The organism is Clostridium sp. CM037 (genome assembly GCF_055081095.1).
On the sequence record NZ_CM143650.1, the window covers coordinates 4,154,266 to 4,211,936 of the forward strand.

General features: G+C 30.6%; 50 protein-coding genes and 1 other annotated feature (2 of these 51 only partly in view). Of the genes, 11 read left to right on the plus strand and 39 right to left on the minus strand.

What is annotated here, in order from left to right; translation table 11 throughout:
* The 3 genes from ACWJKP_RS19900 to ileS all read right to left on the minus strand — a co-directional run.
* Positions 1-2,255, minus strand: the 5' portion of a protein-coding gene (locus ACWJKP_RS19900) for an AAA domain-containing protein (RefSeq protein WP_165412912.1). The gene continues 1,810 nt to the left of window position 1, outside the view; the window shows 2,255 of its 4,065 coding nt (coding positions 1-2,255); it begins with the start codon at positions 2,253-2,255; its stop codon lies off the left edge, out of view.
* Positions 2,256-2,378: 123 nt separating this feature from the next.
* On the minus strand, positions 2,379-3,377 hold the full coding sequence (locus tag ACWJKP_RS19905) for a LacI family DNA-binding transcriptional regulator (protein WP_165412911.1): 999 nt from the start codon (positions 3,375-3,377) through the stop codon (positions 2,379-2,381).
* Positions 3,378-3,598: 221 nt separating this feature from the next.
* Positions 3,599-6,700, minus strand: coding sequence for an isoleucine--tRNA ligase (gene ileS, locus ACWJKP_RS19910; protein ID WP_165412910.1), 3,102 nt, complete (start codon positions 6,698-6,700; stop codon positions 3,599-3,601).
* A gap of 127 nt (positions 6,701-6,827) precedes the next feature.
* Positions 6,828-7,046: a binding site (T-box leader), on the minus strand.
* A gap of 563 nt (positions 7,047-7,609) precedes the next feature.
* Here ileS and ACWJKP_RS19915 point away from each other — a divergent pair.
* Positions 7,610-9,508 carry a type I glutamate--ammonia ligase gene (locus ACWJKP_RS19915; protein WP_165412941.1) on the plus strand — a complete coding sequence of 633 codons (1,899 nt, stop codon included), beginning with the start codon at positions 7,610-7,612 and terminating at the stop codon, positions 9,506-9,508.
* 168 nt (positions 9,509-9,676) lie between these two features.
* Complete coding sequence (locus ACWJKP_RS19920; RefSeq protein WP_165412909.1) at positions 9,677-10,312, plus strand: MBL fold metallo-hydrolase; 636 nt, start codon at positions 9,677-9,679, stop codon at positions 10,310-10,312.
* Between the two features lie 80 nt (positions 10,313-10,392).
* Here ACWJKP_RS19920 and nrdG read toward each other — a convergent pair whose 3' ends face one another.
* Together nrdG and nrdD are read right to left on the minus strand one after the other, a co-directional pair.
* On the minus strand, positions 10,393-10,899 hold the full coding sequence (gene nrdG, locus ACWJKP_RS19925) for an anaerobic ribonucleoside-triphosphate reductase activating protein (RefSeq protein ID WP_165412908.1): 507 nt from the start codon (positions 10,897-10,899) through the stop codon (positions 10,393-10,395).
* 93 nt (positions 10,900-10,992) lie between these two features.
* Complete coding sequence (gene nrdD, locus ACWJKP_RS19930; protein ID WP_165412907.1) at positions 10,993-13,101, minus strand: anaerobic ribonucleoside-triphosphate reductase; 2,109 nt, start codon at positions 13,099-13,101, stop codon at positions 10,993-10,995.
* Positions 13,102-13,598: 497 nt separating this feature from the next.
* Here nrdD and ACWJKP_RS19935 point away from each other — a divergent pair, with 497 nt between their 5' ends.
* Positions 13,599-13,799 carry a cold-shock protein gene (locus ACWJKP_RS19935; protein ID WP_071611001.1) on the plus strand — a complete coding sequence of 67 codons (201 nt, stop codon included), beginning with the start codon at positions 13,599-13,601 and terminating at the stop codon, positions 13,797-13,799.
* A gap of 222 nt (positions 13,800-14,021) precedes the next feature.
* On the plus strand, positions 14,022-14,201 hold the full coding sequence (locus ACWJKP_RS19940) for a hypothetical protein (protein ID WP_165412906.1): 180 nt from the start codon (positions 14,022-14,024) through the stop codon (positions 14,199-14,201).
* Between the two features lie 66 nt (positions 14,202-14,267).
* Here ACWJKP_RS19940 and ACWJKP_RS19945 read toward each other — a convergent pair whose 3' ends face one another.
* The 14 genes from ACWJKP_RS19945 to ACWJKP_RS20010 all read right to left on the minus strand — a co-directional run bounded on the left by ACWJKP_RS19945 (position 14,268) and on the right by ACWJKP_RS20010 (position 31,464).
* Positions 14,268-15,098: a hypothetical protein gene (locus tag ACWJKP_RS19945; protein WP_165412905.1), complete on the minus strand. Its 831-nt coding sequence runs from the start codon at positions 15,096-15,098 to the stop codon at positions 14,268-14,270.
* Between the two features lie 366 nt (positions 15,099-15,464).
* On the minus strand, positions 15,465-16,049 hold the full coding sequence (locus tag ACWJKP_RS19950) for a hypothetical protein (RefSeq protein ID WP_187351422.1): 585 nt from the start codon (positions 16,047-16,049) through the stop codon (positions 15,465-15,467).
* A 111-nt stretch (positions 16,050-16,160) separates the two neighbouring features.
* On the minus strand, positions 16,161-17,678 hold the full coding sequence (locus ACWJKP_RS19955) for a DUF7922 domain-containing protein (RefSeq protein WP_165412904.1): 1,518 nt from the start codon (positions 17,676-17,678) through the stop codon (positions 16,161-16,163).
* Between the two features lie 77 nt (positions 17,679-17,755).
* Positions 17,756-18,592 carry a 16S rRNA (adenine(1518)-N(6)/adenine(1519)-N(6))-dimethyltransferase RsmA gene (gene rsmA, locus ACWJKP_RS19960; protein ID WP_165412903.1) on the minus strand — a complete coding sequence of 279 codons (837 nt, stop codon included), beginning with the start codon at positions 18,590-18,592 and terminating at the stop codon, positions 17,756-17,758.
* Positions 18,573-19,136: a ribonuclease M5 gene (rnmV, locus tag ACWJKP_RS19965; RefSeq protein ID WP_165412902.1), complete on the minus strand. Its 564-nt coding sequence runs from the start codon at positions 19,134-19,136 to the stop codon at positions 18,573-18,575. The genes rsmA and rnmV overlap by 20 nt, the downstream gene beginning before the upstream one ends.
* A 199-nt stretch (positions 19,137-19,335) precedes the next feature.
* On the minus strand, positions 19,336-20,376 hold the full coding sequence (locus ACWJKP_RS19970) for a 3D domain-containing protein (protein ID WP_165412901.1): 1,041 nt from the start codon (positions 20,374-20,376) through the stop codon (positions 19,336-19,338).
* A gap of 269 nt (positions 20,377-20,645) precedes the next feature.
* Positions 20,646-21,413, minus strand: coding sequence for a TatD family hydrolase (locus ACWJKP_RS19975; protein WP_165412900.1), 768 nt, complete (start codon positions 21,411-21,413; stop codon positions 20,646-20,648).
* 250 nt (positions 21,414-21,663) lie between these two features.
* Positions 21,664-23,073, minus strand: a complete 1,410-nt coding sequence (ltrA, locus tag ACWJKP_RS19980; RefSeq protein ID WP_224578726.1) for a group II intron reverse transcriptase/maturase — start codon at positions 23,071-23,073, stop codon at positions 21,664-21,666.
* 474 nt (positions 23,074-23,547) lie between these two features.
* Positions 23,548-25,065, minus strand: a complete 1,518-nt coding sequence (locus ACWJKP_RS19985; RefSeq protein WP_462961365.1) for a DUF445 family protein — start codon at positions 25,063-25,065, stop codon at positions 23,548-23,550.
* A 160-nt stretch (positions 25,066-25,225) separates the two neighbouring features.
* On the minus strand, positions 25,226-27,166 hold the full coding sequence (metG, locus tag ACWJKP_RS19990; protein WP_165414498.1) for a methionine--tRNA ligase: 1,941 nt from the start codon (positions 27,164-27,166) through the stop codon (positions 25,226-25,228).
* A gap of 506 nt (positions 27,167-27,672) precedes the next feature.
* Complete coding sequence (locus ACWJKP_RS19995; RefSeq protein WP_462961366.1) at positions 27,673-29,337, minus strand: putative ABC transporter permease subunit; 1,665 nt, start codon at positions 29,335-29,337, stop codon at positions 27,673-27,675.
* Positions 29,330-30,055 (minus strand): ABC transporter ATP-binding protein, encoded by a 726-nt coding sequence (locus tag ACWJKP_RS20000; RefSeq protein ID WP_165414496.1) that lies wholly within the window; start codon positions 30,053-30,055, stop codon positions 29,330-29,332. Before ACWJKP_RS20000 ends, ACWJKP_RS19995 begins: the two co-directional genes overlap by 8 nt.
* A gap of 247 nt (positions 30,056-30,302) precedes the next feature.
* Positions 30,303-30,839 (minus strand): spore maturation protein, encoded by a 537-nt coding sequence (locus ACWJKP_RS20005; protein WP_165414495.1) that lies wholly within the window; start codon positions 30,837-30,839, stop codon positions 30,303-30,305.
* Positions 30,840-30,888: 49 nt separating this feature from the next.
* On the minus strand, positions 30,889-31,464 hold the full coding sequence (locus ACWJKP_RS20010; protein WP_165414494.1) for a nucleoside recognition domain-containing protein: 576 nt from the start codon (positions 31,462-31,464) through the stop codon (positions 30,889-30,891).
* A gap of 177 nt (positions 31,465-31,641) precedes the next feature.
* Here ACWJKP_RS20010 and ACWJKP_RS20015 point away from each other — a divergent pair, with 177 nt between their 5' ends.
* Positions 31,642-32,502, plus strand: a complete 861-nt coding sequence (locus ACWJKP_RS20015; protein WP_165414493.1) for a putative ABC transporter permease — start codon at positions 31,642-31,644, stop codon at positions 32,500-32,502.
* Between the two features lie 112 nt (positions 32,503-32,614).
* Positions 32,615-32,800 carry a hypothetical protein gene (locus ACWJKP_RS20020; protein WP_165414492.1) on the plus strand — a complete coding sequence of 62 codons (186 nt, stop codon included), beginning with the start codon at positions 32,615-32,617 and terminating at the stop codon, positions 32,798-32,800.
* Between the two features lie 164 nt (positions 32,801-32,964).
* On the opposite strand, the gene truA is transcribed toward ACWJKP_RS20020, so the two are convergent.
* Both truA and ACWJKP_RS20030 read right to left on the minus strand, forming a co-directional pair.
* Positions 32,965-33,702 (minus strand): tRNA pseudouridine(38-40) synthase TruA, encoded by a 738-nt coding sequence (truA, locus tag ACWJKP_RS20025; protein ID WP_165414491.1) that lies wholly within the window; start codon positions 33,700-33,702, stop codon positions 32,965-32,967.
* Between the two features lie 114 nt (positions 33,703-33,816).
* Positions 33,817-35,349, minus strand: coding sequence for a YiiX/YebB-like N1pC/P60 family cysteine hydrolase (locus tag ACWJKP_RS20030; protein ID WP_165414490.1), 1,533 nt, complete (start codon positions 35,347-35,349; stop codon positions 33,817-33,819).
* Positions 35,350-35,682: 333 nt separating this feature from the next.
* On the opposite strand from ACWJKP_RS20030, the gene cls reads away from it, so the two are divergent.
* Positions 35,683-37,137 (plus strand): cardiolipin synthase, encoded by a 1,455-nt coding sequence (gene cls, locus ACWJKP_RS20035; RefSeq protein ID WP_165414489.1) that lies wholly within the window; start codon positions 35,683-35,685, stop codon positions 37,135-37,137.
* 82 nt (positions 37,138-37,219) lie between these two features.
* Here the strand turns inward: cls and ACWJKP_RS20040 are convergent, their stop codons facing one another.
* Together ACWJKP_RS20040 and ACWJKP_RS20045 are read right to left on the minus strand one after the other, a co-directional pair.
* Positions 37,220-37,393 (minus strand): hypothetical protein, encoded by a 174-nt coding sequence (locus tag ACWJKP_RS20040; protein WP_165414488.1) that lies wholly within the window; start codon positions 37,391-37,393, stop codon positions 37,220-37,222.
* A 360-nt stretch (positions 37,394-37,753) separates the two neighbouring features.
* A complete protein-coding gene (locus tag ACWJKP_RS20045) occupies positions 37,754-39,289 on the minus strand; it encodes a transposase (protein ID WP_224578683.1) in 1,536 nt (511 codons plus the stop codon).
* A 188-nt stretch (positions 39,290-39,477) separates the two neighbouring features.
* Here ACWJKP_RS20045 and ACWJKP_RS20050 point away from each other — a divergent pair, with 188 nt between their 5' ends.
* From ACWJKP_RS20050 to ispF, 3 genes are all read left to right on the plus strand, one after another.
* The gene (locus ACWJKP_RS20050) at positions 39,478-40,128 is read left to right on the plus strand and encodes an anti-sigma-I factor RsgI family protein (RefSeq protein ID WP_165414863.1); all 651 of its coding nucleotides are present in this window, start codon (positions 39,478-39,480) and stop codon (positions 40,126-40,128) included.
* A 138-nt stretch (positions 40,129-40,266) separates the two neighbouring features.
* Entirely contained in the window at positions 40,267-41,046 is a 780-nt protein-coding gene (rluF, locus tag ACWJKP_RS20055) for a 23S rRNA pseudouridine(2604) synthase RluF (protein ID WP_165414862.1), read from the plus strand.
* A gap of 1,024 nt (positions 41,047-42,070) precedes the next feature.
* Positions 42,071-42,538, plus strand: coding sequence for a 2-C-methyl-D-erythritol 2,4-cyclodiphosphate synthase (gene ispF / locus ACWJKP_RS20060; protein ID WP_165414861.1), 468 nt, complete (start codon positions 42,071-42,073; stop codon positions 42,536-42,538).
* Positions 42,539-42,618: 80 nt separating this feature from the next.
* Here ispF and ACWJKP_RS20065 read toward each other — a convergent pair whose 3' ends face one another.
* From ACWJKP_RS20065 to ACWJKP_RS20100, 8 genes are all read right to left on the minus strand, one after another.
* A complete protein-coding gene (locus ACWJKP_RS20065) occupies positions 42,619-44,532 on the minus strand; it encodes an EAL domain-containing protein (protein ID WP_165414860.1) in 1,914 nt (637 codons plus the stop codon).
* Between the two features lie 351 nt (positions 44,533-44,883).
* Entirely contained in the window at positions 44,884-45,090 is a 207-nt protein-coding gene (locus ACWJKP_RS20070; protein WP_165414859.1) for a hypothetical protein, read from the minus strand.
* Between the two features lie 217 nt (positions 45,091-45,307).
* Positions 45,308-45,901, minus strand: a complete 594-nt coding sequence (locus tag ACWJKP_RS20075) for a DUF1836 domain-containing protein (RefSeq protein WP_165414858.1) — start codon at positions 45,899-45,901, stop codon at positions 45,308-45,310.
* A gap of 1,036 nt (positions 45,902-46,937) precedes the next feature.
* A complete protein-coding gene (locus ACWJKP_RS20080; protein ID WP_165415064.1) occupies positions 46,938-47,177 on the minus strand; it encodes a hypothetical protein in 240 nt (79 codons plus the stop codon).
* On the minus strand, positions 47,158-48,381 hold the full coding sequence (locus ACWJKP_RS20085) for an IS91 family transposase (protein WP_165415065.1): 1,224 nt from the start codon (positions 48,379-48,381) through the stop codon (positions 47,158-47,160). Before ACWJKP_RS20085 ends, ACWJKP_RS20080 begins: the two co-directional genes overlap by 20 nt.
* Positions 48,382-48,517: 136 nt before the next feature.
* Positions 48,518-49,639 (minus strand): C40 family peptidase, encoded by a 1,122-nt coding sequence (locus tag ACWJKP_RS20090; RefSeq protein ID WP_165414574.1) that lies wholly within the window; start codon positions 49,637-49,639, stop codon positions 48,518-48,520.
* A 117-nt stretch (positions 49,640-49,756) separates the two neighbouring features.
* A complete protein-coding gene (gene rsmI / locus ACWJKP_RS20095; RefSeq protein WP_165414575.1) occupies positions 49,757-50,599 on the minus strand; it encodes a 16S rRNA (cytidine(1402)-2'-O)-methyltransferase in 843 nt (280 codons plus the stop codon).
* Between the two features lie 54 nt (positions 50,600-50,653).
* A complete protein-coding gene (locus tag ACWJKP_RS20100; protein WP_165414576.1) occupies positions 50,654-51,403 on the minus strand; it encodes a tRNA1(Val) (adenine(37)-N6)-methyltransferase in 750 nt (249 codons plus the stop codon).
* Positions 51,404-51,621: 218 nt separating this feature from the next.
* Between ACWJKP_RS20100 and ACWJKP_RS20105 the strand changes: the two genes are divergently transcribed.
* Positions 51,622-52,278: a PIN domain-containing protein gene (locus ACWJKP_RS20105; protein ID WP_165414577.1), complete on the plus strand. Its 657-nt coding sequence runs from the start codon at positions 51,622-51,624 to the stop codon at positions 52,276-52,278.
* A 154-nt stretch (positions 52,279-52,432) separates the two neighbouring features.
* On the opposite strand, the gene ACWJKP_RS20110 is transcribed toward ACWJKP_RS20105, so the two are convergent.
* The 8 genes from ACWJKP_RS20110 to ACWJKP_RS20145 all read right to left on the minus strand — a co-directional run.
* Positions 52,433-53,098 (minus strand): LysM peptidoglycan-binding domain-containing protein, encoded by a 666-nt coding sequence (locus tag ACWJKP_RS20110; protein WP_220286927.1) that lies wholly within the window; start codon positions 53,096-53,098, stop codon positions 52,433-52,435.
* A 227-nt stretch (positions 53,099-53,325) separates the two neighbouring features.
* The gene (locus tag ACWJKP_RS20115; protein ID WP_165414579.1) at positions 53,326-53,577 is read right to left on the minus strand and encodes a YkuS family protein; all 252 of its coding nucleotides are present in this window, start codon (positions 53,575-53,577) and stop codon (positions 53,326-53,328) included.
* A gap of 130 nt (positions 53,578-53,707) precedes the next feature.
* A complete protein-coding gene (locus tag ACWJKP_RS20120; protein ID WP_165414580.1) occupies positions 53,708-53,911 on the minus strand; it encodes a heavy-metal-associated domain-containing protein in 204 nt (67 codons plus the stop codon).
* A gap of 11 nt (positions 53,912-53,922) precedes the next feature.
* Positions 53,923-54,834, minus strand: coding sequence for a PSP1 domain-containing protein (locus ACWJKP_RS20125; protein WP_165414581.1), 912 nt, complete (start codon positions 54,832-54,834; stop codon positions 53,923-53,925).
* 131 nt (positions 54,835-54,965) lie between these two features.
* Positions 54,966-55,910: a DNA polymerase III subunit delta' gene (locus ACWJKP_RS20130; protein ID WP_165414582.1), complete on the minus strand. Its 945-nt coding sequence runs from the start codon at positions 55,908-55,910 to the stop codon at positions 54,966-54,968.
* A gap of 57 nt (positions 55,911-55,967) precedes the next feature.
* Positions 55,968-56,297, minus strand: coding sequence for a cyclic-di-AMP receptor (locus tag ACWJKP_RS20135; RefSeq protein ID WP_165414583.1), 330 nt, complete (start codon positions 56,295-56,297; stop codon positions 55,968-55,970).
* Between the two features lie 15 nt (positions 56,298-56,312).
* The gene (gene tmk / locus ACWJKP_RS20140) at positions 56,313-56,933 is read right to left on the minus strand and encodes a dTMP kinase (RefSeq protein ID WP_165414584.1); all 621 of its coding nucleotides are present in this window, start codon (positions 56,931-56,933) and stop codon (positions 56,313-56,315) included.
* A gap of 27 nt (positions 56,934-56,960) precedes the next feature.
* A protein-coding gene (locus tag ACWJKP_RS20145; RefSeq protein ID WP_165414585.1) for an aminotransferase class I/II-fold pyridoxal phosphate-dependent enzyme crosses the window boundary here: on the minus strand, positions 56,961-57,671 show its 3' portion. It continues 738 nt past the right edge of the window; only the last 711 of its 1,449 coding nucleotides appear in the window; its start codon lies off the right edge, out of view — the gene reads right to left on this strand; its stop codon occupies positions 56,961-56,963.

The window sequence follows — 57,671 nt, forward strand, 5'->3', positions numbered from 1 at the left end:
TTATTATATTTATTTATAAGCCTTAAACTCTCAAATCCATTTTTTAGATAGATATATGATTCTTTTTCATACCAACGTAAACTAATCGTCAGGTTTTTATCTGGTAAAAAATTAATTATATTATTTCTAAAGTCTTTGTCCCAGTTAATAATCGTTTCAATACCCCTAATGCCACCCGCGACTTCATTTACATAGTTTAATTTCGAATCATCTATGATCTTTGCCCCATACTCTTCTACTGTATTGTTCCAAATATTTTTAAGTTCTCTTTCTAATAGCTGTAGCTTTATATATAAATTAACTACCCTTATTTGTTCACTATTATTTATAAACTCATAATCTACCTTGCAACCCACGAATATATATCTAAACTTACCATGGATCATCTTAAATACAATTCCTAGTTTGCCTTTTTCATTTATTGTTTTTGATACAACATCAAAGTCATTTTTAAATTTGTTTAAATCAACATCAGTCGGTATTTCTAACTTGTGATCATTTAATTCTTGCTTGATTTCACTTATACTTCTTATATATTCATTACACTTATTAACTAATTGTTGCCAAACACCTTGTGATTCGTTATTAGAATAATAATGTGTCATAACATTATTTAGCCAGCTATTTTCAAACCCTTTTAGTCTTTCTATTGCATCATCTACAAGTTTTAGTAATCTTCTATTTCCATAATCTATAGACTTAACATTATTCCAGTCTTTAATATTATTCTCATGAATATGTTGATACTGTTCTAATTTAAATAATTCTAATATTTTATAACATAACTCGTCTTCTTTAGGCAATATCGCTCTGTACTTATCTATGTTATTTATTTCATGTATTTGCTCTTTTGTAATTATACTTGATAATGTAACTAACTTATTAAATTCTTCATGACCTAAGGGATTTTGTTTATTAAAATCAACCTTATCTACTAGCCAAGAATGAGCCTCTTCATTATCTTTAACCCACTTAGCCATATGCATTAATGTGTATTTTTGCCCTTCATACTCTACCTTGTCGTTTTCTCTATCTTCAATGCATTTTAACCCTTCATATAATTTTTTTTGAGTTTCAATGCACTTACTAAGTTTATATTTTAAGAGTTTTATGTCTTTATGTAATTCTTTAGTGTCCATTGATAAATTTTCTGTTATTTTTCTAACAGACTCGTCCAATTCTTCTAGTGATTTCGTATCATTTCCCAATATACTTATACATAATGCCCTAACTTCTTCGGGGATTTTATTAGACAAAACCCTTAATGCTCTATCTGTTTGGCTTGTCACTAGTACCCTCTTGCCATGTGCCAAAAGATGGCATATTAAATTAGCTATAGAATGGCTTTTACCAGTACCTGGCGGTCCCTGTACAACAATCCCAAAGTTTTCAGCGAGTCTCTTAGTTATTTCCATTTGCTCCTGATTTGCAGGCAGAGGAAATAATACATCTTGTCCTACTTCCGTCCACTCATTAAGTTCCTCGATATCTTGCACCATATCTTCCTCTGAAACCAAAGCTTCTATAGTTTTAGGAATAGGAAATCCCGCTCTTATTTGCGTTAATACATCATTTAGTTCCATATTCCAAAGTCTTGTGTCAACCTTACGAAGTATGATGCATGGGGCATTGTAAAATTGCATGTTACTTTGAATCTTTATATCTGATTCACCGCTTAGATCCTCAATATAAAAACCCGACCTGTGAGCTTTTAAAAGCATAGCTATCTCTTCGAATATTTTCGAAGCCATTTCAATATTTCTTACATCCAGAGCCATATCTTTTGCTTTATTGCGAATGCTTAGTAAACTATCTAAGTTCACTTCGAGGTATTCATTTAAAAATTCAAGCTCCACATTGGTTTGGTTATTATATGGTTTTAGGGTAAATATTTTTTTCATTGAATCAAGCTTTATTTCTATTTTAGTCGTAAAAATAGGATGGACTACTTTTTTGCCCTCTTTTTCCCAAGTTAAAAGCCCATTTGACCAAATCACCTCTAAATCTTCACTGTTTTTTTCTAGTTTTAAATATGTTTTCTGAAACTGAGCGTATAATTTTCCTGCTCTCTCATCTATAGTTAACCAATAGTCCTTATTTTCATCAACATTAAAAGTGCACCCACTAATATTTTGGAGTTCCTTTTGCCAATGTACATTTTCATATTCATTAATATTTCTTATAGTTTTTTGATTCATATTTTTTATACTTAGTAAATATGAAAATATTTTTTCTACTTTATTATTAATATTCAAAACGTTGTTACCTCCAACTTGTTAATTTGACATTTATAAAATCACCTAATTGTATATTCAAGGCTCATGAAAATAATGTAAAAAGTCTTATTAAAACTTATTTTGTTTTAATAAGACTTATATTTATTTACAGGAATCTCTCTCCACTATTCTATACGGTAATACAAAATGTTTTTCCTCAACTTCTAAATTATTTATAGCTTTTATAAGCATTCTCATACTTACAGATCCCATGTCATACATTGGTTGAGCCACTGTAGTCAATTTAGGATAGAATATTGAAGCTGAATAAATATCATCAAAGCCCATAACATCTATGTCCTCCGGAACTTTAATAGATTTATCTCTTAATGCATTTATTACTCCCATAGCAATTTCATCACTAGCACAGAATACTGCGTCTATTTGGACACCTTTATCTAATATCGCATTAATCCCCTTGTACCCATCTCTAGCCTTAACTCCGCCAAGATAAATTAGCTCTTTATCAAGTGTTATTCCCATTTCCTCAAGCCCTTTGATATAGCCTGTGTGCCTTTTAGCTAGCGCATTAACTTTTTCTATATCAGTACCTACATATGCAATTTTCTTGTTGCCCCTATTTATCAAATATTTTACCGCATCAGCTGCTGCCCTTACATTATCAATAGTAACACTAGGTAATATTCCTCCAGCATCTGTAGTTTCTACAAGAACCGTCGGCATTTCGAGCTCTTTTATTAAGCTTATAACATTATTCTCTATGGAATTACTCATGTATATAACCCCATCTATCATTTTCTCTTTAAGTATTCTTAAAGATTCCATTTCTTTATCTACGTCTAAATCCGCGTTGCAAAGCATAATGTTGTATTTATAAATATTAGCTACATCCTCACAGCCTCTAACAATTTCAGGATAAAATTGATTTGATATATCCGGTATAATTATCCCTATAGTACTAGATTTTTGAGTTTTTAAGCTTCTTGCAACTATATTAGGCCTATACGACAATTTTTTTATAGCATCATTTACTTTTTTCTTAGTGTCTTCATTTACCACATCTATATCATTTAAAACTCTGGATACTGTGGCAATAGAAACTCCCGCTTCTCTTGCAACATCTTTTATTGACGCAGCCATATTTCTCAACTCCTACTATTTTCTTATCTTATCATTATACTGATAAAAGCCTGTCATTTCAAGTTATATATGAACTTGCTACTATTAGTATAGTTATAGTGTTCCCATTAAATCAAGTTTACAATGATATTTATAAGTATATCTCATAAAGTGTACCCGCACATTATTATTACTAAAAAAGAAAGTATGTGCTTAATATCACATACTTTCTAAATCATTAATTACAATTTTTCTAAATCTAGTTTTAAATCTTCACCATTTATCTTAACCGTCGTATATTCTCTTTCACCATTATATACAACTTCTACAGATAAAGTATCCCGTTTGATTTGTTCCTCAAATCTCGAAATTACATTTTGAAGCATTTCATTTCCAGATACGTAAATTCTAATCTTATCAGCAACTTCAAAACCACTTTCTTTTCTCATGTTTTGAATCTTGCTTAAGATCTCACGTACGTTTCCTTCTTCTTTAAGTTCTTCGGTGATGTTAGTCATTAAGACTACTCCCATTTCACCTTCCCCAGCAAATGCATAGCCTTCAAGCCCTTGCATTGTAACAAGTAATCTCTCGCTATTGAGTTCTATTTCTGTTCCCGCTACATTTATAGTAACTATGCTCCCGTTATTTATAGTTTGAGCAAGCTCCATTTGGTTCATAGCTCCTATTGCTTTCTTAATTCCTGGTATTAGCTTACCATATGGCTTACCTAGCACAGGTAGATTTGGTTTAATTTCAAATTTAACATATTTAGAAATATCAGCTCCTAGCTCTACTTCTTTAATATTAAGTTCTTCTTTTACTATATCTCCATAATATTCTGGAAGAGATTTAGAACTAACTAGCATTTTAGAAAGCGGCTGTCTATTCTTTATATTAGCAGCATTTCGTGCACTTCTTCCTAATTTAACAGTCTTATAAGCCATATCCATTTCTTCTTCTAATACTTTATCCACTTGATCCTCTCTATATTCAGGCCATGCACATAAGTGAATACTTTCTGGTGCACTTTTGTCAAATGCAACTACTAAGTTTTGATATAACTCTTCTGTTATAAACGGTATAAATGGAGCAGATATTTTGGCAAAAGTTGTGATAACTCTATATAATGTCATATAAGCGCCTATCTTATCATCTGTAAGTGACTCTACCCAGTATCTTGCTCTATTGCGCCTTACATACCAATTAGAAAGTTCATCTACAAAACCTTCGAGTTCAAGAGCACCTTGAGTTATTCTATAATTTGTCAAATGGTCATCTATATTCTTAACTAATGTGTTTAGTTTTGACATCATCCATTTGTCCATAATATTCTCAGATTCAAAGCAATCATATTTAGTTGGGTCAAAATTATCTATTTCAGCATATAGAATATAGAATGAATATACATTCCAAAGAGTTCCTATGAACTTCCTTTGTGCTTCAATTACCGCGCCTTCATAAAATCTTGAAGGTAACCATGGCGCACTAGCAGTATAAAAGTACCATCTTAGAGCATCTGCTCCTTGATTTTCTAGCACTGTAAATGGACTTAGCACATTCCCTTTATGCTTAGACATTTTAATTCCGTTTTTATCTAATACATGCCCTAGTACAATACAGTTTTCAAATGGGTTTGTATCAAATACAGTTGTAGATACCGCAAGTAACGTATAGAACCATCCTCTTGTTTGGTCTACTGCTTCTGAAATAAATTGAGCTGGGAAATTAGCTTCAAATAGTTCTTTATTTTCAAATGGATAGTGATGTTGCGCAAATGGCATTGATCCTGAGTCAAACCAACAATCTATAACTTCTTCTACTCTAGTCATAGATTTGCTACATTTTGGACATTTTAAATTTATCTTATCTATAAATGGTTTATGAAGCTCTATTCCTCCTGGCACATCTATTCCCTTTTCATTAAGTTCTGCTATACTTCCTATAAGTTCGCGATGACCGCATTCACATTCCCAAATTGGAAGTGGAGTCCCCCAATATCTAGATCTACTTATACTCCAATCTATAACGCCTTCAAGGAATTTACCCATTCTGCCTGTTCGCACGTTATCTGGAATCCAATTAATTTTATTATTATTATCTATAAGTTTGTCCCTTACTGAAGACATTCTTACAAACCAACTTTCTCTTGGATAATATAAAAGTGGTGTATCACATCTCCAACAGTGTGGGTATGAGTGTTCAAATTTCTCTGCTTTATATAAAACATTGTTTTCTTTTAAGTATTCTAATATCTTAGCATCAGCCTCTTTAACAAAAATGCCCTTCCATGGAGCAACGCAATCTACAAATTTTCCTTCTACATCAACTAAATTAATAAGTGGTAAATCATATTTTTTACCAAGCAAATTATCATCTTCACCATAAGCCGGAGCAATATGGACTATCCCTGTACCATCTGAGAGTGTTACGAAATCTCCGTGTACTACATAGAAAGCTTTTTCTTTTGGAGTATAGAAATTAAACATTTGCTCATATTCAAGACCTATTAGAGCTTCTCCTTTAAATTCACGTACTACCTCATACTCTCCCTCGAGTTTACTTAATAAATCTCTCGAAAGTATTAAAGTCTCACCTTCTTGGATTACCTCAACATAATCATATTTTTTGTTTACTGCAAGTGCTACATTACTTGGAAGTGTCCAAGGAGTTGTAGTCCAAACAAGTATAAATTTTTCTTCACCCTTCACTTTAAATTTTATATATGCTGACATTTCTTTTACATCTTTATATCCTTGAGCCACTTCATGAGATGATAAAGATGTTCCACATCTTGGACAATAAGGCATTACTTTATGACCTTTGTATAATAGATCCTTATCCCACATTTGCTTTAATGCCCACCAAACTGATTCAATATAATCATTATGATAAGTTACATATGGCTTCTCCATATCTACCCAGTATCCTACCCTATCCGACATCTCTTCCCACATATTTACATAGTTAAAAACACTGTCCTTACATTCTTTCACAAACTTTTCCACACCGTAAGCTTCTATTCCAGGCTTACCATTAATTCCAAGTTTTTTTTCTATTTCAAGTTCTACCGGTAACCCGTGGGTATCCCACCCAGCTTTTCTAAGAACATTATATCCCTTCATTACCTTATATCTTGGAATTAAATCCTTCATAACTCTTGTTAAAACATGCCCGATATGTGGTTTTCCATTAGCCGTTGGTGGACCATCATAAAAAGTAAAGGACTCCCCTTCCTCATTTAAATCAAAATTCTTTTGAATAATATCTTTTTCTTTCCAAAGCTTAAGCACATCTTTTTCTATATCCATAAAACTTTTTGAAGCATCATTTTTCTTATACATAATAAAACTCCTTTCCCTATTTCATTTAATAATTACTATTTGTATGTGGGGAACTTTCCTTCTGAAATGTCGTTAAATCATTACCTGTGGTACTACAATATTTTTAAATATAAAAAAACCCCACCCTAAATAGGACGAAGTTAAATTCGTTATGCCACCTATATAATACATATAAATTCAAGTACAATAATACCTTATTCTTTAACGCAGAAATACGGATAAGCTTACTAAACATTCAGCTCTCAGCTCCTAGGTGATTTTCTCTAAACCTTCACTATGGGTTCTCAACCTGGCCCATTCTCTGTAAGTTACTTGCTTAAATACTTTTCCTAATCAAAGCTTTTTATTAGTCATAATCAATAATTACTATGAACTTCTTATCATTATATTATAATGAATTTTCATTGTCAATTTCTTTTTAAATTCTCTTGTATTTACCATAAAAAAAAGAAGTCTATATCTAAAAATTAAAATTTGTGTTATAAATCCTATATCTTGATATTTTGGAAATACTATTCTACAAACCTTCAATAACACTTTGATTATTTAAATATCACCTTTTCATAGATGTATGTGATATAATACTAGTTAAAAATAAACTTTGTTATGATTTGAATTTATAAATGAATTTTCATTTGTAATAACTTGCAAATCAGCAGCATTGGTTTATAATTTATTGTGTTTTGTGATGTTTTTTTATTGACATACTTGCATTTTCATAATAAAATCATTTTATTTACAAATAAAATTTTGTTGTATTTCTAAAAAAAGCTCTCTACTCCTATATGTGGTAGTCTTGTTACAGGCAATTCAAGTATTCTGCTAAGATCATGATTCTATTTCTAAAAAGGTTAATCAAGTCACTTTAGTGGCTTTTAAGCAATTTATATACTTTAAAGGAGGAATATTATTTTGAAAAAATTATTTTATGTAATTCCTAAAGAAAAGCATTCTGAAAAAGAAATTAAAGAAACTTTACTTGCTCACTCTGAGGTGAAATTCGTCTCACTAGTTGGTATTGACTTATCCGGTAATGACACTGACGAGAGAATTCCAATGAAAATATTCTTAAATGATATTAGTGGTTTCGCGGAAGGTGCTATTCAAACTGATGGTTCATCTGTAGTATTGCCAGGTATTGCCACTCTAAACAATGCTAAATTAGACATGCTAGCAGATTTTGACTGTAATTGGTACGTCGACTACAATTATGAAAACATTGACCCTGAAACAGCATTACCTATAGGTACATTAAAGATCCCATGTATATTATTACATGATAATCTCCCAGTAGATTCAAGATCAATCTTAAAAAGATCCATTGAATGCTTTAAAACAACCCTTCTTAATTTATTCAAAGAAAATCCATCATCTTTAACTTCTTTTAATTTTGAATATAAAGATATTGATGAGCTAATGCTCACTTCTGCTACTGAGTTAGAATTTTGGGTAAAAACACCTAATGATAAGGCTGATATAGAAGAACTATCTACTTCGCAAGTACTAAAAGAGCAATATTGGAGTAAAACTAAAGGAAATGTTCGAACAGCTCTCGAGCAAACACTTCTTTTAATGGAAGAGTATGGTTTCGAACCTGAAATGGGCCATAAAGAAGTTGGTGGGGTAAAAGCTCAAATAGGTGAAGCTGGTACTCTAACACATATCATGGAACAACTTGAATTAGATTGGAAGTTTTCAAATGCTCTTCAATGTGCAGATAATGAGCTATTTATCAGAAATTTAGTAAAAGAAACCTTCAGACTTAACGGTCTAGATGTTAATTTTTTAGCAAAACCTGTACATGATGTGGCTGGAAGCGGTGAACATATTCATGTTGGAGTAGCTGTAAAATTAAAAAATGGAAAGAGAGTTAATTTATTCAATTCAAATAAAAAACATTTTTTAAGCACTTTAGGTTATGCTTCCGTGATGGGAGTACTTAAAAATTATGAAGTAATAAATCCATTTGTTTCTTCATCAAATGATTCTTTAAGAAGATTAAAAGTTGGTTTTGAAGCTCCTATTTGCATAGTAACTTCACTTGGTCACAGTGTAGATATTCCATCGAGAAACAGATCTATACTTTTAGCCTTAATAAGAGACCTTGATAATCCACTTGCTACAAGGTTTGAGCTTAGATCTCCATGTCCACATACTAATGCCTATTTAGCTTTATCTACCCTATATATGACAATGCTCGATGGGATTGTATATGCCATAGAAAACAATAAATCTGAAGATGACCTTTTGAAAGAATTATCTAAAGCACCAGGAGACGACAGCGATTATTTAGAAAAAGATAGAGCTTACAGAAGTGAAGAAGATGTATTCGAATTCTATACAGAAGAAGAGCGCGCAAAATATTTTGGAAAAGCACCAAAAACTGTTTATGAAAATGTTCGTACATTAGAAGAATATCCTGAAAAGCTTAAGATTCTTACGACTTCCAATGTATTTACTACTAGCATAATAAATAGTTTTAAAATGGCAATAACCAGTAGATGGGTTACTGAAATAAATAATAGGTTATTAAATAATTATGCAGAAGAGATTCGAAAATCTGAAATGATTCACACTGCTGAAAAAGCTTTAGATTTAGATTTAGCAAATTGGCAAAAAATTAATGATCTTAGACATTCTCTTATGAAGGATACTTATTCTAAGAAAAGCCTATTTACTAAAATAAAAGAAGCCTCTAAACTTGAAAACTATGAAGAACTTTCATCATTACAAATACAATTAGATGCACAAATGGAAGAGCTTAGACTTTATTATTCTAACTATAAAAAGAATTTATTAGATATTTAATAAAAATCAAAATTATATATTGTGAGTCATGAAATGACCGTATAAAATGTTCTTTTACTACACAATATATTAATTTTAAAGGCATTTCAGAAGGAAAGACTCCCACTTCTATAAGTGGGGGTCACATACCATAACAAAGCGAAACCATTTAACAAAAGGAGAATTTACATGAAAATAACTTGGTTAGGTCATTCATGCTTTCTTTTGGAAGATTCAAAAGGTGTGAAGCTTTTAACAGATCCATTTGACAATACTTTAGGGTATGATATTTATAAAGGCAGTCCAGATATTGTAACTATAAGTCATCAACATTTTGATCATAATTATATCAAAGAGCTAACTGGCAATTATAAAATCATAGATAAAATTGGCATTTCCACTTTACATGATATATCTATAAAAGGTACCCCTTCTTATCACGACAAAAATAAAGGTGCAAAACGGGGCGATAACATAATATTCACCTTTAGAATGGATGGGTATTCCTTATGTCATTTAGGAGATCTAGGCCACACTCTTTCAAATGATGATATGTCCTCCCTTGGAGATGTAGATATATTGTTTGTTCCAGTAGGGGGTAATTATACAATTGATGGCAAGGAAGCGTCGGAAGTCACTAAAAAAATGAACCCCAAAATAGTTATACCTATGCACTATAAAACTTTACGACTATCTCTTCCATTAGAGGGAGTAGAAACATATCTTATGCATATGAAAAACGCATCGAAAATAGATAGTAATACTTTAGTGATTAATGATGAAATAAAAGAATCCATGTCTGTCAAAATATTAAACTATATTTAGAAGAAAAGCCCACCATTTTTAAATAAGTGGTGGGCTTTCCTTTTTTATTTCACATTGGATCAAATTATTAATAATGAATTTTATATTTGCTTATTCCATAACACAATTTGATTTTCTAAAATACTTTTTTGAACATCAATGATTCTCTGATTAGATGATCCAGTATACTTACTAGCGCCTTCCTTTAATTCTTTATCAAATCTGCCATCAATAAGTACGTCAATACAACTTAGTAGCCTTAGTTTGTCACTATCTCTGCTATGTATTAGTTCTTCGAAAGTGTATCCACTATAACACCAAATATTTAATCCCTGGCCCTTTAATTTCTCTGATAGTTTCGTTAAAGCTATCGCACTCTCAAAAGGCTCTCCTCCTGAAAAGGTAACCCCTTTTATTATAGGCATATTATTCTCTATTTTTTGTGCAATATCATCTATTGAAATAGAATCCCCATAATTAAAATCTTGCATAAACTCATTTTGGCAACTTTTACAGTTATGCATGCATCCAGACACAAAAATTACAGACCTAAGTCCATCTCCATTAACTAATGAATTATCTAGAAATCCGCCTATTTGAAGTTTCATTCAATCCACCACCTTTTATAAAATAATCACATGAAAATGATGGGCAATTGTTTAATACAATTGCCCATCATTTTCATCGTACTTAGTCGATTTTTAATATGTAGATACATGACCCGCAGTATGAGATATTCTATCGGCTCTCTCTGCTGTCTTCCCGTTACCGAATCTCTCATCCAAACTTAAGTAACCTGTTACTCTTGAAATCCCTTGTATATTACTACTTCCACATTTGCTACATTTATGTGCTCCACTTTGGAGATATGTTCCACAGTCTTTACAATATCTTATATGGAAATTTATGCCCATATAACTAATGTTCGTTTGCTTATATGCATAATCTAATATGTCCATTATAATTTCTTCTGTTGGATAATCGTCAAGTTCTATATAACTAATATGTCCACCATTACATAATTTATGATAAGGCGCCTCGATATCTATTTTTTCCTTAATTGATATTGGATACCCTACTGGAATATGATAACTATTTGTATAATATTCTTTATCAGTAACCCCTGGTATTTCACCAAATACAGCCTTATCTTGAAGTATAAATCTACCACTTAATCCTTCAGCCGGCGTAGCATAAGCACTCCAATTAAGCTTAGTTTCATCTATTAGCTTGTCAGTATAATTCCTTATATAAGATATTATATCAACTCCTAATTTTCTGGAGTCTGCGCATTCTCCATGATGTTTTCCAGTTAGCGACGCTACCGTTTCTGCAAGCCCTATAAAACCAATACCCCATGATCCATTTTTTAAAATAGGTTCTATGGAATCCTCAGGTAATAACCCTTCACTACCTACCATAAGACCTTGCCCTGCTACAAAAGGTAGATCCTTAACTCTTAATTTTTTTAAAACATCATATCTATGCATAAGTGCTTCTCTAGAAAGTTCTAACTTACTATCAAGTAATTTATAAAACTTATCTACCTCTCCCTTCGCTAATATACCAAGTCTAGGAAGATTTAAAGTTACTGGAGCAATATTTCCTCTCCCTTTTGTTCCTGCCTCTCCATTTGCATTAGAACAAATATAAGTACGGCATCCCATGGTAGCCGGAGTAATCCCTTGATCATAGTAGAATTTATTAAAATCAGCATCCAAGTTCATAAAGGTAGGATTCATTCTCCTACTAGCAACGCGGCAAGCAAGCTTATATAAGTAGTGATATGGGTCAGTCTTTTCTCTATTGACCCCTTTTTTAACTCTAAAAATTATGTTTGGAAATACAGGTTGTTCCCCTTTTCCAAGTCCTTTTTCGTATTCAATTAAAAATATTTCACATACGAGTGCTGCGTCTTTAGATTCCGGTACTCCAATATTCATCGAACTAAAAGGCACTTGTGATCCAGCTCTGCTATGCATTGTGTTTAGGTTATATACTATGCCCTGCATAGATTGTTCTACAGCTCTTCTTAATTTACGTTCCGCAAATTCGCAAATTTTGTGCTCATCTACACCAAGTTCTCTAATTTCTTGTCTAATTTCTAGCCTTGTATATTCTATAAATGCCGCCATGTCATTGTCAAAATCCGGATGTGATTGACCTCCAAACATATCATTCTGCGTTGATTGAAGTAAAATGCATGAAAGTTCTGCTGCAGACTCTATCCTTTTTGCTTTTCTTATATATCCATATCCTGTATTAAACCCTCTTTCTAAAACTTCTCTTGTTGGTATATGCAAACAATTTACAGTTAAATTATAGCTATCTAGATCATGGTAATATACGTCACCATTTTCATGTGCTTTTGATAAATGCTTAGGCATCATAGATAAATTATGCCATTTGTTTGATTCGCTAGCAATTCTAAGTAACTTAGAACTAAAGTTATTACCCACATTAGCATTATCTCTATCTGTCTCTACGCCTATTTTTTCTATAGCTTTCATAAGGTCTGATTTTATTTCTCTAATCTTGTTACGTTCGCGTCTGTAATTAGAAAAAGCTACTCCAATAGCCTTATGACCATTTTCTAAAAGTGTACCTTCAACAATATTCTGTATTTCTTCAACAGTTAGTTGCTGTTTCTCCAAATCCTCAATTTTTTCTATGACCTTTTGAGTTAGCTCTATAACTTCACTTTCTTTTAAATTAAAAGCGATCTCATCCATCGCTCCCTTTATGGCATTTGTAATTTTAATTGAATTGAATTGAACCTCTCGTCCATCTCTTTTGACAACATGTAGCATATTTTGACCCCTCCGAACACAGTATCTTTTACTTTGCTTATTATACTCTAGTAAAAAATTTATATCAATTTCTAAATTAACTTCTATCATATAATACAGCCAATTAATTTTTAGTTACCTCGATATCCTTTGATTTTTTATAGTTATCGCCTTATTAACATAATTAGTTAACCTACCCACTCAATTTTGATAATATCATCCTGATAAAAACTTTAAAAATAAAATAGTATAAAAAACATATTAAAAGCCAAACTATATATACAATTTAAATTAAAATCTATTATAAATTAATAAAGTGTTGTAGGTGAATATATTTTTATAAATAGCTATGATATTATAATATAAGTTGTGTTTAGATACATTTCAGTAAAAAAATAGTATAAATACATAGATAATATTATTATTTTCAAAAAACTATTTAAAAATTCACCAAAGTGTAGTATCATAATAGTTATGTTACAAATGTTACAAATTTTTTTATTCAGGAGGAAAGTTATATGAAAACAGGTACAGTTAAATGGTTTAATTCAGAAAAAGGGTTTGGTTTCTTATCCGTAGAAGGAGAAGAGGATGTATTCGTACATTTTTCAGCTATTCAAGGAGACGGATATAAATCTTTAGAAGAAGGACAACAAGTTCAATTCGAAATAACTACTGGCGCTAGAGGCCCTCAAGCTTCAAACGTTACTAGATTATAATTCAAAATCTAATCTATAATATAAATTAATTATAGAAAAAACACCTATCACTTTGTGATAGGTGTTTCTTAGTTTATGGATAATATAAATCATACCCTCTCGCACGCAAGTCCATTTGTTCATATTATACATAAAAACATTATCACTTTCATGAATATAATAGTGTTCTTTGCTAAAACTATAATAAATATAGTTTATATATTATGAAAGGATGGTTTTATAATGTTTGGTAAAATAATAGATATGAGCAATACTGATGCTTTTATAAATTTTTTAAATGGAACTAGTATAAACGTAAGTGTTTCCCGCTTACCTAAAAATTCAAAAATAGGAGATACTATTGATTTAAATATTGATGCTCCTACTAATATGCTTAACGATACAATGATAAATTTTCTCTAATTAAGTTTAATAATAAAAACTGCATTTATTTTTAAATACAGTTTTTTATTATTTTTTGCAATATTATTAAAATTCATTAGGTTTTTCATCTTCAAAAATTTCAATATTCCATCCTTTATCATATTTCGCTACTACGTAATATTTCTTTTCCTTCTCATTCGCTTTATTCTTAATCGTCACAGAAGATTTGTATATAGTGGATTTGTATCCTTCCGTTTTAACACTTACTAACTCATCATATCCTGTATTTTTATCTTTTACCAATAGTGCATTAAAATTATTTAATAGCTTACTTTTAAATGATTCTAAATCAGTTGATAATATAAATTTAGCCACTTCATTATCTTCACTTATATCGACAAATATTTTTTTGCTTTTATCATCATCCTTTATATACTTATCTAATACCTTTAAAATCGAATCATAATATACAGTTTCAAAATCTATAGGCTTTCTAATATTCCAAAAGTTTTCTATGATATCATTGTCAATCCTTTTAGATACAATATAACTTTTATCTGCACTATATAAATTAGCTCCATCTTTTTTATCAAGTCCCGCTATATAACTAAATTTATGGACTTTATCGACACCTTCATACATTTCAAAAATATAATCAGCCTCTAGTGCTGACTTTTCTTTAACTTCCTTAGCTGACGATAAAATTTTATGTAAATCTTTTATAGCTATTTCATCCGTGACCACAAATCTAAAGCTTTTATCTCTAGTACTTTGTATTATTATTTTTTTAATTCTTCCCTGCTCAATATACTCAAAATCAACATTTTTCACTCCAAGCTTTACTTTAATTACATCAAAGCTTTTACATCCCGTAAATATAAATGAAGTTATAATTATAAAACAAAATATAATTAGTTTGTTTTTATTTTTAATCATTTGTTATCCCCCTAGCTAATCTCTGCAGGAAATAACAATTATATATTGTTATCCTAACTCTCAAATATTATTTCCACAAAGTTTCTTTTATTCTTTTAAAATTCATCTCCTTTTTATTGCTTTATTTAAGCTGCTTAGCACAATAAAATACTAAGAGAAGCATAACTGATCCTCTTAGCTCTTAGCTCATAACTCGTTAAATCATCACCTTCAGTGCTGCAACAGCTCCGCAGGTGATGACTTAACGACTCACAATATAGTAATGGACTGTCTTTTAGATATCATTAAATAAATTATAATACTTTAAAAAGTTTTAAGCAACTCTAATTAATTTCATACGACATTTGGAGAAATATCTAAGCCACCCTATCGAACTTTCAAAGTCTCAACTATACTTTCAAAAATAGCTCCATAAGTCTCTTTAAAATTAACATTTCTTGTAAAAAATGAAATTCTATAAAACTCTTTTCCATCATCAATAAAATATTCATAGGCCTTGTACCAATTATTATCGCTTACATCAATTAAGTATTTCACTAAGTATGTCTTTTTCCCATTTATAATAGTGTCATCTATTTTATAATTTCTAATCGCATTTTGCTTCTGTGATATCTCTTTGCTACTATCTAAAAATGCTTTTAAGTCCTGTTTACCTTTCCAAACTTCTACAAAGCCATGAATAACTGCATCATTTGATTGAAAATCATTATGATACATAATCTCACCACCAGAAATTTTTTTTTCTGTAGTCGTCCATCCAACCGGCAATTTGTAACTTACCTTTCCGTCTATAGCTGTATACTCATTAAGCAATTTAATATCATTCTCCACAAGAATAGTAGCTTTTAGCTTGTCATCAAATTGTTTTGATATCCCCAAAAGCGTGATCATCAGTCCGAGGATTATTACTATAATTCCAACTTTTTTTCTGTTTATAAGTATAACCTTCACTGTACCCCTCCACATATTAATGTTAATATACTATATGATATATATTAAAAGAATATTAAAAAATTAAATGTGCGACTAAATTATTTAGCCACACATTTAATTTTACATATATTATTTTTTTAAAGGTACAACAATTGTAGAATTTTTAAAATCATAAAACATCAGCCAATATCCCATTTCATCATTCTCTTTATCTGAAATCCAACTTACAAAACCAGTTTTCCCTCCATAAGGTTGATGAGTTTTAGCTTTACTTCCCGGTATTCCATAAACAATATATTTCATTTTCCCGCTTGAGTCACATTTATATCCTAACATAAAAGATTTATAATTTCTAATATACGGATAATACGAAATCATAGGATAATATGCTATTGTATATTTGTTATAGTCACTCAAATCATACATATTCTCTAAATTACTAACCGGTACCTTATACCATTTACACCATTTAATTTCATTAGAAAAATCAGGTACTTCATCAAAATCTTGCGCTACTGCCTTAAAGAATTCTCCCATATTGCCTTTAGGATATTCCTCTTTTGAATAATTTTTCTCCTTATAATTACACTCATCTTTTTTATTTTCTTTATGTTGCTTTTTATCCTTATCTCTATTTACATCAAAATCATCTTCAAGTTTCTTAACTTCATTTTTTCCTTTTAGTTCGTCTGAAACCTCAACATCTTCAATATTAATTCTTTGCACAGTATCTACCTTGTCTACTTTATCGACTTTATCTTGAGCTTCTAAAGGTCCAAGATCTTCGGTATTACCTCTTTTCATTGTTTCTACCTTTTTATCCGCTGCTTCATCCACCTTCTCATGAGTCTCTAAATGTTCGACTACTTCATCAGCTACTTTATCTTGAGCTTCTAAAGATCCAAGATCTTCGATATTACCTCTTTTCTTTGTGTCTACTTTTGTATCCGCTGCTTCATCCATCTTCTCCTGAGTCTCTAAATGTTCGACTACTTCATCAGCTACTTTATCTTGAGCTTCTAGAGGTCCAATATCTTCGGTATTACCTCTTTTCTTTGTGTCTGCTTTTGTGTCTGCTGCTCCATCTACCTTCTCCTGAGCTTCTAAATGTTCGACTACGTCAGCATTTTTCACTTTAATTAATTCAATGCTTTGTTCATATTTATCAAATTCATTACTTATATCATCTGCTCTAGTTTCCTTCTTTTCCTTATTACAATCCGCTAGTTTATAGTTTTTCCACTCATTTGGTTTATCTGTTGTTGAAAATCCACTCATTATTGAAATCACATTAACATCTAAGAATTTTACAATTGCAGCTCCAATAATTTTTTCAGCAGAAATGCCGGTATCCGCTATATTGTCCATATCATATTCATGGGAAATGTCTACCCTACCGTGATCGTCTATGTTCAATTTGCCAACTTTTATAATTTTGTTTACATCTTTTTTGCCGCATATTAAAATCATGTAATAAGGTTGTTTTTCCTTCCTTAGGTTTTGCACGTAGTATGAAACCTTACATTTACTGTTTTTCATTTCGAGCTTTGCATATCCAGATGGAATCTTGTCAGCTTCTAATGAATAGCCTTTTTCATCTTCTTGTAATATAATAAAGTACCTACTATAATTTTTTTTAGGTGTCACCTGCATTTACCTCCATATAAAACTTATTCATTATAATATATGAACTATATTATAAAAAATGAACACTATATGGAAATTTATTTTACAAGTCCTATTTCATCCGAAAGCGTTGCAAACTCTTGCAGTGATAAAGTCTCGCCTCTCCTCTTAGGATCAATGCTTGCTCTTTCAAAACATTTTAGTAAATCTTCTTTAGGAATTCCTATATCTTTAACAGAATTCCATAAGATTTTCCTTCTCATATTAAAAGATTTTCTAACTATAGAGAAGAATAATTCTTCATCCTTCACCTTAACTTTAGGCTCTTTTAATCTATCTAATCTTATAACCATAGATTCTACTTTAGGCTGCGGCAAAAATGCTGAAGGCGGCACGAGCCGAAGTATTTTCGTGTCACAGTAGTACTGAACTAATATTGAAAAGGCTCCGTAAGCTTTGCAATTTGGCTCTGAATCTATCCTCTGCGCAACTTCCTTTTGTATCATTATAGTTAAAGATTTAAAATTATAACCCCCAGTAAGTAGGTTAACAATTATTGGTGTCGTTAAGTAATATGGTAAATTAGCAACTAATTTTACAGATTTTTCATCCTTAATTAATTCATTAAAATCCACTTTTAAAGCATCATTATGTATAAGCTCAAAATTATCGAACTCTTTTAGTTCATCTTGCAAAATCGGCAAAAGTTTTTCGTCTAGTTCTATAGCACAAACTCTTTTAGCTCTCCTTAAAAGTGCTCTAGTTAATGTACCGAATCCTGGTCCTATTTCGATAATAAAATCTTCTTCATTAACTTCTGCCCCCTCTACGACATCGTCTAACACAGAGTCATCTATTAAAAAATTTTGGCCTAAACCTTTTTTGAACCTAAATTCATATTTTTTGCTAACCTCACTAATCGTCAAATCTGCCATAATTCATCTCCTTGTTTATTTTTTGTACAGCATTTATAAATTCTTCTTTTATAATTCCATAATTGTTTAACCTAGTTATAAATTGCGCCGAATTACCGTATCCTATACCTAATTCGTTTCCTAGCGCATGGCGTCTTTCCTTAGCTCTAATATCTGCTGTTAACTTGAAAAATATCATATCTTGCACGTCAAACTCTTTTCTTTTCTCTTGGACTTCAAATTTTGCAGTTTCGAGAGCCCTTAATATTGTTTCAGGTGATGCATTTTCAACACCTATATCTCCGTCCTTAGTACCTTCCTTTTGAGATATGTACGCATGTTTTACATTTGCTACTCTTTTAGTAATAATCTTTCTTATTTTTTCTCCAGCAAAGTCTGGGTCTGTAAATACTATTACCCCTTTTCGCTTTTGCGCTTCCCTTATTTTACTAATTACCTTTTCGTTGATTCCAAAGCCTCCTACAGAAATTAGTTCAGCGTCTACCGCTCTTTTAACTGCTGTAATATCATCTCTTCCCTCAACTACTATCACTTCTTTAATCATATTGTCCTCCTAATTCTTCATACCGCAGGGCACCACTTATTATGTGGTTATCGACCTGCTATGATAAACTAAGGCATTTTCCTTATTATATAATCATAAAAAACAAAAACATCCCTTAGTATTTCTTTTTATTGCTGTATCTATAATACCATTTTACTTATTAATAGTGAACTATAAAACAAAAAAGGAGCTTGCGCTCCTATTTCACAATATAGATACTTACATTTCGTGCTCCCCAACCCCACATTTCATCACTGGAGTCGTAATACAAATCTATATGATTACCCTTTATAGCCCCACCTATATCTTCTGCAATACCATATCCGTACCCTTCTACGTAAATCTTGCTTCCTAATGGAATAACGCTAGGATCAACGGCTATAGTACTATACCCATCTGAGTTTCTTTTTGCCCTCACCCCAGTGCTAGTTATACCAAAGTCAGGGTCGCCTGCACTCTTACCAGTGCAACTATAATCAGCAGTATATGCTGTTGCCCTAACCTTCAATTTTCTAGTATAACTAATATCGCCTCCACGGGATGGGGTATATACACTAGTATTACCTAATGCAATTATTTCCTTAACGGGCTGTGCTTTAAATTCTTCATTAACTAATTTTCTAGATACCTCTTTGCCATTTTCATAAACAACAGCTGAAGTTATAACCTTCTGACCTGTTATGCCTTTTTGAATAACTTTCTTAACACCTTTATTTAGTTCATCGCTGCTTTTAATTTCGGTTGCAAATTTAACTGCTTTAGTTTCCTTCACATTCTCAGTGTTTACCCTTGTTACCTTTACTGCGAGACCTGATTTTAGCGAATCACTTTTTAATGGGGTAATCTTGTCTTCATCACCTAATACAATTTTTTCTGCTTTCAGCATATCTTCTACCGTTTTTTCAGCAGTTTGTATATTTAATTCTTTCCCATCAACTGTTACTTTGACATTTACAGCTTTTTTTATATATATTTTATCTCCGTCTTTTACTTTACTGTCTAAACTAACTGTTATTTGGTCTTTTGACCCTAATGCTATATTGTTACTTTTTAGTATTTGAGTAACATTACTTTTTAAAGTTATAACTTCTATAGACTTTCCATCAACAATAACAGATATAGCTTTTTTCATGTTAAACATAGTAACTGAAATGCATGTTAATAATAGCATTACTACAAAAAATGTCTTGGGACCATTTGAAAAATAGTTCTTAAAATTATTTTTCGCGTTTTTTATCATATAAATTCCCTCCCTTAGTCAAGAATACTTGGGTATTATACCTTGAAGCATTAAATATGTCAAATTTCGACCCAATTATTCTTAGTTTCGACTTTTAATGCATCTTTTTGCATATAATTATATTCTTAAACCATCTCAACTAGCCCATTCTTGAGGGTAACCCGGCAAATTAATATTCACCATTAAAATCATATGTTGGAAATTTAATTTTAATTACCAACAATTCCGTGTAAAATTATCACACTAATCGTATTAATAACCATTCTACACTATTTGTAAATTTTTAGCAATTGTTTTATATTATATATTGTTGCATTTTCAATTTCTCCTATGGTTTTACCCTTAACTTCTGATATTTTTTCTATTATGTACTGAATATAATCCGATTGGTTTCTTTTCCCTCTATGCGGTACAGGCGCCATGTATGGACAATCCGTTTCTACTAGTATCCTGTCCATTGGTACGATCCTTGCAATCTCTGCCGTTTTTTTTGCATTTTTAAAGGTTATAACACCAGTGAAGCCTATATAATACCCTAATTTTAAACACTCCTTAGCAAATTCAACACTTCCTGAAAAGCAGTGAACTACCCCTACTACTTCCGGAAATTTCTTTAATATATCTAACGTATCTTTATGGGCGTCCCTATCATGAATAACCACTGGTAATCCAAGTTCTTTTGCAAGCTCCATTTGAAGTTCAAAAGCCGCTTTTTGAATTTCTCTATCTGGGTTTTCGTCGTAATAATAATCTAATCCTATTTCTCCTATAGCTCTAACCTTTGGATAATGTGTTAAATTCCTTAATTCTTCAATAATTTCCTCATTAACAATATTTGCATATTCAGGATGTATTCCTACCGCCGAGTATATAAAATCATATTTATTGGATAACTCTACTGACATTCTTGCACCGTCAAGTGATGCACCGCAGTTTAAAACCCCTATTACTCCTTTATCGTTTAACCCCTTTATTACTTCTTCTCTATCTCCATTAAAGGCCTCATCATCATAATGTGCATGTGAATCAAATATCATAATCTATACTGTCGTTAAACCCGTTAATTTCAAAAGTTTAATTACAGTTTTCACCATCCTTTCTATGTAATAATAAATTCTTTAATATAATTCAAATGTCTGTTTGATATTATATCACTAATATTCAACTATTTGCAAAATTGTATAATCGACAATTTAGTTAAATCGAGTAGGAGCTAAATAATTAGTTTATTTAGCGACCTCTCACACCACCGTGCATACCGTTCGGTACACGGCGGTTCAATAAGAATTAATGTTTTAATAAATATGTCTCAGATATAGAAACTAATCCTATATTTTTAAGGTATTTATTGGTCAATGTTTTGTTTAATATAGGGCTATTGGATGTTCTCCAATAGCTCTTCCTTGTGTTTGTATATTGCCAGGCTTTATTCTTGTTCAAGCCTAATTTAACAAGGTTTTTATATTTGGTTTTAATCTTTTTCCATTGTTTCCAAAAACACATTCTAATCCTTCGCCTTAACCATTCATCAAGTGTTTTGAGAATGCTTTTAATATCTGCGATAGCAAAATAATTTACCCATCCAACTATCACTTGCTTAAGTTTCATAAATCTATATTCCATGCTCATCGCATTACTTCTTGAAGTTAATTCCTTTAGCTTTGCTTTGAATTTACTTATAGGTTTTTGAGGAACTCTCATTCTGTATTCACCTTTTGCTCGGTAAAACGAAAATCCTAAAAATTTAAGTTTCCAAGATCTATCTACTGTACTCTTTTCTTTATTCACTTTAAGCTTTAATTTTTCCTCAATAAATCTTGTAATACTCTTCATTACTCTATTTGCTGATTTCTCACTTTTAACATATATATTAGCATCATCAGCATACCTACAAAAGTTTAGTCCTCGCTTTGTTAGTTCTACATCAAGTTCATGTAACATTACGTTACTCAATAATGGGGACAAGGGTCCACCTTGAGGTGCTCCTTCTTCAGTATTCATAAATACCCCATTTATCATCACTCCACTTTGTAGATACTTTCGTATCAGAGAGATTACTCTACTATCTTTAATATCTTCCGATAGTATCCTTATTAATTTATCGTGATTTATCGTATCAAAGTATTTAGAAAGGTCTATATTTACTGTCCATGTATGTCCAGCATTAATATATCCCCTACATTTTTCAACAGCTTGCTTTGCACTTCTTAAAGGTCTAAAACCATAGCTATTATCTGAAAATTTGTTTTCATATATTGGTATTAGAACTTGTGAGATTGCTTGTTGAACAACTCTATCTACTACAGTAGGTATTCCAAGTAGTCTTATTCCCCCATCAGGTTTGGGTATTTCCACCCTTCTTACTGCTTGAGGTCTATATCTGTTTTCCAGTAATGATTGCCTTAATTCTTGTCCATGCTCTTTTAGGTGTTGTAGAAGTTCATCTACCGTCAACCCATCAATACCATGACTTCCTTTATTTGCTTTTACTCTTTTATATGCTTTATTCATATTATCTCTCGACGATACTTGTTCGAGTAAATCATTACCGTATCTATTCACATCGTTTCTTCCTTCTTCTGACATAGGAGAAATACTATGCACTTCTACGTTACCTTTAAGTTCCACTTTATTCTCTCGTAGAGAGCCTTCTTTATGAAGTTGTCTGCTTTCATCATATTTCTTCGTATCTTTCAAAATTTCAAAACCTCCTATTGTTCAGTCCTTCCCACGCTAACGCGTTTAGCATGGTACTATGACGTCTGCTGACTTCTGATAGTTCAGCCATACATCACTGTATAGTTTGTTATTTCTAAATTCATATCCACAACTTACCTATCAGATCTCCCCGGGTAAGAACGCAATCTTTCACTCCATCTATCTGCTACATTTACATCGCCTGTTTCGAATAGTTTTGGGCTTCATTTTGTATTGCAAACTTACCCACAAGCATATGCCTTATATGTAGTTTCTGTTCGTCAGACCAGAGTTTCGCCGCCGACTTCCTTCAGATTCCACCTCGCGGTGGACACCCTTGTCTTAAGCTATGCACTTGGCACTATTAACCCGTGCTAGGGACTTTCACCCATTAGATTGCGCCCATGCCGGGCGCACAATAAATAAAAGCCACTTTGCGACGAAAGTGACTTTTACCTATTAATTAATAATGTACTAAAGCGACCCTAATACAGGTGATAATAATCCCATAATTGCGCCGAGCAGTGCTCCGAGCCAAGTTATAGCTCTTAACTCTTTGCTAGCAATGTCTAATATAATTTTCTCTGAAAAAGCTACATCAAATTCATTGATTTTGTCTTCAACAATCTTAGCTACATTCAACACTTCAATTACGTCAGCAGACTTATTCTCTACGAATTTATTGTATAGCTCAAGAGCTACTTTGGAAACAGATTGGGGTATTTTATCCCCCTTTCCATTAAATATTGATTTAGTTCCCATATGTAAGAATCTATTAATCATTACAGATACTATTTCTGTAATTTTTATTTTTGCAGAATTGCTTTTTGCCATAGCTTCTATTCGATTTTTTATAAATTTTTCTATTTCATTTTTATAATCTATGCCTATTTTTTCGAGCAATTCCTCAATAGACATGTACTTATTAAATTTACCCTCTAACTTATCAAAAGTGTCGCTAATAAATTTTTCATCTACAACCTTTGTTGTAAATAAATTAATCAAAGGCTCTATACCGTCGTCTATCCCTTCTCCTGGTAATTCAGAAAACACAGTAGACATTGAATTTTTGAGCAACTTGTCTATTATATCATTAATACTTAAGGCAATATCATTATGATTTTTCGTATCATCTAAGAATTCGTCTATCCCAATTGCAACTTTTTCATAAACACTATCCACATTCATAAACATTGCTATCATGGGGCTTAGTTTAGTACTTATTGTTTCCCCTACAATTTTTCTTAATTTCTGACTGTTTTTTTCTTCTTTCATTGTTTTTTTTATTTCCATGGCAATATTATATCTTTTCCCATAAACATATACTTTTAAATTGCTTATCATCGTACTAGGTATAACTTCCTCAAAATTCTTGTCTAAAACCACTAACTGAGCTACCTTATCTTTTAATATTTTTTGAATTTCCTTATAAAATTCTTCCGAATTTTTATACTCAATAACCATGTTTAACGCTTTATTTTTTATTGAATTATATAATTCACTTTCACAAATGGTTTGTGGTTTAACCTTTAGTTCTAGCATTATTTGTGCATATGCATATTTAGCAATACCTTGTTTAACATCTTCTTCATTTATATACTCTATAAGTAATTTAGAAAGATTATTGTTAGTATTCTGCAAAAAAGCACAATATTCATCGCCTAATAGGGATTTTATCTCATCTTCTACTACATTCTCGCTATTCCCCATATCAGACACCTTACTTTGCACCCAAGAATCCAATTGCTTATTCATATCTTCACTGCATAAAGACTCCATAATTGTTTCCTTTGTCAAAAGATGTTGGCCTATAGACTCACCCACACTTTTAGCAATTCTAGATTTTTCTTTTGGTATAAGACCTGGAGTAAATGGAACTTTAAATTTAAAAAGTCTAATCTCATTGTGAGGTCTAAACAACATCTTTATAGCTAACCAATTGGTTATATACCCGATAACAGCTCCGATTAAAGAACCTATAATAAATTTCATATTATTTACCTCCTTGTAATTCTTAGTAGTATTTATAACACCTAATTATAAATCTATCCTTATTAAAGTTCAATAGGTCGATGTTACCCTAAATAAGGCACATTCAAATGCAAAAGCATGAAGTCTAATTTACTAGCACTTCATGCTTTCTAAACTCAAATTACCTTACTGCACTTCCAGTAGGTAATTCACCCGGCACCGATATTGCAAATAGCTTGCTATCGTCTTCTGTAGCTGCTGAAATTATCATCCCCTGTGATAATTCTCCCCTTAAAGTAACAGGCTTTAAATTAGCTACTAATACTACGTACTTTCCAATTAGGTCTTCTGGCTTATAGTGCTGAGCTATTCCTGAAATTACTTGTCTTACTTCTCCACCTAAATCTACTTTTAGCTTAAGAAGCTTTTTAGCTTTTTTCATTGGCTCGCACTCTAATACTTTAACCACTCTCATATCTATCTTGTCGAAATCTTCTATAGTAATTTCTTCTTTTAATTTCTCCATAGTGGGCTTTTGCACCGCTTTTCTTTGTGCTTCTACAAGTGCATCAAGCTCCTCTATTTTAGCTTCTACATCTATTCTTGGGAACATTATATCACTTTTATTAACTTTTGTTCCTGCACTTGTTCCATCGAAGGATGCCAAGCTGTCCCATGTAGTTATTTCTGCATTTATTTGAGCATTTATTTTCTTACTTGTAGTTGGTAAAAACGCCGATATCAATACTGATGTCATTCTTAATGATTCTACTAAATTGTACAATACTGTACCCAGTCTCCCCTTTTGCGATTCATCTTTTCCAAGTATCCATGGGGTTGTTTCATCTATATATTTATTAGTCCGTCTAATAAGTGTCCAAGCATGGTCCAATGCTTCAGAAATTTTCAAATCTCCTATAGCTTTCTCTACCTTACCTGGAACTGCAAGCGCTAGTTCTATTAGTTCATTATCAACATCAGCTTTTTCTGATGGTGCTGGAATAACGCCGTCAAAATACTTTTCTACCATTGTTACTGTTCTTGATAATAAGTTTCCTAAATCATTGGCTAAGTCTGAATTTGTTTTCCTTATGAATATTTCACTAGTAAATATTCCATCTGAACCAAATGGTATTTCATGAAGTAGATAATATCTTACTGCATCCACTCCAAAATGATTCACTAGTGTTACCGGGTCCACTACATTTCCTCTGGATTTAGCCATTCTTACTCCACCGTCAACAAGAAGCCATCCATGGCCAAATACTTGTTTTGGAAGCGGTAGGTCTAATGCCATTAGCATAATTGGCCAATAAATTGTATGGAACCTTAATATATCTTTACCTATTAAGTGTACATCCGCCGGCCAGAATTTCTCATAAAAAGATGTATCTTCGCCATTATATCCAAGGGCTGTTATATAGTTTGATAAAGCATCTACCCATACATATATAACGTGGCCTGGATCAAATTCTACCGGTATTCCCCAGTCAAAGGTTGTTCTTGAAACACATAAATCTTGAAGCCCTGGTCTTAAGAAGTTATTTAACATTTCATTTTTTCTTGATTCTGGTTGAATAAACCCTGGATGGGTCTCTATATATTCTATAAGTCTTTCAGCATATTTTGACATTTTGAAAAAATACGCTTCCTCCTTTGCTTTCTCCACAGGCCTCCCACAATCAGGGCATTTCCCATCTACTGCCTGAGTTTCTGTCCAGAAAGATTCACAGGGAGTACAGTACCATCCTTCATATGCACTTTTATATATGTCACCTTGATCATATAGCTGCTTAAATAATTTTTGAACAGACTTCTTATGATACTCATCTGTAGTCCTTATAAACTTATCATAGCTTATGTCCATAAGCTCCCACAATTCTTGTATACCCGCTACTACTTTATCTACATACTGTTTTGGAGTAACCCCTTTTTCCGCGGCTATTCTTTGAATCTTTTGACCATGCTCATCTGTTCCCGTTAAGAACATTACATCATAGCCTGTAAGTCTCTTAAATCTAGCAATTGCATCCGCCGCAACAGTTGTATAGGTATTACCGATGTGTAGTTTTGCTGATGGATAATAAATTGGTGTAGTAATGTAAAAAGTTTTTTTAGTCATAGTTTTATCCTACCTCTCGTATTGAAATTATTTATAGTTCTCAGTCCCATGAATATAAATATATTAACTAGCTTTAATAATCCCCAAAGATTATAATTTCCCGGAAAATAAAAAAAATCTCTAAACAGAAAAAAATTCTGTTTAGAGACGTATTTAACGTTTTACCACTCTAATTTATCTTTACATCACTATAAAGACCTCAATGGGTGACCATCATCACCTGTCAATATAACGGTTGCTCCCGTATTATCCTAATAATTAAATTTAAAAGTATATTTTCACAATAAACTTTAAATTTTTCACTTAGATAATATGCTTAAAGGCCATCTTCATAAGCTACCTTGCTACTGATTTTCACCCTTCTCAGCTCTCTTTTAACAATTAGGCTTATTACTCTTCTCATCATTGCATTTGTTTAATAATAATCATATTGCAAATAAATCACTATGTCAATATTTTTATCCTAAAATCAATAAATTATACTTAGGTCAACATTATTTTATATTTTACGACTCTATTTTTCTTAATATTTCTACCCCTTTTGTACCTAACAGGTAATACAGCACTACATCTATAATCGCATATGAAGATGCTATTATAGCAAATGTAGTCCATTTAGTTAGTTCAAATTTGATAACCATAAATACTGTAAGCCCACCTAAAGCTATGCAAATAATTATACTAATCATAACATTAAGATTCCGTTTAATTGCCTCTTGCTCTGTACTCCACTGAAGTTTAGGGAAATTCAAATCAATAAATATCCCTATAAAAGATGTAAATACTATTCCAAAAAAACCAACTATAATCATTAATAAAACTAAATCTATCGGTATCTTAAGAAATATTAAACCAATTATAGTTACCATAAGCATACCAGCTATTCCTAAAACTACTGCAGATAATACCTTTGCCATAAGCTGATCTTTATATTTCATAGGTATGTATTTTAATATAAATACATTTTTACCTTCTCTTGATATTGCTGTAGTTGCAATTGCATTACTGCAAGATGCAAAAATCATAAATGCAAAGAAGCCGCCTAATGCTACGCCTGAACTTTTGTTGTTTTGTAAAAACTTAGCTAACATATTAAGTTGAGAACTAGCACCTTTTTGTGCAAAAATTGGTATAAGCAAAAATACTGGCCATAAAAAATACATAAGTACACAATTCATAAAATAAATCGGTGTCCTAAATAAAAGCTTTAACTCTTTTATTATATATACCTTTAGTGAGGAATTTTGTGCCGTATTTTTTATAAGCTCAAGGCTACTAAGAGTTTTCCTTTTTGAGGTTGTTTCAGATATTCCCATAACACCTTTAAAATACAATGCTTCACCCAACATTATAAATATCATTAATGCAGCTAATGTTATTACTATAAATAAAATCAAATTGATAAACCCCTGAACATTAGTAGTATTAATTAAACTATTTACAGCTATCTTAGTACTAGGAAATAGCTTTGTTGCCAAACCAACTAAGGAATTATTTCCCTGTGCAAACATTTTAGTAACTTCTGAATGGCTTAGATTTTGTGAAAACCTTTGGATATATATGTTTATTCCTACACCAAAACACATAGCCATAAGTCCACCCACTAATCTAAACCTATCCTTGTTTTTCGCTATATTAGTAAATCTCATTATAATCATATTAATTACAGATGCAATTACTAAAGGAACTATAGGCAAGAGTAAAAATATAATAACTCCATAGCCATAATACAACACCCCTGCATTACTCTTTATACCGTAAGCAACTATTGTAGGCAAAAAAAATATTATTTCTGTGAAGTATTCATAAATTAATACTACAGCAAATTTAGCTCCCATAATGTGCCAAGGTTTAAAAGGTAGTGGTAATAAATTTTCTACATCCATAGAAAAATAAAATATACTCATAGCATAAAAAATACCAAAAAAGAAAATTACAACGCTAACAATAGATAATCCAAATCCCAATATAACTGCTTCTTGACCAATTTGATGTAATCCATCATAGGCCGTAAATATAAACTCTCCAAACCCTATAGCCATAGGTGTGAATGCTAGTACTAAAAGTAATCCAAGCAATATTCCTTTTATCTTTTTTTTATCTTTCTTACTATTAGGGGATCCAGTTCCTGTTTTTAATAATACCTTAGTTAGCGCTATAAATTTATACATTTTCAGTCATCTCCAAGAAGATTTTTTCAAGTGACCCACTGGCTTTAAAATGTTCCCTTAGTTCTTCAAGGGTTCCACAGAATAATATTTTCCCCTTATTTATTACAGCAACCCTATCGCATACTTTTTCAGCTACTTCTAGAACGTGAGTTGAGAAAAATACGGTTTTTCCGTTATTTGCATGCTCTTTCATCATTTCCTTCAAAACATATGAAGATTTAGGATCAAGGCCCGTCATTGGCTCATCTAAAATCCAAACTTCTGGTTCATGAAGAAGTGCTCCCATAATAATTATCTTTTGTCTCATACCATGAGAATAACTTTGAATTTGGTCCGTTAGCGCATTGCTCATTTCAAATCTATTTGCTAAAGCTTCGACCCTATCTTTTCTAATAATACTTGGCACATCATAAATATCTGCCATAAAGTTTAAATACTCAATACCCTTAAGTCTTAAGAACATGTCCGGATTGTCTGGTACAAAGCCAAATAATTTTTTAGCCTCTAAATCATTTTTTTCAATATCAATTCCATTGATATTGATTCTTCCGCTATCAGCACTTAATATTCCAGTAATCATTTTTATGGTAGTAGTTTTACCTGCTCCATTTGGGCCTAAAAATCCAAATATCTCTCCGTCCCTTATATTTAGACTTATATTGTCTACAGCTTTATTCTTACCATTATAGCTCTTATTTACGCCAGTAATTTCAATCATATTATATCCCCCTTACATTCTTCTAATATAAATAACAATTATATCTGTTATCTACCTTATTTTACTCCAGTATATTTATAATATCATACTTTTTCTTTCTTTTACAATTTGTGTTATAAGTTTAATCTTCTTGGAAGCTGCAACATTAATAACTTCAGAAGGAGATTTATACCCCACTGAAGTTTTCTCTTTCTTATATTATGTATCTCCACTTATATAAATGGGGAACTTCCCTTTTAAAATGTCCTTAAAAGAAGAACTTAGCCAGGTTAACTGCCATTATAATTGCTGTAATATCTGCTAATATTGCCGCTACTAGTGTATGCCTTATTTTTTTTATATTTACCGCTCCAAAGTATACTGTCAAGGTATAAAAAATGGTTTCTGTTGATCCCATTATTATGGATGCCACGCGTCCTATGTAACTATCTGCTCCATATTGCTTTATAATATCAGTGAATACTCCTAAAGCTCCACTTCCTGAAAGTGGTTTTATTAAAACTAAAGGAACAACTTCAGGGGGGAGTCCAATAAACACAACAACTGGTTTTACTAAATAAATAAAAAAGTCTAAAGCCCCGGAAGCCCTAAATACATTAACAGCTATAATCATAGCCAAAAGATACGGAAAAATTTTCAGGCAAATAGTTATTCCGTCCTTTGCGCCTTCAACAAAACACTCATATACCTTCACCTTCTTAATAACTCCATATATTACCACAAGCGTAATGATAATTGGAATTATTCCCTTTAAAATATACGATACTAAATTAGCTATAATCATCCTATTTCACCTACCCCATCTAAATTTAAACATTAATATTTCTATATATTTAAAAATACCTTTGTAGAATTTTACAATAAACCGCGCCTAAGACTGCAGCAGTACCTGTTGCAATTATTGCAGGTATTATAATAATTGCTGGATTTTGAGAGTTATACGCAGCCCTAATAGATATCACCGTTGTAGGCAGAAGCTGAATGCATGCAGCATTTAAAACTAAAAATAAAGCCATGTCATCACTAGCTATATCTTTTTCATTATTAATTTTCTGCATCTCTTCCATAGCCTTTATGCCAAAGGGTGTGGCTGCATTAGAAAGTCCCATCATATTGGCTGTTAAATTCATGGTAATACTAGCCATCGCCTTCTGGTTTTTTCCAGCTTCTTTAAATATAATTTTTAATATTGGCCTAAGCAGCCTTGCCAATTTATCAGTTAATCCACTTTTTTCAGCAATTCTCATTATCCCACACCAAAGACACATCATCCCAACGAGTCCCATTACTAATTCCACAGCACTAGTTGTTGATGAAACAATAACTTTTGATAAAATCTCTCCTTTTCCTGTAACAATACCAATAATTGTCCCTAATGATAAAATTAAAAACCAAATAATATTTATCATGTATTTTCCTCCTAGAATTCAAATTAATTATCATTGCTTAATTAATATATATGTAGTTATTTCTATAAAATTGCATATAATAATATTTATTCATCCCATATACTATAAAAAAAACGATTTTTGTGTTATCATTTTCTTATTCAATGTACAATGGGCTAAAAAAAAGGGAGTTAATCTATGATTAATATGACTTTGTTAAATTCTAGCGTATTTACGCTTTTTTATTATTTTATTATCTATTCCTTTATGGGATGGTGTCTCGAAACAGTATATGCTACAGTTAAGAAAAAAGAATTCATTAACCGTGGCTTCCTCCATGGTCCCTTTTGTCCTATTTATGGTTTTGGTACTTTGGCAATAATTATTTTACTAAAGCATATTGAAACTAATTATATTTTTCTTTTTTTAGGTTCAGTATTCTTAACCTCTGCTCTAGAGTATATGACAGGTTATATTCTAGAAACTGCATTTAATAGTACTTGGTGGGATTACAGTGATGAGCCATACAATCTTAAGGGTAGAATTTGCTTATCCTTTTCTATAATATGGGGCTTTGTTTCCATATTTATTTTGAAGGTAATTCACCCCTATATTATTTATATAGTAAATTTAATACCAGCTATCCCAGGCATAACACTTTTTTATATTCTATTCCTATATTTCTTCATTGATTTTATAATTACTGTGAATACAATATTTAAATTAAGGTCTCTATTAACCCAATTAAATACAGTATATTCAGATTTAATCGATAAGCTTCCAGATTTTAAATTAAATTTAGGGAATACTAAGGATATGTCTGAATTAAAAATTAAATTGGACCAGTTAATAGAAAGTGCCGAAATTAAGATGAGTAAGAAAAAATCTGACGTTGAGACTATCATAAAAGAATTGAAAGTAAAATATGATTCTTTGGTTTTCAAAAAATCCCCCGATTATTCAAGACTTATAAAAGCCTTTCCTGACGTAAAATTCAAAGGTTTCGATTCTATTTTGAAAGATGTTAAAAATAAAATTCTTAAGAATAAGAAAAGTTAATTTTTTCGATTTTACATAAAATAAAAGTCATTCTTAACTTGAAATTAGTAATTACTAATGTTAGGGTTTAAGTATATTTAATGAAATAACATAAGTTAAAGGAGATTAAAAAATGAAAAAAGCTAATCTAAAACTAGCACAAAAGGGCATTGATGATGCACTCGACACTATAGACGTGTTAGAAAAAACTATAAAAGAAACTCCTCTTCCAAAAAATATATTAAAAGATAGTTTTTATATTCTCTCTAGAAAAGTTGATGAAATTGAAGCTATATTAAAAAATGAAGGAATACTGTAGTTTGGTATATATAGCTGCACAAGGTATATTCAAATAAGATGCTCAGCTATACAGGAGATGTTTTAACTAAACATAAAACTAAAAAAAGGCACATAAGTTAATACTTATGTGCCTTTTTTAAATCATCACCTTTGGTGCTGTAATATTAACCATTTTATTGGTTTCTAATAATTAACTTCTTCTAAAAACAAGCCTTTTGCTGGTGCAATATGTCCAGCATATTTTCTTTCTTTTTTATCTAAAATATCACTAATTTCATTTACGGATTTTTCACCCAGGCCCACTTCAACAAGTGTTCCAACTATTAACCTCACCATATTTTTCATGAATCCATTTCCTTGAACACTAATTTCTATATTTCCATCATCATTTACAATATTTATTGTATAAATATTTCTTATAGTAGACTTTTTCTTTGTTTTAAGCGTTGTAAAGCTTTGGAAATCATGTTCTCCTATTAAAATTTCTGATGCTCTTCTCATATTTTCAATATTTAGAGGTTGTGGCACATGATAATCATATTTTCTAGTAAAAACATTGTGTGCTTTGTTATTACAAATATTATATACATATTTTTTAACTTTAGCATTATATCTAGCATGGAAATTGAGGTCCACTTCTTCGACCGTCTTCACTACAATGTCTTCTGGTAAATATTCATAGCAATAACTACGCATTTTATGATCTGGCATTGTGCATTCTGTTCTAAAATTTGCTACTTGGTTTGTTGCATGTACTCCTGCATCTGTTCTTCCAGACCCAATAATTTCAATATTTTCTTCTGCCATCTTACTTAAAACGGCTTCTACTTTGTGCTGAACCGTATTATCGCTATCTCCAAGTCTTTGCCATCCTTTATACCTAGTACCATCATATTCTATTACAATTTTTATATTTCTCATATTTATTATTTATCCTACTTTCTGTTTTAGAATTTAATCTAATATTTTAACTATATTTTTTAATACTTAACTATATTTTTAATACAATGCTTATATTATATACATATATCACAATTAATAAAACACACCATATAAAATAATTTTTAATTTTGACAATGCTGCATTTAATTTTACTATAGGATACCTTATTTCTGTTTTTAAAATAACCCTTCTCCTTAACATTCTCCACTTAGATAGCTTCCAAGTTATTTTTAAATCATTTTCGCTTTTCCTTATAGCTTTTCTTTCTCTTTCACTACCATCATAAAATATTACAAAATCAAATTCTGCATTTTCACTATCAAATTCTGAATCAAATTTTTTAATAATATTATTAGGTGAAAGTAATAGCCTGCCAGCTTTTGCTTCTAAGTTAAATGTAAGCCCTTTCTTATTCCTTGAACATAAATACGATTTATAAATTAATTCACTACAAAACAAAGCGTTATCTGTCATAATGTCAAAATTATAATCATATGCCTTCCCTAAAGATTCAAACGCTGTAAACAATGCTTTTAATTTATCCTCTTTAGGTAATTTAGGACGTAATGCAGAAAAATAGTCAACTTTTGCAATAGCATCTAGAGGATTTATTACCACACCAGGGGCAATAACTTCTATAATATATTCTCCATTATTTTGATTGCATAAACTATCATATACTTTAGGATAAATTACTTTTACATACTCTGAAACACACAAACAATCCCCCAGTGGGATGTCGTTAAAATACTTGTCCAATTTTTCTAAACAACCTATATAAATCCCAGTATGAGTCCAAAATCCTGGTAATCCCAGGTTGGTTAGCTGATAATTGTTTCTCTTTAAAAGTATATCCCCTGGTAGCAATTCTTCTTTTATAATATTAATATCTTCATTACTAACATATTTCTCTTTTCTACTAGAGTAATCAACTCCAGTAATACTTATAGCGACCCATTTTTGAAATGGGAACCAAAAATCAAAAATATTTTTTCCAAAAAAATTAATCATATTATTTTTAACTATATTTCTATGATTTTTAACAAGTTTTATAACATTCAAATAATTGTAACTTGCGTAATTTAATAATTCTTCTTCGTTTTCATCTCTTTCATATCCATAAACTTCATAGTGATGTACCATAAAATCAAAGTAATGCTTATTCCTAAACAAAGATATCATATAATAAATTTCTGTAATTTCTTGTGTAATATAATAATATTGTTTTTTGTTAATATTATATTCGGGCCTAGCCTCATTTAACATTGACTCCAAATACTTATTTTTTTCTATAATGTTAGCTAACAATACAGCATTTTTACGTATCGCTATAGTTGAGGCATAAATTAATAATATATTTTTATATTTAGTGTGTGAATCTTCTGTATGTTTTAATATAAGTTTATTTTTATATTTTTCCCGAGTTTCATTCAATTCATTATAACATCCTACATAACTAACCCACTTATCTAATATACTTTGTTTGTTAGTTAAAGACATATTTTGAATATTAGAACTAAATAGACTTTCGCTACTTTGAATCTCATTCATCACAAGTTCTAATTCTTTTATAAGTTCTAAGGATTTGTTTATTTCCTCATCAACTATTCTATGAACTAACCCCATATCCTTATCCCCGATTCCATCTTCATTTTTAAAGTAGCATTCTAGTATAACCCTTCATGCACAAATAAAAAAAACAATACATATTATTAATATATTCATAAATTCAATTCAAAACATACTTCTTCACATAAGTTGATTTCAGCAATTTAATTTTATTATACCATAAAACTTACTATTCCTTTAATAATATAAATTATAATATTGAAATATTTCTATTTTACTCAAAAATATTTAATAAAAAAATATTCTATTTATGCGTATTTTTAATGTTTTTTTATACGCTTTTATATGTATACTATCATTATAAGATAAAATGAATTTTTGGAGGCACATATGTTTACAAATGAACTATTATTACATTTTTTAAATTTATTATTTATTATCAATATCCTCTTCGCCTTGGCAGTTGTATTTCTTGAACGCAAAAATCCTGCAAGTACTTGGACTTGGCTTATGGTATTACTATTTTTACCTACCATAGGATTTATTCTATACTTATTTCTTGGTCAAAATTTAAAAAGAAAAAAATTGTTTTCTCTAAAAAAAGAAGAAAAAGAGAATCTTACCTCAATTATTGATAAACAAAAGGAGTTCTTAAATAATGAAGACTTAATTAAAACTAATCCTTTTTTAAGTAAATACTCTGACATTATGACACTTAATCTTTGCAGTGATAATTCTTTTTACACTAATAATAACAAGGTAACCATATTTACTGATGGCAAATCAAAATTTGATCAACTTAAAGAAAACCTTAAAAATGCAAAAATATATATCCATATGGAGTATTATATATTTCAAAATGATAATTTAGGAAGAACTATTCTTGAAATTTTATCCCAAAAAGCTAAAGAAGGGGTGGAGGTAGAATTACTCTATGATGGTATGGGATGCCTTAAAGTGCCTAAGCGCTTTTTCGCTCCACTAATTGAGGCTGGCGGAAAAGTTGTTTGTTTCTTCCCACCCTTTGTTCCTTATATAAATCTAAGGGTAAATTTTAGAAATCATCGTAAAATATGTACTATCGATGGTCAATATGGCTTTATAGGTGGTTTTAATATTGGTGATGAATATTTAGGACTTTCTAAAAAATTTGGATTTTGGAGAGATACCCATTTATTCATACAGGGCGATGCAATAGATGCATTAGAATTGCACTTCCTAATGGATTGGAGATTTGCCGCCAATGAAAATTCAATTTTTGATAATAAGTATTTCCCTCACAGGACTCACCTTGGAAATACAGGTCTACAAATAGTTTCAAGCGGTCCTGATTCCACTTGGAAGTCTATTAGAAATGGATATTTAAAAATGATTAGCAAAGCTGAAACCAACATTTTTATAGAAACTCCTTATTTTATTCCAGATGACAGTATATTAGAAGCTTTAAAAATAGCATCCTTATCCGGAGTCGATGTTCGTATAATGATACCTAGTAAACCAGATCATCCCTTTGTGTATTGGGCTTCTACATCTTATATGGGAGAGCTACTAGAATCAGGCGTAAAATGTTATACCTACACTAAGGGCTTTCTTCATAGTAAATTTCTTTCTATTGATAAGTCTATAAGCTCCATAGGCACCGCTAATTTAGATATTAGAAGCTTTACTTTAAACTTCGAAATTAATGCTTTTATATATGATAAAGAAATAACTTCCGACTTAGAACGTTTTTTTATGGACGATTTAAAATTTTGCGATGAATTAACTCTCGAAAAATATGTCAATAGAAGTTTTAGTGTTAAATTTAAGGAATCTATTTCAAGATTACTTTCCCCTATATTGTAATAAAAACTCTCACAAACTTTTTAATGTTCGTGAGGTTTTTTATTATAATATGCCTTAATTTATTTTGACCCTAAAATATATACTAAATAACAAAAGAGAAGTCATTAGCCCTCTTAATTTCATTGTATGCTACCCTTTTATGATTTAGCATTATCACTAATCCATATTTCTTATCTTTATGAACTAATGGAATTATTAATAAGCTTCTCATGTGATATAATAATAATTGAAACTCAGTGCATACTTTGTATATCATAGTTTCCTTAAATCCTGAATATAATGCTTATCAGCCTCTATAATTTAAAAAATTAATTTATTACATTTATTCTCCTGTAAATAATTACTTAGGTTTATCTCCTCGCCATAACCCTGGCAGGCATAAATTCCAATCCATTATCATTTTTAAATATACTTACAGCATATAAATAAAATCAATGGGTATTATCATGAGTGTACTCGAAAAACAATAATTAACAATTCCCATATTTGAGGAATAAAAGTATTTATTTGGATGAAATGCTATACTTGAATTAATAGTAGGCATGATAAAAAGGCTTTTTTATACACTATTTTAAAAAAGCCGTAGGCTGGTTATTGAGTTAAAACTGATTATAAATTAGGCAGCTATTTTCTTGAAAACCGGGAAGATATCAGCAATTGTTACCTCTTTTTCATTAGCCCAAGCATCTATAAAACAGCAAAATGCACCAAGAAATACTCTTGTTATTCTGCGACCAACGGAATAGATAATCGCTTTTTCAGCATGGAAGTCGTTGTTTATTCTATCCCAACACCTTTCAGTAGTTGAACGTCGTTTATAAAGAGATTTCCATTGCTTTGAACCTCTTAGTATAGGAGTAAAATATCTTGGATTATCTAATGTTTTAGTGTAATAAATTTTCTTGCTTTTAATAGGACATTTTTCACAGTGGTCACATTGAACTGGGAATAACCATTTATGCCTAAATTCCTTACGGACGATTCCCCAATTACGAAGCTGATGTCCACAAATTTTCCCATGAGGAATGCCCTTATCGTCAAGTTCAACAAAATCACTGCCTGATGAAGGTTTTAAAGAACGTGAATTTAAATCAATAATAGGATTTATTCCATAATGCATGCATAAAAGATAAAATGCATTAGCATCATAGGCAGAATCTAAGGCTACGGAATAGAATTTAATTTCAGGGTATAAATCTACAATCTCTTTAAGTGCATAAACACCGGTAACAGAATCATGCCGTGCTGCACTAACAAATTTAATATGGATAGGTAGGCTGTAAAAACTATCACAGGCAGTGAACCCGTGATAAGTTTGACCATAGTAATAGTGTTCATTAAAGCTATCCCAACCCCAGCTAGCACTGGGATCGGTAAACTTTCGATAACAAGCACAATGCTCTCCTGGTTTAAGTTTGCAATCACAAACTTTTTTACCATAAGGCGAAGCCTGTGTAGGCATACAAGTTCCATCACCAGCAATATTTAGTTTAGAAGGGTCACCCAAAATGCCCATTGATAAGGAAGGAATAACAAATAATTCCTTAAGTATGTTGTTCATTTTGGATTCTATTCTGTCAGAAAGCTTAGAATTATCATATTTTAAGATTCTTTTAACTAAACGTTCGACTACACCAGATTTGGAGTTATTCATCTTTTGGTTTTTCTTTTGTTTTTTACTTGGTTTACGTTTCAATTTACGCAGTTTGGATTTATATAGGATTTTATCCTTATGAATCAGCCTATCCATAAAATCATAAAAAGTACCTATGCCAGGTATTTGATCAGCAACTATGCCTTCGGCTTTAAAAGGCGAGTAGCAAGCAGGGATAAAGCCTGACAGAATTGCATAAAACGGTTCTGAACGTAATGTCTTTATCCAAGATGATATGCTGGTTTCTTTACAATAAGCCATAATAATAAGTGATCTGAGTAAAGCTACCGCATCTTTGGGCGGAGCCCCTTGATTGGATTTAGAATAAGCACTTTGTATTAGAGGGACAATTCCGGTTAGGTCGGCAGACCAGATTTTTGTTATTATTGAACTACGCTCAAACAAAGTAATTTCTTGATTATTTTGAATAAAGAATTTTTCTAGAAATGTTTCAACAAAATTTTGATATTGAGTATGTGAGGCCTTAACAGTTAACATAAAAATCACTCCTTATAAATGAAAAATGGTAATAATATACAAAATTCATTTTGCGAAATTTTTACTGCTGTCAAGTCTTATTTAAAACTATTTAATTAAAAAAAATCGATAATACTAGGGATAGCTTAGACTATCTATGCTACCCGAAAGATATAAAACTCGAAGAAATTCTGGGGTGAAGTTGATATATGAATAAAAATGAACCTAGAATTAGCAATGGCTTGAGAGTTTCCGAGAGTACTATATCATATAAAAGGGGTGCCACTATGCAAAAATCCGGTAAAATAATTAACATTGAAAAAAATAAGGTCTATATCATAACGCAAAATAATGAATTTGTAACCCTTGAAAAGCATACGGCTAATCCTAAAATAGGCGAACTATATGTAGGTAAAGAATTTCGAAGCATTTCCGTTTGGAAATACTTATTGGCTATTTCTTGCATCCTATTACTTTTATTTTCAATAAGAAAATTATATTTGGATAATAGATATAATTTTTCTGTTATAGTCGACATGAATTGTTCTCTAAAAATGGAGGTAAACGGTTCAAATAAAATTACAAAAGTAGAAGGCAGAAGTCCTGGAGGCTATAAAATAAAACAACTTGTAAATTTAGAAAATAAATCCTTGGATGAAGCACTTCATTTAATTTTAGATGAATCGCTTAAACAAAAATACCTAACTAAAGCACATGCGGATGACGGTTTAAAAATTTATATATTTGTTTCTGAAAATAAAAATAAAACTCCAATTAACTTAACTGAGTTTAATAGGTATGCTGGTACACATAATTTCAAGGTATCACTAAATAATAATGGTCAAGCTGTAATTGACTAAGGGTATCCCGATTAAGATACCCTTACAACTATTTGTATGATTATTTAACGACATTTAATCTCCGCAGGAAATGATTTAACCATATAATATGAGTTGTATACATTAATCTTATTTTATAATCCCAAAGGACGGTGCAAAATGAAAACCACACCTAATGAAAAAGAGAAAAACATTATTCAACCCTATGAAAATAGTGCTTTAAAAATTAGATTAAATAAATTTATAAGTGAAACGGGTTTTTGCTCTAGGCGTGAAGCAGATAAACTGATTGACAAAGGCAACGTCACCTTAAATGGCAAAATCCCTGAAATGGGCACCCAAGTATCTGCAGCTGATTACATTGAAATAAATGGTAAACCATTAAAACATAAAGTAGAATTCGTCTACTTAGCTTTCAATAAGCCCGTTGGAATAACCTGCACTACAGAGCATAAAGTTAATGGAAATATCATAGATTTTATAAATTTTAAAAAAAGAATTTTCCCTATTGGTCGCCTTGATAAACCTTCTCAAGGTCTTATATTTCTAACTAACGATGGAGACATTGTGAATAAGATTTTACGTTCAGGTAATAACCACGAAAAAGAGTATATTGTTACTGTAGATAAACCTATCTCCCCTAATTTCATAAAGAGTATGGCAAATGGTATTCCTATACTAAATACTATAACTAAAAAATGTTTTGTAAAAAAAGAAGGCAAATATGTTTTTAAAATAATTTTAACAGAAGGACTTAACCGTCAAATACGAAGAATGTGTGAGCATTTAGGGTATGCTGTTGTGAAACTTGAAAGGCTTAGAATTATGAATGTTTCTATAGACAACTTACCCCTTGGGAAATGGAGATATCTAACGCCAAAAGAACTAGTCGGTATTAATAAGTTAATTTCTGATTCTATTAAAACTGAAAATGCTTAAACATCATATTCTATGCTTAAATGCAGTTAAAAAGCACACAAATTTGTGTGCTTTTTGGCTTATATAAAGGTTATCAACATTATTCACACAGAAATTGTGGATAACTTGTTAGTCTTAGTTAATAATAACTATCTTATTTAACTTCTGCCTTTTTCTGTAAATACACTTTAAAATTATTAGTAATTATTTATTTATTTCCCTTAAATTCAAATATTTCTTTAGTCTTTTTCTATGAAATATTATACAATATTTTTCGTACTGACTCAAAGGTAATTTCTTTTATGGGACTCCCGACAATTTCAGATTTTTTTAATTTTTTACTGTTTTATAGCTATTACATTTTAATTACATTTCTGATGCTTAGGCACGCTACTAGACAATTTGTTATAGTTATCACTAAAAAACTTGATAACTTTTTCTCAACCTTTTAAAATTCTTTCTAAGTAATTAATTTTTATTTTTCTATAAATATTGTGTTATATTTCACTCTATCATTTTCATAAATTTACTAATAATTTGAAATTTTTTACTGTTTTTTATTTAGACTAACAGATTATACACATTAAGATTTACTAATCCACAAATGCACTAAAATTATGTATGTTTTTGTAAATTTTTATAAAATATTTAAGGCTTATACACATTATCCACATCTTTTTTGTGGATAATGTGTGGGTTTGATGTTAATGAATACTTTATAGCATTAATTATAGACGTTTTTAGTTTTTTTTTGTAAATACTTGCATTTTAAATAAAATATTTCAAAATTTTATTATTAAGTTATGCACACTATCCACAGTTTTGTGTATAACATGTTAATAACTTATTGGCTATTTTCTCATCATGTTTCCTATTACTAAATGCGTGAGTGCCTCACTACATATTTTAATATGTTGCGCGAATAAATTTTCTTGATTACCTTCTCATGAAATGCTATATTATATAAAGAAAAGTATATATTCCTACTGTTACATTTCTATATATTTAAAATATTTATAAATTAAATTGAAAAGAGGTAATTCGCTTGAGAATTGGAATGGGCTATGATGTTCATAAATTAGTTAAGGGTAGAAGTTTAATACTTGGTGGAGTAACCATACCGCACGAGGCTGGATTACTAGGGCATTCAGATGCAGACGTTCTTGTTCACGCTATCATAGATGCTCTTTTAGGCGCTGCGGCTCTTGGTGACATTGGAAATCACTTCCCCGATACTGATGCTAAATATAAAGGCATGTCTAGCATTGTCCTACTTAAATATGTAGGCAGTTTAATAAAAAATAAGAATTACATAATAGAAAATATTGATGCTACAATAATTGCACAAAACCCTAAAATGGCACCCCATATAACCCCTATGGTAATAAATATTGCAACTGCTCTACAATTACCTATAGATAAAGTTAACATTAAAGCTACTACAGAGGAAGGCCTTGGGTTTACTGGCCGCCTAGAAGGAATCTCATCTAACGCCATCTGTCTTTTAAAATAAAATTTTATTTTCTGTTTGTTAGGGGCTATAACTCCCACTTATAGAAGTGGGAGACTTCCTTCTGAAATGTCATTAAAATTCTAAAATCCTTGTTCCCAAATTCCATAATCTGCATGATCAATAAGCATAGCTGAAGAAAAATACGTACCTTGTCCATATTCAACACCTAATTCCATTAGCTTTTCCTTTTCTTCCAAGGTTCGTATTCCCTCGGCTATAATCTTCATTCCTGTTTTTATCCCCATTTTAACCATATGTTCTATCATCAATGCTTTTATTTCATCTTTATGCACATCTTTTACTATTTCCTGAGAAATTTTTATAAAATGCGGCTTCATTTTTATTAATTCTACCATATTAGAGTTACCTTCTCCAAAGTTATCCATAGCTAATTTGAATTTTAATTCATCAGCAAAATTGCGCCAAAATGCACTTCTTGGTATACGTTGTGTAATTTCTAAAACTAAGTTTGTCCCTTCCAATTTCTTTATAACTTTTTTTATAGTATGCCTAGTTGTATCCGATTGAAGCTTAAAAAATAATCCTTCTTCAATAAATGGTTTAAGTTTGTTTAGATAGTTATTTAACTTGTCACAAGCTAGCATAGTAAGGTTTTCCAAATCGCCGGTAAGTCTAGCTTTTTCAAACATTTCATCCGGAAAAAATTCTAATCTTGAATCCCTAACTAGTATTTCTAATGATTTAACCCTACCACTGTTTAAGTTTATAATAGGCTCAACTGTAAGCTCTATAGATTTATTTTTTATTATACCCGAAATGTGATATGCCTTTTCGTCAATTTTATATATTGAATCATTATCTAGATACTCACTTATTGAAGCTTCATCTAAAAACCATTGAACACTAGTGCTCGATAATAAACTAGGATTATATAAATCTATAAGTTCATGCTTTAAAACTTCTCTTAAGTTATACATTGTATATATCATTGCTGCCATCCTTTTATTTTCATCCTTTGCTTTACGGATGAAATTCAATCCTGCAGAAACTCCAGCTAAATAAAAAGATGGCTCATATAGTTTATTTCTAGAATCCGAGAGCAAATAGTCTATACCATGTCTTAATTCCGGTATTATATCTCTCAATATACTAGCTCCCTCTCCATCTGGTATATCAACATATTTAACATTTCTTGTTAATTCCTCGCATAAACTAATCCAAAATTTTCTTTGTTTATTGTTATCGAATTTTAAATAGTCCATTAAAGAATGTATTTCTAAATACCTTGTATCATAAAAAACATTACTATGAAGCTGGTAACTTCCAAAATCAATAATAGACGGTTTTTTCACCGAAACAATTATATTTCCTCCGTGCAAATCACCATGTATGCATGAATCTAAATATTTTATTTTACGACCACACCACATCTTTTCATCTGCAAAAAATTTATATGGATTCGGAAAAAATTTATCAACTCCATCAATTACTAGCCATTTTTTATCCTCATCAATCATTAATGTTTCAAAACCCTTTATAAATTTCTCATCCATAAATCTATACCCTAAGGAAGTTTTCATTATATCAATAGGACATTTAATTTCAGAGGTATGAGGTTTATTCCAATTATATAAAAATTTAGCTACTTGTTCTGAAGTTTGCTTAACTAATGCTAATTCATTTTCCATTGAATATTTCAATGTTTTAATTCCCAGTACATTATCCCCGCCTAATTCATATAAAACTCCAAATCTCTTTAAATTATTTTCACATTGTATTTCCACTTCATCAATAATTTTAGGAATATATCCTTCAATTCCATTCTCTATCGCTTGTAAGAATGCTTTATTATGTAATCCGCTTTCATTCATTTCCTGAATTTTTAGAACTCCTAATTTACGCGATTCACTAAATTCCACAGTATATACCGCCGCCTCAGATTGTCCATCATTTAATTTATTTATTATTTCTATAGGTTGATTTTCTTCTGCAAAATTTTCTAAAATCATTGCTTTCTCTTTCTGGCTTAGCATATTTTACCCCCTACACCAATTATTATTATACTATAGCTAAACATACCTTTATCCAGACTTATTGCATTTCATATGTTAATTTTATAAATTATAAACCATCTCGAGTTAAGTTAACAGTGTATAAACTATTAATTTCACTAGAAATATATGATTTACACTATTTATCGATTAATTCACCCTTATATTTATAAAGAGTATTTTCTATTTTATAAGCTAAAATATACTTATCATTATTTGATTATACTACAAATATATAATATTACTATAAACGCAGAAAATCACACAAGCTTTATTAATTATAAAGCTTGTGTGATTAAATAAATGACGTTAAAACTATGTTCAAAAATTTAGTTAACTAAACAATTTCCTAGTACAATAATACTTATCTTCTCTTTTCTCTAAATCAAATTCACTTATAGATGTAACTCTATCATGTTGCTCTACATGAAGCACATAACCCTCTTCATTCTCATTTTCAAAAAAAACTTTCGTGTAATTCATAACTTCTACTTTGTCCCCACACAGATCATAAATTAATGTTGGCATCTTACCAATCATATCCATCTACCCCTTTAATATTTATTAACTATAAGTTAATAAATATTATGGTGTACTACTATTTATGCTAAAAATGCTATTAATTCTGATTTATTTTTTTAAGACTTGGCATTGGCTCCATTATAAATGGATCTTCATTCCTATTTCTGAATAAATATTAATTTTTATTTTCTGTTATCACCCTGCTTAAAATAGTTAATATACACTTCTATATTTTTTAATTTTCATAATCATCTACAATTTTTCTTATTAATTTTTTTATTGCACTAGCTTGTGATACCAATGTCATTACAACTACAAACACTGTTATTCTTTCCTCGTCACTTTCTTTTAAATCTAAAGCATTAATTATACTTTGTAATTTTGATTTATCACAAAACTGATTTTCTACGAAATGATTAAGGCTTTCCTTTTGCATATCAGAGAAAATTTTATAAGCTTTTTCCCATGAAATAATATCATCATCTCTATCATTAATTTCATTGAACGCTAGCCTAAAGACTTTTTTAATTTCCTCTGACGTAAGTATAGGTCTCATGTAGCTAAGTAAGACTAATTGGGCAAGGTGTAACTTTGTATAGCCTCTTTTTTTACTATCTTCTGGCTTAGATATAACTCCGCCTTTTATATAATTCTGTACTATATTATTAGTGTAATTATCAGCATCAAATTTATCATTTAAGTAATCAATCACTTGTGATAAAAACAAATCGTACTGAGGTAATTCTTCATACAGAATTATGCTGTTTTCGGATATCGATTTTGATAATGAACTTATATTATCTAGAGTAAATTTAGCCTTATCCACCATTTGTCACCTTCCAAAGATTAATATACTAAATAAAATATATTTTATAGTCTTGATCATATAATTATATTATATTATATGTATATCCTATTACAAGTTATTTTCTATTTTTTTATAATTCGCATTATTTCTGTAGAGATTTGAAAATAACTAACCTAAGATTTGCATATAAAAATATACTCATATATATAGTATGTTTATATAGAAATATTACCATATTAATGTTATTTTTTCTTCGTTCTGTAAACTTTAATAATAAATAGCGGTTAATATAAATTATTATTAGTTTGAAAACCCACTAATTTTTAAATTATTTATAATACGCAATATAATCTACGTTTTTACAAGATTCTCGTTATGCAATTTGATTTAATTCACAGTTAATATTGCAAACATCTAAATTTCAATCATTATAATTAAGTTATCCACTGTTTTCAACATTTAATCAACAGAAGCTGTGGACAATTTAGTTTACACGGAAAGCCTTGTTTAAAAGCATTTACATATTAAAAGTAATTTTGACAAGTTTCTTATCCACATTATACATTATTACCTGTTCATAAATTGTTAATCGTTGTGTGGAGAAAAGAGTATCAAATTATTTTTCTACTTTCAATTTTTATCTTTTTCTGCCATTTGATTTTTATCTTATTTAAATAAATTATTATAGTTTGCAAGTGATTTTAGCTATATCTGAAATTACTTGCAAACTAACCCTTCCTATACTATCTAATCTCCCCATAAAACAGCTGACTAATCTACTCCTGCTTTAGTCAGCTATGTTTTTACACTCAAACTTATTACCGCCCTCAGCAATACCACATATCTTTTCTATTCCTTCTTTTGCTATTAATATAGCAATTTTTCTTGAATTCGTTTATATTAGTATTCGATAATTATCCACAGGAAATATAATCCATCTTGTATTTTCTGTGGTTAACTTACTGTTTTATAAAAATCAAATTTTACAATTTTCTCGTGAAGAACAAAATCTCCCTACGGTCGAGTATTAAAGTGATGCTCCACAAATAGTGTGGCATCACCTCTTAATTATCATATCTGAACCACATTCTATACACAAAACAATAGGACTACCACTTTTCTTGTCATATTCTTCAGGCGTATAACATTCAAACGCAACAAAGTCAGGCACTTCTTCTTCAAACCCACATTTTTTACATTTAAAAAGTATCATTTTATCACGTTCTTGTGGTCGAAATGGTATGCTATCCTCATTCACTTTACCTTTAAAAATTCTTTTAATACGTTCCCATATCATATATATACCCATACTTTCTATGCCATATTTGCCACAATTCCATTAGCTGGCCGCATTTTAAACACTTTCTCGGATCTTTGGAAAAATTAATAATCATTAATTCTCTATAAGTCATTTTTCTTGTTTCCTTTTTCCAATTTATTTTTAGTGTGAACTGAATTGCCTTAAGACCACTTTTTATGTATTGCAAAAGACCAAAACACTTCCGAACTTTTACACTTATACTGCCTGAATATACTCCGTATAGTCTAACCATCTTGAAATATTTAGGGGTAATATGCATTAATAATCTACCTACGAATACTTGCGCTGTAACTGTTTCTTCTACTCTCTCATTGGTTTCATGACTCTTATACCAAAACGTTACATTTTTCTCATCATAACTAAGTATTCTATATTCTGCTATCGCAGGCCTTGCTAAGTATCTGCCTATATATCTTGCTGCACCTCTTGCACTTTTCATTCTTGATTTTGCATTTATATAGAATCCATCAGGATAATCTTTAAACATTTTTAAGTATTCTGCGTTCTTCTCTGGCTTTTTACTTATCATATAATTTATTAATTTAAACTGCCAAACTTTTCTGAAATATTTGTAGTCAAGGTATTCCATCTCCTTAACTTCATTGCCTTTTGTTTTTATTTCTGGAACCAATGCATGGACATGTGGATTAAAACCTACATTCCTTCCAAATGTATGCACTACTCCTATCATTCCACTTTGCCAAAGTACTCCTCCTTTTTTACCCCTTTTCTTTTTCTGATACTCTTCTCTATTTTTATAGTTTACACCATTCGCAAACTCGTTTATAGCCTCATATACCATGTCTTGTAAATCTTTTAAGCACTCCCTATTCCAGTAAAAATAATTCCTATATTCAGCTGGTATTGTGAATACACAATGTCTATGCGGTACATCTAAAATCTTGTTTACTTGTTTTTCTACCCATTCACTTATGTACTTTTTCCCACATTTACTGCAAAATCTACTTTTGCATGTAAACCCTATTTTAAATACTTCTAAACATTTTAAGCATATATACGCAACAAAACCTAATGAAATATCTCCACATCCTATCATTTTCATTACTTCGATATTCATATGTTCTCTCATCTTTTCAGGATACTTTTCTTTATTCAATTTCCAAAACTCTGGATAATTATCTTCAAATATTTGTTTTATAGTAATCTTATTTATTTTCATGATTTAATCATCTCATATTTATCTGATTTTTTCTATCTATTTTTTAGCTAGAATGTTATCCACAGCGGTTTCCGCAAGCTGTTTCCTATATAATAAAAAAACAGACTATTAAAATAGCCCGTTTTTTTATTCATAATTACTTAACTCTTCTTGCAGTAAGGTAATCTCCTCGTGTCAATTCAGATATTTTAATCACATCTCCCGTACGAGGTGCATGAATATATGAGTTATTTCCTACATACATTCCCACATGATGTGGATCTGACGCTGAACCAAAGAAAATCAAATCTCCTGGTTGCAAAGCTTCTCTAGATACATATGATCCTTCATTTATCTGTGTATATGTAGTTCGGCTTAATGAAACTCCGAAATGGTTATATATATGTTGCATAAACCCAGAACAATCAAAATATTCAGGACCAGCAGCACCCCAAACATATGGTGTTCCTAAATAATTACTTGCATAAGCAACTATCGCATTAGAGCTAAGTGACGCTGATCCTGATCCTCTAGATGGAGTAACATTAGATTGAGCAGTCTTAGCTGCATTATCTCTTATTTGTTGTATTTGCTTCATAGTAGCATCTACGGTAGCTTGTCCATCACTAATCTTGCCAGCATATAATTGTTTTTTCTTTTCAGCTTCCTTGATTAATGCATCTTGTTCTTGCTTCTTTTCTTTAAGCTTGCCTATCTTATTTTCATTATCAGTTTTCAACACTAATAACTTAGTTTTTTCAGCTTCAAGCACAACCTTTTTATTTTCAATTTTACTCTTTTCAGCTGTTAATTGTCCAATAATTTTATTATCATATTCCACAATTTTTTTAATGTTGTCAACCCTTGAAATAAGATCTTCTACTCCCTCGGAATCCAATAAAACTTCCAAATAGCTATCCGCACCATTCATATACATGCTTCGCATTCTCTTATTAAATAAGTCCTCTTCTTCTTTAATATTAGCCTCTGCAACTTGTATATCCTTTGTTGTTTTTTCTATTTGCTTCTGGGTCTCACCTATTTTATCTTTTGTTTTATCCACTTCTATGCCCATTTTTCCTATGGTCGAATCCAATTTTTCAATTGAAATTTCTATATCCGCAACATTATCTTGTATTTTCTTGTACTCGTTTTTTTGCTCCTCAAGTCGGCCCTTTTGATTACTAAGCTTATCCGATAATGGATCTGCCAATACCTGTATATTTATTGTAGCAGCCAGTCCAATTGTTACTATAAGCGATATTATTTTTTTTCGCAACTTAATCCCCCCATATCAAAAAATATATATATATATGTACTTTTATAATTTATTCACTCTTAAAACGACATTTTTATTATAACACTATTTTGCGCAAGTATTCATTGGGAACATAGGTTAAATTTCCAATGAATGCTTGTATACTTCTGATTTAGGCATATTTCTATCTTTTGCAACTTTTTTCATTGCATCTTTTTTATTTATTCCCTCATCCATATGTTTTTGTATATGTTCTTCTATAGTTAGTAAATCCCATTTAGCTCTTTCATCTTTATCTATATCTTCCTTACTCTTACCTTCAACTACTAATACATATTCTCCTCTTGGGGCGTTTTGTTTATAATATTCCACAGCTTCTTCTAAACTCAACCTAATTATCTCTTCATATAATTTTGTAAGTTCCCTGCACATTGATATTTTTCTGTTTCCAATACTTTCATATAAAAATTCTAAAGTTTTTAAGAGTCTGTGAGGAGCCTCATAGAAAATTAAAGTTTCACTCCTATTTATTAAATCATCAATAATAGGCTTTCTATCTTTATTTTCCCTAGGTAAAAATCCTCTAAATATGAATTTTGTAGTATCAAGTCCTGAATATACAAGTGCAGTAGTAATTGCAGTGGCACCAGGAAGCACTACGAATTCTATGTTCTGTTCTATACACTTTAAAACTATTACGCTTCCCGGATCTGATATTCCCGGCGATCCCGCGTCGCTAATTATAGCTATATTTTTACCTTCTTTTATCTGCTCAATTATATTTTGACTTTTTCCTTGTTCATTATGTTGATGATAGCTTATAAGTGGCTTTTTTATATTAAAATGATTTAGTAATTTTAAGCTTTGCCTCGTATCTTCTGCCGCTATTATATCTACATTTTGTAACACTTCTAATGCTCTGAGCGTTATATCCTTTAAATTGCCTATAGGGGTTGGAACTAAGTATAATTTTCCTGACATTCTTATCACCCTTTACTTTAATATTTGCATTAATTGGCTCTACCTTTAAATTATTTAATATTCTATTGTATTTGAATTATACATATCAGCAATTTCCTGAGTATACCCACCATCCTCAGTGTGAACATAAAGAGGGGGCTCCCATTTTAAAAAGGTTCCTCCATCTCTTTGTCCCTCGATGAGTACAATGTTAGGCGCCTTATTTACACTAGGATGCACCATTCTTATACGTTTAGGCTCAATTCTATGTTTTCTCATAGCGCATAAAATATCAACTAATCTATCAGGCCTATGTACCATATACATCCGTCCATTATCCTTCAACAAAGCTCTACATGCAATAATTACATCTTCTAATGTGCAACAAATCTCATGTCTTGCTATAGCATTCTTATCATCTAAACTTATTAATCCTGAATTTTGAAGTTTATAAGGTGGATTAACTGTAACAATTTCTGCCTTGGGAATGCTTTTAATGAGCTCTATATCCTTTAAGTCTCCATTTATAAATTTAATTTTATGTTCTAAATTATTATATCGTGCAGATCGATTCGCCATATCAACAAATTCCTTTTGAATTTCCACACCAATTAGATTACTTGCATATGTTTTACCTGCTAATATGAAAGGAATTATTCCTGTACCAGTACATAAATCAACAACTTTAGCATTTCTTCTTATTTTAGCAAAATTAGCAAGTAATACTGCATCCACCCCAAACCGGAAAGCATGTTTTTTTTGAATAACATGAATTCCCTTTAAATTAAGATCATCTAAAGTTTCATCATCTCCTAAAAACCCCATTATGTATCTCCTTTCTATGAAATCTATATTTACTTTATACATAACAACAACAGAAGTATACCTCAATTTTTGTTGCTAAATCAAGAGAATACAGATTATAAAATAATAAATATATTTTATTTTATTTATCACCAATCTAATTTATTATAAAACTACTATTAGTAACCATTGTTGAATATACATTAATTATATAATAATCGATTATAATGAGGTTAAAAATGCAATTAATATTATATCCTTTTAAAAATATAGTTTTCAATAAGAATTCTGTTTTATTAGATGCATCCTTCTTGCTCAGCTTAATATATGATGATGATATTAAGCATAGTGATTGTTTATCATGCTTAAAGCAACTTTCTGAAGGAAGTTGTGAGTTTTACACTACCAGTATCATCTCTGCAGAAGTTTTAAATAAAATACTTTATAAATTGTTCATTAGTGACATCCAATGTAAAATAAGCAATAATAGACCCTATAACTCAGCCGTCAACATTAGATCTATAGCAAATAGCTTTAGCCGTCATGATACAAAAATATTAAAGGAAAAGAAAAAAGACAGACTTATTCATATTCCATATAAAAGGTATTTTGATAATATTTCTAAAAATTCTATAAAAAGAGATTTATTGAATATCTATTACAATAAGTCCGTAGAAATAATTTCAGAACTAGAAAAAATTATAAATATAAAATATCTTAACATTCCTGAAGAGTGTATATCTCTAGTTAAAAAATTCATGTGTGAAAACCTATTATCTGTAAATGATGCTTTCCACATAGCTACTGCGGAGTACAATAATATAGACTTTTTACTAACTTTGGATGGTGACTTTATTTTTGCTGAAAGTAGTAAAATGCAAATACTTAGGATTTAACAAACTAATATTTGTTTCAACTTTACCGTCGTTAATTCATTTTTTTCGAAGCTGTGTAACTCCACAGGAGATGATTTAATGCATCAATTACTTGCACTATAAATAAAGAAGTGTATTTTGAGAGACTCAAAATTACACTTCTTTTTTATAGCTATTATTTTGGAATATTAATAATTGTGCCTTCTTTTATAGCATCCTCATTTGTAATTTTATTTGTTTCTTTTAACATTTCTATCGCTTTTTTCACATTATATGAAGTCATATTATTTTTGGCGATTGAAGTTAATGTATCTTTGCTTTTAACAGTGTAGTCACCAGTTTTAGATTTTTTAACTACAGCTGTTTTAGCTGTTTTAGCTGTTTTATCTGTTTTAGCTTTTTCAACTACAGCAGTTGAATCTTTAATTGCTTTTTCATAAGGAATTACTATTTTCTGACCCGCTGCAATTTTGTAAGATTCATTTATACCATTCCTACTTTTAATAAATTCAACCATTTTGCTTTTGTCCTGACTAGGTGTATACGTTTTTACTATACTAAACACTGTGTCATTTTCTTTAACAGTATACATTCCAACGTTAGTTTTGTCATTTATATAAGCAGCATCCATTTCATTAGTGCTTTCCCCTTGAGTATTTTTATTTGTTACCGTCTCATTATTATCTGTAGGTATTATTTTATTGCTTTGCACTATACTATCATCTTGTAATTTTACATTAGCAACATTTTCTCTTCCTCCAATGAACTTCATAGAAAAAAACACTCCTAACATTACTACAGCAATCGTAGATATACTAATTATTCCTTTTTTCATACTCATATTTAAAACCCCTTTCATATTTATTAGTCAATGATTTACATTTAAATTATTGACTTAATTTAAAATTCTCATACCTCCAAATTATTTTATTGTTGTTTAAAACTAATTTATATTTTTGCAAAAATTATCAGTATATTTTAAATGTATTTCAACAGAAAAATAGGCTGTTAACCTTTGAATGTAAGTTAACAGCCTCTATATCCCAATATATTACTTTTTGTTAAATACTATTTTTTTTCTATTTGCATCTTAACTTCTTCACCCGTCATTCCAGTTGCATTAATAATTGAAGTTTTTGATATAGTATTCTCTATACCCATAATATCTTGATTCTCGCCCGTGACAATAACAGCATCATATTTATTAAAAAAATTACCTGCATTTTTTTTTCTATTATCAAACTCTTTGACTGTATATCCCTCGTCACTCAAGTAATCCTTAATTGGGTTTAATCCCTTTTGCACTGCTAATTTTTTCATATTTTAAGCCTCCCTTCAAAATTATTATCTCCAATTCTAAAATGCGTATTCATATGAATCCATTTATACTTTACTTTTTAACATAGCAAAAAACAAAGAAAAGAAACCAGAGAAAGTTTCTCTGATTTCTTTATATAACTGTATACCCGACTACCTCAATTGCCTCAATTAAATTATCCAATGAAACAAAATAATCATCATATATTATTTCTATTTCTTTGCTTACACTATTTATTTGGCAAGCAACTACCCCTTGATTATTAGATATTGCTACATTAATGTTACTAATATCCTCCGAAGTATTCATATTGTATACTTTTATAACCGACTTCATCTTCCCCCCCCCTAGTTATCTTTAAATAGTTCTTTTACAACATATGAATCTTCCTCATTTCCATCTAACTCCAATTTAATATTCTCCACGATAACAGAATCTTCATATCTTCCAGAAATTAATGTTAAGTCTTCGATTTTAACCTCTACTATTTCTTCATCGCTCCCATTAAGTTTTATCTTAATTTTCACAGTTTCTTTTACAACACTATTCCCAATAACTTCTGCTCTACCATAAGGTGTGTCTACTATGGATCCTAAAGTAGGTAAAGTTTTTCTTATTCTTTCATATGTGTCCTGCTCATAGTTTAAACAGCACATAAGTCTACCACAAATACCTGAAATTTTTGTAGGATTTAATGATAAATTTTGCTCTTTAGCCATTTTTATAGACACTGGTGCAAATTCGCCCAAAAAAGTTGAACAACACATAGGTCTACCACACGGTCCAAGCCCACCTATCATTTTTGCTTCATCCCTAACTCCTATTTGTCTAAGTTCTATTCTGGTTCTAAATACCGCCGCTAAGTCCTTTACTAATTCACGAAAATCCACTCTTCCATCTGCTGTAAAGTAAAATATAACTTTATTATTATCAAAAGTATACTCTACATCTATGAGTTTCATATCTAGTTCATGTTTATGTATCTTATCTAAGCATACTTCATAGGCTTCCTTTTCTTTTCTTTTATTTTCTAAGTCTTTTTCTGCATCTCCATCTGTAGCCTTTCTGATAACGCATTTAAGGGGAGATACTATATCATCTTCTCGTATTTCCTTTATGCCAATAACACATTCTCCGAATTCTATCCCTCTTACGGTTTCAACAATAACCTTATTTTCCTTTTGAATATCTATACCATTTGGACTAAAATAATATATTTTACCAGCTTTTTTAAATCGTACTCCTATTACTGTAACCATGTTAAATCATCTCCTTCGCAGCTGCATATTAACGACTTCAGAAGGGGATTTAACTACCACTGAAGTTTTATTTTTGCTAAGGTAGGTAACTCCCACTTATATAAGTGGGAACCTTTCCTTCTGAAATGTCGTTAAACCTCCTGCATTTTAAATAGCATTACTTCAAACGTCAACCCCGGGTTAACGTTCCTAACTAAATTCTCCCTAGTATCATTTATTATGCTTATAATACCATTTAATTTAATAAATGAAAATATATTAGCCAATTCTTTTATACTTAATAACTTATCTATGTTAAGAATTAAATCTTCTTCTTCAATTTCTTTATATATTATGGTATCCCTAATATACGAAAGAAATGCAGTTAATATTTCTTCAAAATTTTCTTTTTGATTAGATAATTTTTTTTCATATTTAATTAGCTCTTCAGTTCCAACTTTATTAAGATTAAGCAATATTTCCAAGGTAATATTTCTAATATCCTTGAAATTATTATCTTGAATAAACTTTTCAGCTTTTCCTGGTATTCCATCACTAAAAGCTATAACAACCCTTATCTCCTCTAAAGATAAATCATAATAATTTATTTTTAAAAACTCTTCCATCTCATCTACGTTTAAATTCTTTAGTTTATGTATTTGGCATCTTGATTTTATTGTGTCCAATATAACTTCAAGATTTTCACATAATAAAAGTATAATCACGTTTTTAGGTGGCTCTTCGATTGTTTTTAAAAAAGCATTTTGAGCTTGCACCGTCATTTTATGGGCATTGTAAATAATAATAACTTTCCTATCACCTTCATAAGGTTTTTTGTTAATTTCTTCAATTAAAGCTCTTATAGAATTAACCCCTATAGTACTTTTGTTTTTTTCTATTCTCCATTCTACCAAATCAACATATTGTCTATCTTGATTTTTTCCTAAAACCTTTAACCCTATATTCTTAGCTACTATACTTTTGCCTATTCCATCCTCTCCAACTAAAAGGTGAGCATGTGATAACCTATCCGATTCTATAGATTTACTTATTTGATTTTTTATACTATTATGACCTATTATGCTCTCAAAATTCATTTTGATCCTCCATACATAGAAGCAAGTATAGATTTATATATACTTGCTTCTAATTAGTTATACCTTTATGTACTTGTCTACGTCAACTACAAATACATTTGCTCCACCTACCTCCACTTCAATAGGGAATGGCATATATACTCCAGTAGAACCAGCTACAGGTGAAGGTGATGATATTATTTGCTTTCTTTCCTTACATACTTCCTCGATAATGGCTAAAACTTCATCTACCTTTTCTTTATCAACACCCATTAGTAATGTTGTATTGCCTGATTTCAAAAACCCTCCGGTTGTAGCTAATTTTGTAACCCTAAAACCCTTGTCTGTTATTTCCTTAATTAAATCATTTGCATCATCATCTTGTACTATTGCAATAACTAATTTCATTTAACCCCACCCTTTTTATAATTTTATTTTTTTTATTCTGTTTATTATATCTTTATGTATTTCATCTACATTCCTATTACCATCTATTACTTCTATTTTACCATATTTCCTACAAATTTCTAAGTAACCTTCAAAAACTTTTTTATGAAATTCATTCCCGCCATTTTCTAAACGATCTAAAGTCTTTTGCATTTTTTTTCGATTTAATCCTTCTTCATATGGGATAGTAATCATAAATATTAAATCTGCTTCTAATCCATCTAAAGCGGCTTCATTCATGCTCTTTATTCTTTCCAATCCGAGTCCGCGGCCAATGCCTTGATACACCATTGAAGAATATACAAAACGGTCGCATATAACTATCTTACCCATGTCTAAGGCTGGCTTTATAACCTCGCTAACTAGTTGAGCCCTAGACGCAGCATAGAGTAATGCCTCGCACATATAACTCATATTACAATTATCATTATCCAATATTATTTCTCTGATTTTCTCACTAATTTCTGTGCCACCCGGTTCCCTAGTTCTTACTACTTCAAATCCCAATTCTTTTAGATGCTTTTCTAGTAATTGTATTTGAGTAGTTTTCCCTGAACCATCTGGGCCTTCTAGTGCTATTAGACGCCCTCTTTCCATTCAATCCCCTCCACCAATATTAATAGTCTATTTTTCTACTGTTGCTACTTTCCCATCATTAATTCCAAGTACTGTTACATTGCATTGCAAGTAATATTCTATAACAGCTATAGTATCCTCATCTAGTCTTTCTCCAGGCATTACAATAGGTATTCCTGGTGGATATGGAACTATTGCTACTGCACTTATTTTCCCCTGTGAATTTTTTAACTCTACCATAGTTTTTTCTCTATCCATTACTTCATATGGGTACATAATTGGCATTGGCATACCATAATCTATTAATTCTACATATTTCCCCTTTAAATTGTTCATATCACAGTTTTTCAGGGCTATGTATAACACTTCAAAATCCTGCTGATTATTAAAGGGTGAAAATATTAAAACTACATTTCTACTATCACTCATTTCAGCTTGAATATTGTTTATTCTTAAATATTCTAATAACTTATGTCCACTATACCCCTTAGGTACATTTAATATATATCTAGTTAAATCCATAGTATACTTATTATCATATTTAGTGGAATTCTCTGATACAACTAATAAATCTTCCTCACCTATAATGTGAAATTTGCCTAATCTATTGATTCTCTCTCTATTAAATTTACATATTTTAATTAACTCTTCATAATCATTTTCACCACACTCTTGAAGATAAAATCTTGCATAATCCATAGAACACAAAAGCATATAAGATGGACTTGTACTTAAAAAGGCACTTGCATAGAAATCTAC

What these genes read in the sequence shown, in the direction of transcription:
- ACWJKP_RS19905 (WP_165412911.1), bottom strand. Translation starts at nt 3,377, where the DNA reads ATGGCTGCGTCAATAAAAGATGTTGCAAGAGAAGCGGGAGTTTCTATT.
- ileS (WP_165412910.1), bottom strand. Translation starts at nt 6,700, where the DNA reads ATGTATAAGAAAAATGATGCTTCAAAAAGTTTTATGGATATAGAAAAA.
- ACWJKP_RS19920 (WP_165412909.1), top strand. Translation starts at nt 9,677, where the DNA reads ATGAAAATAACTTGGTTAGGTCATTCATGCTTTCTTTTGGAAGATTCA.
- nrdG (WP_165412908.1), bottom strand. Translation starts at nt 10,899, where the DNA reads ATGAAACTTCAAATAGGCGGATTTCTAGATAATTCATTAGTTAATGGA.
- nrdD (WP_165412907.1), bottom strand. Translation starts at nt 13,101, where the DNA reads ATGCTACATGTTGTCAAAAGAGATGGACGAGAGGTTCAATTCAATTCA.
- ACWJKP_RS19935 (WP_071611001.1), top strand. Translation starts at nt 13,599, where the DNA reads ATGAAAACAGGTACAGTTAAATGGTTTAATTCAGAAAAAGGGTTTGGT.
- ACWJKP_RS19940 (WP_165412906.1), top strand. Translation starts at nt 14,022, where the DNA reads ATGTTTGGTAAAATAATAGATATGAGCAATACTGATGCTTTTATAAAT.
- ACWJKP_RS19945 (WP_165412905.1), bottom strand. Translation starts at nt 15,098, where the DNA reads ATGATTAAAAATAAAAACAAACTAATTATATTTTGTTTTATAATTATA.
- rsmA (WP_165412903.1), bottom strand. Translation starts at nt 18,592, where the DNA reads ATGGCAGATTTGACGATTAGTGAGGTTAGCAAAAAATATGAATTTAGG.
- rnmV (WP_165412902.1), bottom strand. Translation starts at nt 19,136, where the DNA reads ATGATTAAAGAAGTGATAGTAGTTGAGGGAAGAGATGATATTACAGCA.
- ACWJKP_RS19970 (WP_165412901.1), bottom strand. Translation starts at nt 20,376, where the DNA reads ATGATAAAAAACGCGAAAAATAATTTTAAGAACTATTTTTCAAATGGT.
- ACWJKP_RS19975 (WP_165412900.1), bottom strand. Translation starts at nt 21,413, where the DNA reads ATGATATTTGATTCACATGCACATTATGATGATGAGGCCTTTAATGGA.
- ACWJKP_RS19985 (WP_462961365.1), bottom strand. Translation starts at nt 25,065, where the DNA reads ATGAAATTTATTATAGGTTCTTTAATCGGAGCTGTTATCGGGTATATA.
- metG (WP_165414498.1), bottom strand. Translation starts at nt 27,166, where the DNA reads ATGACTAAAAAAACTTTTTACATTACTACACCAATTTATTATCCATCA.
- ACWJKP_RS19995 (WP_462961366.1), bottom strand. Translation starts at nt 29,337, where the DNA reads ATGTATAAATTTATAGCGCTAACTAAGGTATTATTAAAAACAGGAACT.
- ACWJKP_RS20000 (WP_165414496.1), bottom strand. Translation starts at nt 30,055, where the DNA reads ATGATTGAAATTACTGGCGTAAATAAGAGCTATAATGGTAAGAATAAA.
- ACWJKP_RS20005 (WP_165414495.1), bottom strand. Translation starts at nt 30,839, where the DNA reads ATGATTATAGCTAATTTAGTATCGTATATTTTAAAGGGAATAATTCCA.
- ACWJKP_RS20010 (WP_165414494.1), bottom strand. Translation starts at nt 31,464, where the DNA reads ATGATAAATATTATTTGGTTTTTAATTTTATCATTAGGGACAATTATT.
- ACWJKP_RS20015 (WP_165414493.1), top strand. Translation starts at nt 31,642, where the DNA reads ATGATTAATATGACTTTGTTAAATTCTAGCGTATTTACGCTTTTTTAT.
- ACWJKP_RS20020 (WP_165414492.1), top strand. Translation starts at nt 32,615, where the DNA reads ATGAAAAAAGCTAATCTAAAACTAGCACAAAAGGGCATTGATGATGCA.
- truA (WP_165414491.1), bottom strand. Translation starts at nt 33,702, where the DNA reads ATGAGAAATATAAAAATTGTAATAGAATATGATGGTACTAGGTATAAA.
- ACWJKP_RS20030 (WP_165414490.1), bottom strand. Translation starts at nt 35,349, where the DNA reads ATGGGGTTAGTTCATAGAATAGTTGATGAGGAAATAAACAAATCCTTA.
- cls (WP_165414489.1), top strand. Translation starts at nt 35,683, where the DNA reads ATGTTTACAAATGAACTATTATTACATTTTTTAAATTTATTATTTATT.
- ACWJKP_RS20040 (WP_165414488.1), bottom strand. Translation starts at nt 37,393, where the DNA reads ATGATATACAAAGTATGCACTGAGTTTCAATTATTATTATATCACATG.
- ACWJKP_RS20045 (WP_224578683.1), bottom strand. Translation starts at nt 39,289, where the DNA reads ATGTTAACTGTTAAGGCCTCACATACTCAATATCAAAATTTTGTTGAA.
- ACWJKP_RS20050 (WP_165414863.1), top strand. Translation starts at nt 39,478, where the DNA reads ATGAATAAAAATGAACCTAGAATTAGCAATGGCTTGAGAGTTTCCGAG.
- rluF (WP_165414862.1), top strand. Translation starts at nt 40,267, where the DNA reads ATGAAAACCACACCTAATGAAAAAGAGAAAAACATTATTCAACCCTAT.
- ACWJKP_RS20065 (WP_165414860.1), bottom strand. Translation starts at nt 44,532, where the DNA reads ATGCTAAGCCAGAAAGAGAAAGCAATGATTTTAGAAAATTTTGCAGAA.
- ACWJKP_RS20070 (WP_165414859.1), bottom strand. Translation starts at nt 45,090, where the DNA reads ATGATTGGTAAGATGCCAACATTAATTTATGATCTGTGTGGGGACAAA.
- ACWJKP_RS20075 (WP_165414858.1), bottom strand. Translation starts at nt 45,901, where the DNA reads ATGGTGGATAAGGCTAAATTTACTCTAGATAATATAAGTTCATTATCA.
- ACWJKP_RS20080 (WP_165415064.1), bottom strand. Translation starts at nt 47,177, where the DNA reads ATGATATGGGAACGTATTAAAAGAATTTTTAAAGGTAAAGTGAATGAG.
- ACWJKP_RS20085 (WP_165415065.1), bottom strand. Translation starts at nt 48,381, where the DNA reads ATGAAAATAAATAAGATTACTATAAAACAAATATTTGAAGATAATTAT.
- rsmI (WP_165414575.1), bottom strand. Translation starts at nt 50,599, where the DNA reads ATGTCAGGAAAATTATACTTAGTTCCAACCCCTATAGGCAATTTAAAG.
- ACWJKP_RS20100 (WP_165414576.1), bottom strand. Translation starts at nt 51,403, where the DNA reads ATGGGGTTTTTAGGAGATGATGAAACTTTAGATGATCTTAATTTAAAG.
- ACWJKP_RS20105 (WP_165414577.1), top strand. Translation starts at nt 51,622, where the DNA reads ATGCAATTAATATTATATCCTTTTAAAAATATAGTTTTCAATAAGAAT.
- ACWJKP_RS20110 (WP_220286927.1), bottom strand. Translation starts at nt 53,098, where the DNA reads ATGAGTATGAAAAAAGGAATAATTAGTATATCTACGATTGCTGTAGTA.
- ACWJKP_RS20115 (WP_165414579.1), bottom strand. Translation starts at nt 53,577, where the DNA reads ATGAAAAAATTAGCAGTGCAAAAGGGATTAAACCCAATTAAGGATTAC.
- ACWJKP_RS20120 (WP_165414580.1), bottom strand. Translation starts at nt 53,911, where the DNA reads ATGAAGTCGGTTATAAAAGTATACAATATGAATACTTCGGAGGATATT.
- ACWJKP_RS20125 (WP_165414581.1), bottom strand. Translation starts at nt 54,834, where the DNA reads ATGGTTACAGTAATAGGAGTACGATTTAAAAAAGCTGGTAAAATATAT.
- ACWJKP_RS20130 (WP_165414582.1), bottom strand. Translation starts at nt 55,910, where the DNA reads ATGAATTTTGAGAGCATAATAGGTCATAATAGTATAAAAAATCAAATA.
- ACWJKP_RS20135 (WP_165414583.1), bottom strand. Translation starts at nt 56,297, where the DNA reads ATGAAATTAGTTATTGCAATAGTACAAGATGATGATGCAAATGATTTA.
- tmk (WP_165414584.1), bottom strand. Translation starts at nt 56,933, where the DNA reads ATGGAAAGAGGGCGTCTAATAGCACTAGAAGGCCCAGATGGTTCAGGG.